Genomic DNA, 57,671 nt, shown 5'->3' with positions numbered 1-57,671 from the left:
CTGGAAATAAATCAAATGAGAAAGTTGTCCAATCCATTGTAGAACAATTAAAATCTGGAGATATGAAATTTGCAGTAGATAGTCCTAGTGATCCAGTTAATTTCCCAAAATTACTCTTTGTTTGGCGTGCAAATTTGATTGGGAGTTCGGCAAAAGGTCACGAATATTTCTTAAAGCATTTATTAGGAACACATGAAGGAACGTTAAGCGAACAAGAGGAAGAAAAAAACACAAATGAAATACAGTGGATTGAAGAAGTGCCTGAAGGGAAATTAGATTTATTAATAAATTATGACTTTCGTATGAGTGGTACGGGATTATATTCAGACATCGTATTACCGGCAGCTACATGGTATGAAAAATACGACTTATCAAGTACAGATATGCATCCTTTTGTACACCCTTTTAACCCTGCAATTGCAGCACCGTGGCAATCAAGATCAGACTGGGATGCATTTAAATCGTTGGCAAAAAAATTCTCAGAAATGGCTAAGACTTATTTTCCTGAACCAATAAAGGATGTTGTTGCATCACCACTATTACATGATTCAAAGGATGAAATTTCTCAAGCATATGGCAAAGTACCAGATTGGAAGTATGGGGAACATGAACCTGTTCCTGGAGTCAATTTTCCACGCCTTCAAATTATTGAGCGTGACTATCCACAAGTATATGAGAAGTTTATTACATTGGGCGAAAATGTTTGTGATCAAATTGGGGCAAAAGGCATTGGCTGGCATGCTAAGGAGGAATATGACAAGCTTAAAAAACTAGTAGGAACGAATAAAGATACGAAACACTATAAGGGGCTGCCAAGTATCGAAACAGATCGAAAAGTTGCTGAGACGATTCTAACACTTTCAAGTACAACCAACGGCTCATTAGCTTTAAAAGCATGGAAAGCTCTCGAAGATAAAACAGGGCAAGATTGCAGTGATTTGGTTTTCGAGCGAGCAGAAGAGCATATCTCATTCAATGATATTACAACACAACCAAGAAAGGTTTTGTCATCACCGGTATTTAGCGGTTCTGAAACTGGAAACAGAAGGTACAAAAACTTTACAACAAATATAGAACGCATGATACCATTTAGAACACTTACTGGCCGACAAAGCTTCTATCTTGATCATGATGTAATGCTTGAATTTGGAGAAGGATTACCGACATTTAAGCCACCGTTACAACAAATGACTTTTTATGCTAATGACAGAAAGCCTGAATCCGTTCAAAATGAGATAACGTTACGTTACTTAACACCGCATTTTAAATGGTCCTATCACTCAACTTATGGGGATACATTACCAATGTTGACACTATTTAGAGGTGGGCCACATGTATGGCTGAACAACGAGGATGCTGCATCGGTTCATATAAAGGACAACGACTGGATTGAAATGTATAACCGAAATGGCGTTGTAGTAGCACGAGCGGTTGTTAGTCACAGGATACCAAGTGGGATTGTTTATATGTATCACGTACAAGATCGTTTGATAAATGTTCCTGGATCTAAAATCACCAAAACCCGTGGTGGTACATTCAACAGTCCTACTCGAATTCATATAAAACCAACTCAAATGATTGGTGGGTATGCTCAACTGAGTTACGGTTTTAACTATTATGGTCCAACTGGTAATCAACGTGATGAACAAGTAATTATCCGAAAAATAGAAAGGGATGAGGTGGATTGGCTTGAAGATTAGAGCGCAATTTGGCATGGTAATGAATCTTGATAAATGTATTGGCTGTCATACGTGTAGTGTGACGTGCAGCAACACATGGACAAACCGACCTGGAACCGAGTATATGTATTGGAATAATGTAGAGACAAAACCTGGCGTTGGTTATCCACGGGAATGGGAGGATAACGAGGAGCGAAAGGGTGGTTGGCATGTAAAGAATGGAAAATTGGAATTAAGAGCTGGCGGTAAGGTGAGTAAGCTTCTAAATATTTTCTATAACAAAAACCTTGTGCAAATTGATGAATATTATGAACCCTGGACATATGACTATGAAAATTTAGTAAATAGTCCTGAGAAAGATCATCAACCTGTTGCAAGACCAAAATCGCAGCTAACTGGTGAATACATGGATATTACGTGGGGGCCAAACTGGGAGGATGATTTAGCGGGGGTTTATGATACAGGCAAAAATGATCCAAATATGAAAGGTTTGGACGAACAGATAAAATTTGAATTTGAAGAAACGTTTATGATGTATTTGCCACGAATATGTGAGCATTGCCAAAATCCTTCTTGTGTATCGTCATGTCCGTCTGGGGCAATGTATAAGCGGGAGGAAGATGGAATTGTACTGGTCGATCAGGATACTTGCCGTAGCTGGCGTTATTGCATGACTGGTTGCCCTTATAAAAAAGTTTACTTCAACTGGAAAACACATAAAGCAGAAAAATGCACATTTTGTTTTCCACGTATTGAAAATGGCCAGCCAACCATTTGTTCAGAAACGTGTGTTGGGCGTTTGCGGTATATAGGAATTGTTTTATACGATGCGGATAAAGTATTAGATGCGGCATCTGTTGAAGACGATAAAGATTTATATGAAGCGCAGCTTGGAACATTTTTAGATCCATCTGATCCAGTAATTCAAAAAGAAGCATTAAAGCAAGGTATCCCTGAAGATTGGATTGAAGCGGCACAACGATCACCGGTTTATAAGTTTGCTGTTGAACAAAAAATTGCGTTACCTTTACATCCTGAATATAGAACGATGCCTATGGTTTGGTATATTCCACCATTGAGTCCTTTTATGAATGCTCTAGGTGGCCAGGTAAATTCACTAAGTCCAGAAGTTATTTTTCCAACGATTAATCAATTCCGAATACCCATTGACTATCTGGCAAGTTTATTTACTGCTGGCGACACAGAAGTTATTAAGGGTGTTTTAAAAAAATTGGTGGCAATGCGCACCTATATGCGTTATAAGGAGTTAAACAAAGACTTTGATAAGTCCATATTAGAAGAAGCAGGAATGACAGAAGAAGTTGCCGAAGAGATGTACCAGCTTTCCGCTATAGCTAAATATGAGGATCGTTATGTAATTCCTAAGTCCCATCGTGAGGATGCAGGTGATATGTATGCCAGACAAGGTTCAGCAGGTTTTGAATTTATGGAAGCTTGTAAGAGCTGTATGGGTGGCAGCCAAGGAGAGGCAAATCCATTAGAATACTATGAAAGTGGATTTTGGAGGGAATTAGATGAAGACTCACCAAAAAGTGTATAAAATTACAGCAAATTTTTTACACTATCCGGATAAAGAATGGTTTTCTATCTTACCCGAGATAAAAGAAGAGGTTGATACGATTGAAAATCCAACAGTAAATACTTATTTAAAAGCATTTATTTCCTATTTGGAAACAACTCCATTTGATCAACTATGCGAGAAGTATGTAAAAACATTTGATTTTCATGGTATTGCAACACTTAACCTTACGTACAATGTCTTCAAGGATTCACGTGAACGAGGAGCGGCTTTAGTTAAATTAAGACAACTATTTGCTGATTCTGAATTGGTAGCGGAAACAGATGAATTACCCGATTATTTACCTATGATATTAGAATTTCTTGCTGTTGCCGATGAAAAATATATTCAACGTTTATTGAAGCTACATTTAAATTCAATTAAAAAATTAGAAAAAGATTTAGTAGAAAATGATAGTGATTATCATTTTCTACTTAAAGCAGCAATTGATATATCAGTTGAAACTCTAAAGGATACAAAAATATCTTAATTGAAAGGGTTATGCTTATGTCGAACCTTGATATTTTTCTTTGGGTTGTATTCCCTTATATAGCTATAACGATTTTTATATTAGGTCATATATATCGGTATAATACAGATCAATTTGGCTGGACGGCAAAATCTAGTCAGTTTTTAGAACAAAAACGGTTACGATTTGGTAGTACAGTGTTTCATTGGGGGATAATATTTGTATTTTTTGGTCACGTAGCAGGATTATTAATTCCTAAGCAGTGGTATACATTATTTGGCATATCTGATCACATGTATCATTTCGGAGCATTTTGGTTTGGTGGATTAGCTGGTCTTGCTGTTGTAATAGGTGGATTTTTCCTATTTCTAAGGCGTGTATCTATAAAACGAGTGGTCAAAAACAGCTCTAAAAGTGACTATGTTGCGCTAATCATGCTTGGGATTGTTGTTCTGGTTGGTTTTACAAACACTGCAGGGTATACAGCTTCCGGGGGAACATTTGACTACCGGGTAACAATTGGGCCTTGGTTAAGGCAAATCATTATTTTACAGCCTTCTCAGGCCATGATCGCAACAATGGCTGAAGCACCTATCGGCTTTAAATTACATGTATTATTAGCATTTTTACTATTCGCTATCTGGCCATTCACAAGACTCGTTCATGTATTTAGTTTACCAATTAAGTATTTAACGAGAAATTATGTCGTTTATCGAAATGTAAAGCCATATCAAAAAGTTAAAGTTGCCGAGAGAAAAGATATTTAATACAACGTCCCTGTATCAACTGCTGTCGGTGCTGGGACGTTTCCGTTTGTGATATAATACTATACGTGAGAATATTAGTTTAATTGGGGGATAAAAATATGGCTACAGGACCAGCATTACGAAAACTAGCTTCCCATCGTTCCATTCATGATGGGGCATTTGTGGAAGCTCGTGACTTAACTATAGTGACAGAAGAGTTATTACATGATGAACGAATGAATGATTGCTTGAAGGCTGCAAAGGCATTAGCTGAACATTGGGAAAAACGGGTAATTGCACATGCAGATGCAGAGGAAGATGGATTGTATAAAGAAATACTTGAAGAAAATCCCGAGTTAGAAAAAGAAATACATATGTTGACACGTGACCATGATTTACTGCGAATTATTTTGAATAAAATTAATGAAAAGTTAGCTGGTGGACAAGTTACCAGAGAAATGATTACTCAATTTCATTCATTATTAGTTGTTAATGAGATCCATAGTAGATCCGAAGAAAGTAAGTTATTAAAAGAATAAAACAAAAGGCGATTCTGAAGCAAATTTAGAATCGCCTTTTATTTTAATTTATGAGTATAATTAACAATGACACGGTAAAAAATAACAGTTAGTGAGTACTGCAACAATTAAAGGAGCGGATATAGATGTCAGAAAATAGTAGGATGCCACAATTTCCAGAGCCCTTTTGGAGGGATTACGTATCATTACCTTCATTTCCAAAACTGGAAGATTCAATAAGTGTAGATGTAGGTATCGTTGGTGGTGGAATTACCGGAATTACAGCTGCTTATTTATTAGCCAAGGAAAATGTTAAAGTCGCTGTGCTTGATGCGGGGGTTATTTTAAATGGTACGACTGGACATACGACAGCCAAAATAACTGCACAGCATGGTCTAATTTACGATGAATTAATGCAGCATTTTGGAATCGAAAAAACATCTTTGTATTATGATGCATGTAAGGAAGCGAAACAATTAATCGAGCACTTAGTAGAAAAGCATGATATTGATTGTGAATACAAAAAAGAAGATGCATATATTTTTACTGATGCTAAAGCCTACATATCCCAATTGGAAACGGAGAAAAAGGCTTATGAAAAACTAAAAATTGATAGTGAATTAGTTGATGACATTCCTTTAGATGTTTCAACAAAGTCGGCATTAATCATGAAAAATCAGGCACAGTTTCATCCATTAAAATATTTAAAAGTATTGGTTGAGCAGTGTGTGGAAAACGGTGTACAGTTTTATGAACAAACAACTGCGGTAGATGTCGAGTATAATAAACATCCAAGTATTATCACTAGAGATGGAAAACGTGTTACGTGTCGTTACGTAATTCAAGCATCACACTATCCGTTCTATGATGGTCAAGGATTTTACCCAACACGAATGTACCCTGAACGCTCCTATATAATAGCTGTTAAATCAGACAAAAAATTTCCTGGTGGTATGTACATAAATGCAGAAAAACCAACAAGGTCAGTTAGAGGAGCAAGGATTAAAGGAGAGGATCTGTGGCTAATTGTTGGTGAAAATCATAAAACTGGTCAAGGAAAATCAACAATGAAACATTATGAGGCACTTCAAAAATATGCTGATCAACATTTTGGGATTAACGAGTTTGCTTATCGATGGTCTGCTCAAGACTTAACTACATTGGACAAAGTTCCATATATAGGACCAGTTACGAAAGCACAGCAATCTGTTTTTGTTGCAACAGGCTTTCGCAAATGGGGGATGACAAACGGAACGATCGCCGCAAAGCATATTACTGATATGATTTTGGATAATGATACACCTTATCAAGATCTATATTCACCAGCAAGGTTTCAAGCTGATCCAGCAATTAAAAAATTCACTACTACAAACGCAGATGTAGCGAAACATTTAATTAAAGGAAAGCTTGAATATACAGAAAATAATATCGATAAGCTCACTCCAGATGATGCAACCGTAACCCGAATTAACGGAAAACGCACTGGAGTTTATAAAGATAAGGACAACAATCTGCATGCATTAGACACCACATGTCAGCATTTAGGCTGTGAAGTACACTGGAATTCTGGTGACAGAACATGGGATTGTCCTTGCCATGGATCACGATATTCGTATACTGGAGAAGTAATTGAAGGTCCAGCTAAAAGACCATTAAATAAAGTTGATATAGAATAACTCTTCACTGAGCGTTACTGAAGCAGCCAAATGGCTGCTTTTTTCTTAACTAAAATGGTAATTTGAAATGAACTTTACAAAATCGCTTTCTAGTTGGTGTTTATATTTATATAGAATGTACATACTCGCTGTTGGTAATGTTAGGAACGGCACAGGTACTTCTAACAAACTTCCTTCTAATATTTCTCGATTTATTATTGATTTTGGTAAAAAACTAACACCAATTCCTTCTAATACAAAACGTTTAGTGATATGAGATTGGTTAACTTTCATTAGTTTATAAGTTAATAGGGAAGTCTTTAGTTGTTCTTTTATCGTTCCCCAATAAGTTGGATGATTGTCTGTAAAAATAATATTCCTTTCCAAGAGATTATGTGCATCGATAATGGGGCCAGTTTCAGAATCATATCCGTCATGACTACAAACAAGACTTACTGGCTCTTCATGGAATTTTAACGATTTAACTGTTGAAAATCCAGATAAACTTGATAATCCAATATCTACTTCACCGTTTTCTACAGCATTAGAAATTTTATTTGATTCTAATACTTGAATAGATAATTCAACATTAGGAAACTTTTTTGTATACCGTGCTAAAATACTAGGTAGAATTGTTTCTGCCATTAAGGGAGAAATAGCAATCCGTATCGTCTTATGAAAACCTTGTTGGTATCGATTTAGTTGCGTTAAACTTTTTTCATACTGTGCCATAATTTCTTTTGCTTCCTTATGAAACAATCTTCCAAACTCGGTTAACCGTATATGTCTTCCATTTTTAACGAACAATTTATCTCCTAATTCTTTTTCCAGCTGCCTTATTTGAAATGTTACGGCCGGCTGCGTAATGTATAACTTTTCAGCAACCATTCGAAAATTTTCATATTCAGCAGCTAATACAAATGTTTGCAATATCCGCGTATCCATTATTTACACCTCATTAATAAGAGATATTTATTATTATAGTAAAAAATATTAAATTTTAATAATAATTCATATTTATTATACTTGAAATAAGATAGGAAAGGGGAGAGATCAGTGTACAAACCAGGTTTGAAAGGTGTAACAGCGGTTGAAACTTCATTGAGTCAAATCGATGGTGAGCATGGAATTTTACTTTATCGTGATACACCGATAAAAGAAATTATAAACGAACATACCTTTGAAGAAACGGCTTATTATTTACTACATGGTGCATTTCCAACTAAAGAGAACTTATTATTGTTTGAATCAGCATTAAAAGAAAATCGCGAATTACCTGAATATGTGAAACATATTGTAGACCAATTACCGCGTAATCAATCCATGATGGATGTATTACGAACAATAATTTCGTCAATAACACTAAAAAGTTATAACTATATTGATCATGCAATTCAGTTAATTGCAGTGATGCCAACAATAATTGCTTATCGATATCGAAAAATGAAAAATTTACCTATTATTAATCCAGACGATTCCATAAATCATGTATATAATTTTATGTATATGCTCACGGATAGCTTAAATCCAACACATGCGAAAATGCTTGAAACATACCTGATAATGACCATGGAACATGGATTAAATGCATCCACATTTTCTGCTCGCGTTACAATTTCAACTGAGAGCGATCTAGTATCAGCAATCACATCAGCAATAGGTACGATGAAAGGACCGTTACATGGTGGTGCACCAACAGGAGTAATTCAATTATTAGATGAAATTAGAACAGAAGATCGCATTAGTGAAATTATTCACAAGAAACTCGAAAATAAAGAACGTATAATGGGATTTGGCCACAGAGTATATAAAACTGTCGATCCACGTGCAGAAGCTTTGAAAAATAAGATTATTGAACTAGATGATTTACCAGAATGGATAAAATTAGCGTTAAGAACTGAAAAAGAAACGATCAAAATATTAAATAACTATAAACCGAACCAAAAACTTTATACAAATGTAGAATATTATGCAGCAGCAATCATGAAATCATTGAATATTGATCCAGAATTATTTACAGCAATATTTAGTTCTAGTCGAATTGTTGGCTGGTGTGCACATGCAATTGAACAATTAAACAATAATACGATTTTTAGACCAACTGCAAAATATATCTATAAATAACAAAAAAGCGCTATAAATAATTTGATCATTTATAGCGCTAAATTTTAATTTTATCTCACTATCATAAGTATTCTTAGATATTGAGATCGTAAATCACTTTATTTTTATAACTTCCGATAATACATATTATGTAACCTAGAAAATATACAGAAAGATAATCCATGAAATCATGGAATTACAATCATGACGAGTGACACAATAATACTGAAGATAATGACACAAAAATACTGAACCCGTCGCCTTTTCCTATATTCCTATCTTTTTTATAGTTATTTTATTAAAATTCTCCTTATAATGCTTAAAATTAATTTATTCATCCAATGTTTTTAATAATTTAGTGACACAAATATACTGAATTTCTTGTTTAACACATACATCTTTACATAAATTGGACTGGTTGTGACACAAAAATACTGAAACCAAAAAAACTGTGGGCATAAAATCTCCCACAGCCAGTGATTTTTGTATTTATTTATCTGCCTTATTTACTGCTTCATGCATTTCTTCATTTGTGAGATGAGTGTATATCATAGTCGTTTGTATAGAAGAATGTCCCAATTGTCTCCTTAACTTAGGCACATTATTGTTTTCAAGATGGTATCTGGTTGCGAATGAATGTCTTAACTTATGTACCGATAATGATGGTTTACCGAATGCTTTAGCATACTTTTCAACTATCTTTTCAATTGACCGTTCTGTTAATCTTCTAGTTGTTCCTTTTGGTCCCATGGTCGATGCAACAAATAATGCTTTGGTACTTTTATTAACCTCATATCTTTTTTTACGAATAGATAGATATTCCTTTAGATCAAATGTAGCTTGTTCACTAAAATAAACATATTGTTCCTTGTTCCCTTTTCTAATAACCTGAACAGTGCTCTTTTTCCAGTCAATATCATCTAAATTAAGACCAACTACTTCAGATAGTCTAAGGCCAGATCCTAGAATTAATGAAATAATAGCTGTATCTCTCTCGCAGTTTTTCTTATGGAAATTAACGAGCTTTTTGTTGTCTTTATGTACCAAACCGTATTCATGGGCTACAAATTGACGAAACTCTTCATATTCATCTCCTCGCAGCATTTTTCCTTCCATTCGATTGGCGATTGTTTCTTGGTCTTCCTTAACAACATTTAATTCTATCTTCGCCATCACATTTCTTAGAATATATGGCTTCAAGTCAGTTGTTTCTGCGATATTCTGTAGGTAATGAAATAAAGACTTTAGTGCAGATAATTTTCGATTAATGGTTGATGCAGAATTCTCTAATTTAAATTCTAAAAAGGATAAGAAATCTTCAATTTGTTGTACTGTTAGGCTTTCCAGTATTTCAAGTGATACATCTACCCGTTTCCCCTTAAAATACCCTTCTGCCAATATCCAATCGAAAAAAATCATATAATCATGGCAATAGTTTAGAAGTGATGCTGAAGATAGTTTTCTTCGTTTTTTATCTATGTATTCACCAACATACCAGGGAAGCTCTTTTACTTTTTCCTCTACCCTCTCATAATAACGTTGTTTCTTATCTATACTCATTTTGACCACCCCGCTAAAATTAGTTTAGCTTTTATTAATAACTTCGTCAAATTTATATTTTACGTAATAATTATTGCAGGTACACTATATATTATATATCAAAAAATCACTTCTACTTCATTCATTTATTCATACTGCTAAGGAAATCATAAGTTAATTATACCATCCCTTTTAACCCAACGGTCATTTTTAAAACGATGCTATAAGAATACGGCACGATATACTTTTGCCCCAAAAGAATCCCTATATTCATTGAATCCTGGCACTAGTTGAACGGTCCTTTGAAGGATTCGGTCCACAACAAGTCGTATATGCCACGGCGACTGTAAACTTGTAGGGGCAGCTAATGAATTTTTAGGTCCCTCTTAAATGATCTGAAGCTAGTAAAACGAGCTGTGCTCGCTAAAGGGAAACCGCACTATTGCGCATAAAGAAATGAAGAGTGCCAATCTCAAATCAGAGGATATGGTAAAAATTTCACCGAATTATATAATATCCCGAATTCATTTAAGAATTTCTAGCAATGCATATTATGTTTTGCTTTGTACAAAATAACATAAAAAAGCGGTTGAAAGGATGAACTTAGGATGGAACGATTAATGTTAAGGGGGTTACTTGTAGCATGTCTTGCATCGATACCTTTTTTGTTCAAGAAAAAGGGATTGATCATATGGTTACTTGTATTTTTCAGTAAGGGTGTATTAGCAACCATTGTTGATAATTTCGCAGTAGGAACAGGTCGGATTAAATATCCTGTTAGATTTTTTCCAAAAATATTTAAAACAAATATTTTATATAATTTACTATATTTTCCTCTTCTTAGCGTAGTATGGAGTCAAATTACTTATTATGCTCCACCAACTTCAATTTTACTTAAAAGCCTTTATTTCAGTGTACCAATGTCAATTTGCCAATGGTGGATGGAAAAAAAGACAAGGTTATTTGAATGGAAAAGGTGGTCTATATTTCATACATTTCTATGTGTGAATTTTAGCCTATTTACTATAAGAGGATTTGTTAGCATTATTAAAAAGATTCCGGTACAAGATATCAATTCAAAAAATAGCCTTCAATAACAATTTGCTGTAGATATCCCTTAACAACATACTGTTTGATAAAGATAGGACATTTTTAAAATACGGTTATCGCTGTGCTAAAAGAAATCATATTTTAAAAAGGATAATACAAGATGATAAAAACTATAATTATGAGTATTATCATGGCTGTATGCTTGATACTTCCTGAAATAGGGCATGATCAAGTATTTATGAGGTGAAACAGGGAGACAGCCTGTGTGGGAATTTTTTCAGAAATATGGAGTAAATAAAGAAAAAATTACCTCTTTAAATGGGCTTAGTGAGAACAGTCGTCTTGTTCTTGTCAAGGCACTGGTTATTCCAGGTTCTACTTATGTAGTTCAGACGGGAGAAAGTCTTTTGGAGGGTAGCGTCATGAAACTCCACTTACAACGTTAAGGAATTTTCCATTATTAATAGCCTAACTTCTCCGTAAATTAAAATAGAGCAATTGGGCCTTCATTATAACGCCCAATTGCTGAATATAAACAATATTATTAAATGCATCTGAAACGAACACTATAAGATGTCCGCCTTAGAATAATTATTTTTCAGTTGCTTTATTTCCCATTGCGATAGAAATTCTATTCCAACTGTTGATTTGATTGATAATTAGAACAAGATCAACATATTGTCTTTCGTCATATTGCTCACGTACTCGTTGATAAAGCTCATCTGGCACATGTTTTGTTGAGATTAAAGTCACGTACTCTGTCAACTCAAGAGCTACTTTTTCCGCATCTGAATAAAATGTACACTCTCTCCAAGCACTAATACAATATAAACGTTGTTCCGTTTCTCCCATTTTCCTAGCATCAGCTGTATGCATGTTAATACAGTATGCACAACCATTTATTTGAGAAGCCCGAATTTTTATAAGTTCACGAAGTTTCCGGTCTATACCTGTAGTTTTCGTATACTTGTCCATTTCCATAATGATTTTAAGTGCTTCTGGTGCTACATTGTAATAATCAATTCGTTGTTCCATTTTTAATTACCTCCTTAAAAATCTTAGTTAACTCTGGATTTTAATACCCCTCCCTTTAATTCAAAAGGTCGCTGATTTTTCTAGTTTAGAAAGATTGTGAGTTAATATAACCTATTAATTCTTTTTCAGCTGATTTTATTATTTCTTCTTTGTCGTTAGTATACATGTCTAAGCCTTGACAACGTATTAATTTCATTTTGTTAATTCCCATCATGTGCAGTACTCCGCGCATATATTTTGGTGCAATATCTAAATTTACATATCGGTAATTAGTATCATATTCACTTCCACTCGTAAGGATAAATGTGACCTTGGTAGTTTCGTCTGACATCAATCCAACTGAACCAGTTTCAGTGTATTTGAATGTTTCTCTTGCAGTTAGAATATTATCCAGATAGTCTTTAAACTTTGCAGGCACATTCCAATTATGCAAAGGCATGTAAATATAAATATAATCTGCTGACTTCCATTGTTTAATTAATTTATATTGTGCTTCATGATTTTTTAATCGTTCAGCAGACATTTCTTTAGGATTAGTAAAATTTAAAGTGTCAGCAGTAACTTGCGGGATAAAATTATTTGGATCGTAAACATTTAATACTTTGATTGTTCCTTGACCATTTAATTTTTCTTGTAAAGTTTTTAATCCAACATCTGCTAAACGGTTTGCTGTTCTTTTTTGATTGTTGTAATCAGGATGAGCTATTAACTGTAAAATATTCATTGTTCCACCACTATTAATTTGATTATTTTGTAGTTCCAGTCTTTGTTCCAATTTATTTCCTCCTAAATAGGTTCCAATTAGAGATTAAGTTGATCGACGATTGGCATCATCTATAATATATGCTATAATTATTTTTGTCAAGTGAAGATGGTTTACCAAAATCCTCTATTTGACTAAGACTCTAAATTCACCTAAGATACAATTTGAAAATCTTTAAAAAAGCAGGTGAGTTTTATGCAATACAGTGTCGGCGTTGAATATGCTTTACATTGTCTAGTTTATTTAATTGATGTTCCTTCCAAAGAAAGTGTAGGAATAAAGGATTTGGCAGAGTTCCAAGGACTTTCCGAGACATTTCTATCAAAAGTTTTCGGTAAATTATCTAAAGCTGGTATTGTTAGCTCTGTCCCCGGTGTGAAGGGTGGATATAAACTTGCTAAATCTCCAGAAGATGTTTCCTTTTGGGATGTAGTTGAAGCAGTTGAAGGTCATAAGCCTATTTTTCAATGTAAAAATATCAAAGATAATGGCTATTTGTATCGGGAAGGATGCTGTTCAGCTCCCTCTTTTTGTACCATCAATTTAGTTATGCTCTCTGCGGAAGAAAAAATGCGTGATGATTTACGTAGTAAAACTCTTTCATGGTTAAATGAAGAACTTAATCGTGTCTTGCCCAAACAAATACGTGAAGAAACCCGGAAATATTTTTCGTAGATTAACAACTAAAAAAACAAACCTCTCATGAAATTTCCTAATTAAAAGAAATTTAGAGAGGTTTTTTTTATTTCAAGGAAAACGCATGTTTCAATTGTTTATTGATAACTAGGGAATATAAACTATTTTGTGTAAATGGGAATTGCACACAATAAAATATAAAGGCTTTACGTGGAGAAGCGGGCGTGATACGCTCGCTTTTGCATTGGCGATAGCTTTGTTTTTTAAAGGTATCGCCAATCCATCACGCCCGCAGAGGCTCCATGTCAAGCCGGAACCAAACTAACAGTTATAATGCAATTTCGGTTTCTAGACGTTCTCCAAAATGAATGGCTAGCTGTGATATACATTCTTTCCATCCTTGTACTGGCATAGTCCATTTTTTAGTAATATCCATGGTTGCCAAATATATCATTTTCCTTAATGCATCATCAGATGGGAAAGCAGACTTTGTTTTTGTGACTTTTCTAAGTTGTCGATGATACCCCTCGATAATGTTCGTCGTGTATATGATTCTCCTGATTTCCTTAGGATAACTGAAATAGGCGGTCAATTCTAACCAGTTTTGTTCCCAGGATCGAATAATAATTAGGATGCTTTTTTCCCCACTTTTCTTTGAAAGCATTCAAGGCCAGTTCGGCTTCTTCTAGGGTTAATGCTTGATAGACTTTCTTTTAGTTCTTCATTACTTCTTTTTGTTCCTTGTAGGAAACATATTTCATTGAATTGCGTATTTGATGGATAACGCATAACTGTATCTCTGTTTTAGGAAACGCAGAGCTAATAGCCTTTGAAAAGCCGGAAAGCCCGTCCTTACAAGCGATTAGTATATCTTCTGCACCTCTATTTTTAAGATCTGTGCATACTCCCAGCCAAAAACTAGCACTTTCGTTTTCTCCTATCCAGATACCAAGTATTTCTTTTTGACCATCTATATTAATCCCTAAAACACTGTATGCAGCTTTGTTAACGATTCTATTTTCATCTCGAACTTTAAAGTGAATTGCATCTAAATAAACGATCGGATAAACCCGATTAAGAGGGCGTGATTGCCACTCTTTAACTAAAGGCATAATCTTATCGGTTACTTTACTAACCATGGTAGGAGAAACGTCAATTCCGTATAAATCCTGTATCTGGCTTTCAATATCCCTCGTTGACATACCTTTCGCATAAAGTCCCAGTATTTGATCTTCTATTCCGTTGACAGTCGTTTCTATTTCTTAATAATCCTTGGTTCATAGTCACCATTTCGGTCTCTTGGAATATCCAATTCGGTATCCCCATATTTAGATTTTACCGTTTTCTTACTGTATCCATTTCGGCTATTTCCGGTATTATTACCAGTGGTACTATGTTTCTGATAACCTAATTCATTCTCTAACTCAGCTTCAAATACCTGTTGAATGGTATCCTTAAATAAAAGCTTCATCATCTCTTGAACATCTTCTACAGTACGACATTCCTTTGCCAAATCTTTAACGGTTTTGTCATGAAAAAAGTCTTGCATAAATGATCATCTCCTTATTGGAAAGTATATCCATTTACACAAAACTTTTTACGCTCTCGATAACTACAACCAATACTCAACTTTACCAGTTTACAATCTTAGTAAGTTATTCAAGATATTGGCCTTTAATGGAATAAAGAGGGACCATTTGTAGTGATTTTTGGTTTGCTTTCTTACTCCATATGTAATCGATTAATTCAAATAGGTCTTGTGTACTTCGAGTTAAATGATACTTCCAATCTGGCACAATGTTACTGCTGATCAAGTAAAGAAGTACAACTTCTTTTTATCAGGGAGGTTGACATTAAATACAGCAATAAACACCATTGATGATATTGGTGAAAAAGTAAAGAAATTAGTTAGATAATGTTATTATTAATCAACTCCACCTTTTTTGAATGAGTAAGGAATAATCCCTTTTGCTTTAACTTTATTTAATGGGGAAATTGTCCAATCTGGAATATTAGAGACTAATAGATTTTCCATTATTTTGTTTGATTCTAAGCGAGTAATTTTATCTTCTAATTCTTTTATTTTATGTTCATAACTCATTGCTTATCACCTCTAATAAGTTATTAGCCCCTCTCAAATGAGAAGGGCTAGTCGTGTGGAGTCGTGATGTTTTATTTATTATACACTTTTTGCTTAATCTGCATTCGTATAAGGTCGACGACCATTGTGAATGACTTCATGCCATCCCGGGATAGATCTAGCTATCGGTAATTTTTCACTTTTCTTAGCTGTATCGAGTTTTTTAGATTTAGTACTTGATGGCTTGTAGCATATAAATGCAGCATTAAAAATTTTAGTAATTTGAATATATACCCTAAAGCTAATATGTCTTTAATCTTCTTTTCTAGGTTTTTGTCTCGATTTGCTAGTTACTTTCATTTCATTACCAGTAACAGAAGTGAAATCACGGTATGCATAGTTCGTATTTACACTTCCGTTGATTCTGTTTACTTCCACTATTTGTGTGCTGCTACATTTAATAAAAAGATTTGTCATAGCTGCATGTTTCTCCCCATTGAGTTACCCAATTATCAAATCGATTTAATTTACTTCTGTTAAGTTGATTATCTAGCTAACTTTTATTTGCGTAAAGACTGACATAATAGCCTACATCCCTTCACCACATCTAAGAAAGTGTAACAAATCTCTACTAATTCAGCATCAGAAGATATACCATGTCGCTTTTTATATCCGTTTGCATCCTTGATATCAAAAGAGATGGGATAAGATGGATTTTTTACTTTTAACAACCTTAAGGCGTTGTCCACCTCACTCGTAACTTTATAAATAGGCACCCCAATGGATGCCTACACGTTCACATTCTTAAACATTACTCTTAAATTTTTCATCGTATCGGTATCGCTATTAATTCCTATTCGCAGCATGGCAAACTGAATTCCATCGACTTTAACTTTATCCCAATCAATATCTTTTAGTTGTTCCGATACATCTATTCCTTTTCGTTTAGTCATTAGTGTTCCTCCTCTTTGGTTTGAGTCATGTTCTTAGTACCGCTATACAAACCAGTTGCTGAAAGTCCATACATCAGTCCGACGATGATATTTTGTTTCAAGCTTGCATCTAAATAAAAAATACCGAATGCAAGACCTAATACAACTGCTACAAATGGGCTATATTTCACTGGTAAACCCACTATTTTAACTAACTCCACCATTGCCAAAATCAATGGAATAATCGCCACATCATAAATTTCAAACATTTAAATTCCTCCTTTAATAATTACCACTAATAAAGTCATAACAATTGCACTTAAAACTAACCGCAATATCCATGTTGCATTGCCTTTTATTGATTTAATATCTTCTTTAACCATTCTTTCATCTAGCTTATGCAACTTTTAAGCATGTTTTTACATCATTTCTATTTCTAACTTAATAATTCTTTCATCCATATGAAACCGCCTTTCTCAATCGAGTAGAGGGAAAAGTTAAGAACTTTTCGCCCCTCTCACACCACCGTACGTACGGTTCCGTAACGGCGGTTCAATTTATATTTCAGTGTGTACTTTTAGATAGTGGTCTAAGGCAAAGGGGATTCCCCTTCGCCTTAGTCGCTTGTTGGATAAGGCTATCTGTACGACCTTCGATAGTCCAATAAATCGGTAACCTTTTCTACAGTAAGTTAAGCCTTTGGCTTCTTCTTTGGGTATATCAAGCTGAACGAGAGATTTTATTCTCTTTTTACTGTTCTTCCAATGCTTCCAAATGATTACCCGAATTCTGGAGCGGAGCTTTGCATCTATTGTCGCAAGAATTTTCTTCATGTTAGCTATCTTGAAGTAGTTGACCCAGCCGAAGATGACCTGTTTTAACTTGACGGTTCTATCGTCTAGTGAGATGCCCCAGTTTCGTTTCGTTAGCTGTCGCAGTTTCCTTTGAAATTTCCGAATCGACTTTCCATGTGGTCTTGGTTGAAACTTCTTTTTATTAGGATCATAATAGAAACCAAATCCTAGAAATTTTGTTTTATTAGGGCGTGAGATTCTGCTCTTTTCCACATTAACTTTTAATCCCAATTTCTTTTCGATAAATTTTGAAATAGAAGTAAGTATCCCACTTGCTGCTTTCTCACTTCTGACGAAGATAAGACTATCATCTGCGTATCTAACGAAACGCAGTCCTCTTGCTTCCAGTTCTTTGTCTAACTCATTCAACATAATGTTACTTAGAAGTGGACTAAGATTGCCTCCTTGCGGTGTTCCTATCGGTGTATCTTCGTATTTTCCGTTAACCATCACACCACTTACGAGGTATTTCCGTATAAGAGAAATCACATCTCCATCTTTTACCGTGTGGGAGATGATTCTCATCAGCTTATCATGATGGACTGTATCGAAGAATCGCTCTAGGTCGATATCCACTAACTATTCATACCCATCATTTATATATTCCAACGCTTGAATTATTGCCATCCCGCAACTTCTTCTTGGTCGGAACCCGTAGCTGTATTCGCTGAATTGTTTTTCAAATATGGGACTGAGTTTTTGGCTAATTGCTTGTTGTACCACTCTATCGACAACTGTTGGGATACCTAACTTACTCATTTTCCCATTCTCTTTCGGAATCTCTATTCGAAGTGCTGGTGCTGGTTGGTATTTCCTTTTTCGAATTTGGGTTCGCAGTTCATCCTTATGTTCCCTCAAGTAAGCCTTCAGTTCTTCCACAGATACTCCATCCACCCCGCTTGCACCTTTATTACGGTACACCCGTTTGTAGGCATCGTTCATGTTTTGATTGCTTAAAAACTTCAGAAGATTATCCTTCGTGCAGTCCTGGCGTAGAAACACTATAAACTGTTCAGCCCTTCATGATTTTCATCATTACTACGGCTTCGGCTGACTTCTCACGATTAACCTTTTTTGACTAGCTTTCTTTTTAGGGGACTCCTTAGCTATCCGTGAGACCTCCCAGGGTAAGACAACTATCTTTCCTCTTTTACTCGCCTGATTTACTCTGTAAGATTACGCACATCTTTAGGACTTTAACTTGTTTTGGAGTCTTATCCACATACAGAGCCTTGGTATCAGATTCCTGTTCGTCGAGCCAAGATTTTGATACACGCTTCCTTCAGCCCTTACCTCGCGATATGTCCTTGCGCTTCTCTAGTGGTTAGTTGATGTGTACCCCCACAGTGGACTCTCACCACCTAGATAGTCGCCATGCCTGGCGAACAAATAAAAAGAGGACTGAATATCAGCCCTCACTAAATTCTTTTGCTTCATTTATTAATTTCGGTATTGGTTCATAACTATGAGTTTTTAATGCTTTTCTAACATCAGTCATTTTATCGAAATACTTTTGCTTATCCGAGTAAAATTTTTCTACACCTTGTATAAATCCATCCAAATATTCTGCCCATGAAGTAGACATTTTCTCTTTTGAATTACCAAAAGAATTTTTAAATTTATCTTTTAATCATTAAAATCATTCTCTTAAAAGGAACTTAGTGCCCTTTCGAGTTCTTTAGCATCATTAGAAAGAAAAACTATTTCGCCAGATTGTTGATCTTCAATCATACGGCTCCCATCAATTGTGGCATTCCATATTTACCATGCGCAAACAACTTGTGTTCTTGCTGTGCAATAGCCCTTAACCAATGTTCTGCTTTTCTTCGATGTTTTCGCTTCTTGTATTTTCGGCGAACCCATTTTACAAAGTAACTATTGATGTATCGCAATACACTATACATTAATGATTTATAGAATTGTCCATAATAATTAATTCATACTTTGATTTTTTATTAAACATACTGGAAATATCCTTCAAAATTTTATCAGCTTTGATTTGTGCTTACTTACTTCTCACTTCTTTTCTGATAGCTTTCTTTGCCATGTCAGCAATAGATGGGAAGGAGCTTTGTAATGATTTTCAATATTTGTTCTTTGAGTGTGGTCGAATTGTGTATTCTGGAAAATCGAAAGAAATATTCGTATAGTTCCATTGTCTGTCTATCATTATTACAGTATGCCAATTTTCGTTTTACTCAAGTTCAACTCCAGTCCGTTGAAATCTTTCAACCACTCTTCATTGTAGGTATCTTGCTTGTTTCAATGTAGCACAATGTGCTATTCCTTCATACATCTTTTCCATTTATTGCTTCTTCTAGAGACTTTTCTGTAATAAAACAAGAGGGGACAAACATAATCAGAATATCCTTTAACTTTTACAGTCATCCTATTATCACCTCCTATCATATAATTTGACCACAACTGTTTCTCTATTGACAAAGTATTTACTTAAAGATTTCCCCTCTGGTCAATAGTCTCTAATACAAACCTGACAACATACAACACCAATTAACGTTTTGAATACAAACACACTAGGTTATGCTAATAAAAACTCCGATTAGTTCAGGCATTTCTGTATTACTTATCGTCCTAAAGTCGAGTAAAACTCTTTCGTCTTTAATACGAGCTATTACCGCCGGATTACCTTTCCTTAGTTTCTCCGCTAACAAATGGGCAGACAATTTTTTATGTGTAATGGCAACAACATAAGTTGGGAGCTCCACCCCTGGCATTGTACCGCCACCAATTTGTGAAATATCCTCCAGCAGATCTAATTCGTAAGCAGGGCGTTCTACTGCTTGAATGAATGAAGTTGCTTGGTTTCGTATATAATCACTCGATTTCACAATATCTCGAACGGTTGGCAACTCCCTTGCGCTTTTTTCAGATAAATAGGCACGTAATGTTTTTTCCAAGCCTGCGAATGTCATTTTATCTACACGAAGCACCCTAGCTAGTTGATGCCTTTTAAGCTGTTGAATGAGTTCCTTTTTTCCTGCAATAATCCCAGCCTGCGGACCACCTAATAATTTATCTCCACTAAAACTTACTAAGTCGACGCCGGATGCCAACACTTCTTTAACTAAAGGCTCCTCCCCGATGCCCAGTTGCCGAAAATCGTATAATGAACCACTTCCTAAATCTTCATAAAAGACAACATTTTTTTGCTTAGCTAATTCCACTAATTCTTTTGTGGAAACCGATTCTGTAAAACCAATCGTTTTAAAATTACTGGTGTGTACCTTCAGAATCATTCCTGTGTTGTCACCTATCGCATGTTCATAATCATATAAATGCGTTTTATTTGTTGTTCCTACTTCAACTATTAGCGCTCCACTTTCTTCCATGATAGATGAAACACGAAATGAACCACCTATTTCAACAAGTTGACCTCTTGACACAATCACTTCTTTTTCCTTAGCTAATGCACGTAACACAAGAAGGACCGCCGCTGCATTGTTATTGACAACCATAGCTGCTCCTGCTCCTGTAACCTTCGTTAACAAATCCTCAAGAATATCATGTCTAGAACCCCGTTTCCCATCGGTGAATTGATATTCTAGGTTAGAATAATTGCCAGCTATGCCGGCAACATGTCGAATAGCTTCTTCACTTAACCTAGACCGCCCTAAATTTGTATGTAAAACTGTACCTGTTCCATTAATAACTCGAAATAATCGATCTTTTTCAAATGTATGTAGTTTTTTCTCCACATTACTCCAAATGTATTCAATGATTGCCTGTTTGGTAGTAGCCTCTTTAGGTACATTCTCACTTAACAACTGACCACGTAATAGCTGTAATTCACTTTGTATTACCTCCGTTATTTGGGTTTCAGGTATATTGAAACGCTTAACATTGTTGATAAATCGATCGCTTTTTTGCAGTTCATGGACTGGTGGCAATTCGCGTAGTAAATGCTTCATAAGCACACTCCTCGTATATTATATTTAGGCTCTTTAATTCAGCCTATAAATTACTAGAAAAAACCCGTTTTCAGAATGTCAATAAATTGGATGCTCTGAGATATTCCCAGATAATGGTCTTAGGATCATTTGGGACAATTCTTACACTCCTTGTGGCTTACCACATTATAAAGACTGTTTCCCAGTGTACGTGTCGATCTTCCCGGGGCGGCTTTCGATACAAGGATAGTACTCATATGGAGGCTGCTGATCAGCGTCCACACTAGGGATATCTCAGAGCGTCCAAGAAACAACTTTCAGTGATTCTAAATCGAAGGGAGGAATACCCCATGAAATTATTTGTCGATTAAATGAGAGTTCGTTTGATATCAAGGTTGCTTTTTATATGGCAAAGGAGAGAAGCTTAAGTCCTTCACCATCGAGAATGATCTACCGGGTACAACACAGCTTAGAGATATCATTCTCGATACAACCAAGGGCCAGTCGGTTGATGTGCTACGAATCGGGCTTGAATCCACCAGTGTATACAGCTTTCATCCATCCATGTTTTTACACAACGATGAATTTATGCGTGGCCTTGGGACGAAAGTATTCGTGATGAATCCCAAGCAGATTACCAATTTCAAAAAGAGCTATAGCGACCTGGACAAGACCGATGAAATTGATGCTTTTGTCATTGCTGACTATCTCCTATTTGGCCGATTGCCCATGTCTGTTGTGAAAGAAGAGAAGTACCTTGCCCTGCAATAATTAACACGAGCGAGATATCAGCTGCTACGTCAGGTTACGCAGGAAAAACAACGATTTCTACAGTACCTTAGCTTTAAATGCAATACGTACGTAAACGGAAGAGTGGGATCGTCCGTTTTTGGTAAAGCCATGATGGATTTATTTCTGGAACAATACAGCCTGGAAGAACTGGTACGAATGGCCTTAGATGAATTAGCTGCCTATCTTCGCTCTAAGGGTAAAAATCGCTTTGATGACTCGGAACAGGTGGCCAAATCCATTCAAAAAGCCGTTCGTTCTTCATATCGTCTGGATAAGGTGGTGGAAGACACAATTGATACCATACTCGTTACGTCCATCACGGTCATTCAAACGTTTCAATGGCAGATCAAGGAAATAGATAAATCCATTACACGCATTAGGCCGGATTGCGGCAGACGCTTCAGACCGTTCCTGGCTTGGGTCCGGTGTTCACAGCTGGCATCATTGCTGAGATTGGCCAAATTGAGCGTTTTGAGGACGAAACCAAAGTTGCCAAATATGCCGGGTTGTACTGGCGTAAGAAACAGTCAGGATGATTTACAGCAGAGGACATTTCATGACGCGAAACGGGAATCAGTATTTGAGATATTATCTTGTTGAACCGCCAACTCGATAAGAAGGCGAGTTCCCGAATACGGCGCCTATTACACGAAAAGGTACAAGGAAGCGCCTAAACATCAACATAAGAGAACACTCCCCCTAACCGCAAGAATTAGTGCGTTTGGTTGATGCGCTACTACGCAAAAACCAAATCTACACGCCAAAAGGAGCGTTGCTATATGAAGCATAAATAGCTTCTACATCCTTTAATTATACTTCCAGTAATTGTAATTTATTTACTGGTCTAGTTTTCTAATGTCTTTTTTAAGCAATTTGCACCTTGAAAAATAAATATTTATTTATTTTCCACTTGACATCTTACTGCAGGTCTTTATCGGAAAATCCCTTTCATTATAAGCAGAAAAGGCTGTAAAACCAAATAATTCATTCTCGAACAGACAAAAAAACGACTTGGAGTAAGACCTAAATCATTTTTTCATGTAAGAGCTATGTTACCCTTTCAGTCTTGCTATTTCATCAATTATGTTGTTCACTTCTGGGTATTCACCTGTTTCAAGTTTAGAATATATTTTCTGTTCATTAACCATAATACCAAACGCTCCTCTAGAACCCGGAATCAAATCTAGAGAGCTAATTTCGTGCTGGTAATGACTAAATAACTGTTCCGCAAAACTTGCGGCTTTCGGCGCATAATTTCACTGCATACGAAATTCAATCGTTACCTTATATTTCATACCCTAGTTGTCCTTTTCCACTTTCCTTATTAAAAAACTAGTAAGGAAAAAGTGACGCTTTTTCCTATTAGCTAAACCCATTTACGCTCTGATTCTTTTCGTCTAGTAAGGTGTAGCTGATCAAGTAATTCTAAAATAGGAATTAGGTACTTCCTTGAAATACCCAATACTTCTTTTGCATCTTTTAACGTAAAGGTTGTTTCCGTATTCGATTTAAGTTGTTCTATTGCTTTATCAAGGGAGCGTTTATGAATAAGGAAGTCATCAGTTAACCGATAAGCTTGCCCAGTCTGAATCAGATAGTTTTTTAATTCATCTGCATCAGCCTTAGAGAATGGCTTGTCCTTTACATATTCCTCCCATTTGCCTACGGCAAGCTGGTCGTTTTCTATATTACGAATTACCTGTTTCATTCGCTTCTTCCAATTATCTGGAAGATGAGATCTGAACACTGTTAGAGAAATAAACTGACCCTCCTTTTTTATCATGTTCTTGTCTAACATCATATTAAGATGGAAGTCAATTAGTTCCTTTGGAAACTCATTGGTTAAAATTTGCACCAACTCTGCCTTATCTCTTCCAAGTCGCATCGGATTCGCGTCGTGATATTCCTTTAAATTTTCTACCAGCTGTTCCTCTACCTTTATCAGCAAGGATGAAAGTGTGTAACGCTTATTAGGGAGTATGACAATGGTTTCATCTTCGACCCTACTAGTTAAAATTCCTTCCACTTCCACCTGATCCAGCGATGTTTCTTGAATCAGCTGTTTAATATCAAGGGTCTTGAAGTTCTCTAAAGCATGTTTAATGAGATCTTCTGGAGTACCCTTTTTCTTTTTTTCCAACATCGAAATCGTTTGTTGACCAAATGGATACTTTTTACTATTTGGATCTATTATCCAGCCCCCTCCTATTGTCTCTGCTGGAGTGGGTCGCCTTAGTATGAATCGATCTCCACGTCGAACAACGATGCTATTATCCAAACGAATTTGACAAAGAATTTCATCTGTTGCCTCTTGGATTACATTACGATCAAAGAATATAATTTTTCCCGTGACTTCGGAAGTACCGACGTGTAACTTGACCGGAGATCTTTGCTTAATAGCTGCTTGCAAATCTCTAACGAATCGAACCAAGACATCGATGGTATCTGACACAAGAAAATGATCAGTTGCAACTAGCACATCTCCCCGTTTCAATTCACTGTGGTTAATCCCGCCAAGATTAATTGCTGTTCGCTGCCCAGCTGATGCCTCTTTAACATTATTATGATGAACTTGGATATTACGCGCTTTCACTTTTTGTCCGGAAGGGAGAACAATTAATTGACTACCAGTCGTTACTACCCCTTCATAAATTGTTCCACGTACAACTGTTCCTTGCCCCTGAACAGTAAATACTTGATCGATAGGCAACCGGAATGCCCCGTGACGATCACGAAATTCAACTGACTTAAGCTCCGTAAAAATCTTTTCTTTCAATTGTTCTACCCCGACACTAGTAACACTATCAACATAAACCATTGGTGCATCTTTAAATAATGTTTCCACTAGTGCTTCACTAATGTCCATACCAACAAGTTCTAAAAGCTCTTCATCGACACGATCTATTTTTGTAACAGCAACAATACACCGCTTTACACCAAGAAACTCCAATATCTCCAAATGTTCCTTCGTTTGTGGCATGACACCTTCATCAGCGGCAATAACAAGGACAACAAGATCAATTCCAGCAACTCCAGCAATCATTTGTCGAATAAACCTTTCATGCCCAGGTACATCGACAATTGATACATGTGTTCCATCCTTTGTTTGTAAAGGAGCATAGCCGAGTTCAATAGAAATATTTCTTTCCTTCTCTTCTTTCAAACGATCTGTATCTATATTTGTTAATGCCTTTGTTAACGTCGTTTTCCCATGGTCAATATGACCCGCCATTCCGATCGTATAATATCTCGATTCCATAATCTAACCTGCCTTTATCCCGCATTACCGGGGAATACCCCCATCCCTCACGACTTAGTGGAATTGAAGAAGTGCAGTGGAGGATAACTACCCGTAAACGCTCGATTAGTTCAACTAGTAATCAGCGGAAGATGGAATCCCTCACTGATTAACGTTTCACTTTATATTTATACTATCACTTTAATTCTCCCTCATCAGTCTTTCAAGCTGGATAATTGTTTTCCACTAAAAGGAAGCTGATTATTTTATCATCCATAAGACTTTTTCCTTGCGAATCAGAGTCTTTAGTTATAAGTTATATTTACAATAAAAATAGGTATAATAAATAGTAAAATGGGGTTGGATGGGTGACTGGTGTCCTCCTGGGTCTTCAAAACCCTGAGGGAGGCGCGTGCCGTCTCCGGTGGGTTCGATTCCCACACAGTCCCGCCAATATTTTATATTACTACGGTCTTTGGGAAACTCCCTTTGAGCGTATTTTTTCTATTTCGAAAATAGCTACATCACAAAAAGGTAGCATGTTATTAATAAGGTAGATCCTCATTGAATTTGTTTATTGGATAACCTAAAATGCACATGTACGTTGCTTATAAAAATGACCTTAAAGGATGGAACAAAAGTGAAAGTTCTATTAGTTACACCAAATTTTCACCAGCCTCGCGGAAATACCGTTACCGTACAGCGAATAGCTGATGGATTAAAGAAATCTGATGTTCAGACTGACATTATTTCAATAACAGAGGAAAATCTAGTGAAAACCTTGCCAAAGGCTGAAGTTGTTCATGGCTTTCATGCCTATCATTTTTATAAATTTTTAGAAAAGCTTGACACGAAGCCAGCTTCTTATATTATTACCCTTACTGGTACCGATTTAAATCATCATTTATTTGATGAAAAAACGCGCGAGGATGTAATCTTTTGTTTACGTAATGCCAAAGCTATTCACGTATTTAATCAAGAAGCTAAACATATTTTATTAAAAGAACTTCCTGAGGTGAAACATAAAACAGCAATCATTCCACAAGGAACAACCGAGATTCCGGATAAGAGCCTACAACAACCAAAAGAGGATGACACATTTTTGTTTGTTCTAGCAGCGGGAATTCGCAAAGTGAAAAACATTCCATTTGCAATAGAGTCTTTAAGAAGTCTATATGAAAAAAACTCGAAGGTTCGTCTATGGCTTGTGGGACCAATTCTTGAAGAGGCTGAAGGAGAAGTTGTAAAAGAACTTCTTCAAGCCAATAAAAAATGGGTTAGCTACCTAGGGAAAGTCCCACATAAAAAAATGGGCGTTATTTATACTCAAGCGGATTGTGTCTTAAATACATCACATTCCGAAGGCCAACCTGCTTCGATTTTAGAAGCAATGTCGTCCTGCCTCCCTGTTTTAGTTTCGAATAACCAGGGAAATCGAAGCATCGTCTCACACAGAGAAACTGGTTTTATCTATACAACCTCAAACCAATTTCTTGATTATGCTGAACAAATACTTAATAATATCGAATTAAGGCAAACAATAGGTGAAAATGCAAAACAGTATATTGCTGAAAATCATTCTAGTGAAAAAGAAGCTAAGCAATTGATACAGATTTATCAAAACACTAGGAAGTAATATACATTACCTATACTACGAAAACTGTGGAGGAGTGAGGATTTGTCAAGAGAAGAAATCGTTAAACTAACTTCTTTATCTACCAAAGGTGGCTGAGGATGCAAAATTGGTCCTGACGACCTGGCGCAGGTTCTGCGTCACATACCAAAATCTGTACCCGATCCAAATTTACTTGTAGGCCTAGACACGTATGATGATGCTGGTGTCTATAAAATCAATGACGATACAGCACTAGTTCAAACATTAGATTTCTTTACCCCAATTGTAGACGATCCTTATATGTTTGGACAAATCGCAGCAGCTAATGCATTAAGCGATGTTTATGCTATGGGAGGAAAACCAATCACTGTTATGAATATTGTTGGATTCCCTATTAGCAAACTTGATAAAAGCATTTTGGCAGACATTTTAGCGGGAGCTGCTGACAAAGTAAAAGAATCAGGAGCAACGCTCGTCGGCGGGCACTCAATTGATGATCAGGAACCAAAGTTTGGACTTTCTGTAACAGGAACTATCCACCCTGAGCGCATTCGTGCAAACGTCGGAGCGAAACCTGGTGATAAATTAATTTTAACAAAGCCCATTGGAGTTGGAATTTTAACTACCGCAATAAAAAAGGACTTGTTAGAAGAAAAAGAACTAAAAGAAGTAATGACAGTTATGGCGACATTAAATAAAAATGCAGCCGAAGCAATGGAAGGTTATGCAGTTAGCGCTTGTACAGATGTTACAGGATTTGGGTTACTAGGTCATGCACGTGAAATTGCGGATGGAAGCCAAACGGGTATAACCATTTACAGTAAAGATGTTCCTCTTTTATCGAAGACAAGAGACCTAGCCAATCAAAATGTCATCCCAGGTGGCACAAGGAAAAATCATAAATGGTTGGCTGACTGCATCGATTATAGTAACAATATCAGTGAAATAGAACAACTTATCCTTTGTGATGCTGTGACATCAGGTGGCCTGTTAATTTCTGTACCTGCATTAGAGTCTGTTTCTCTTCAACAGACATTACAAGACAAACAAGTACCTTCTGTGATTATCGGAGAAGTAACAAAAGAAAATCCTGGTCGAATTACTGTATTGTAAAAAGTTAGACGATGAACTATCTTACTAAAGATAGAGATTATTATCGATAAAAATATTTTTCGTACGCTAAATTATGTTCATGAGATATTCCTTATTAATAGAATCGCCTACTTTACGAAAGTATAAAGGGACTCCATATGAGTCCTTTTAAACTACTAAAAGTTAATAACACATGATGAGGTGAAGGCAATGAAAAAAGGCTTTATCTATGTTTTATTCCTTAGCGTTGTCCTATTACTTTCTGCTTGCGGAGGAAAAAATGGGGAACAAAGCGGAGAGGAGACGGAGCAAGAGCCATTTACTATTGGTGTAATACCTGTTCAAACAGAAGGTGCGATGGAAAATGCAATGAATAAACTACAGAAAACATTGTCAAAAGAATTAGATCGCGAAGTTAAGGTGGAAGTCTATCCTGATTACAACGGTGTTGTTGAAGCAATGAATTATGACAAAATTGATATGGCCTATTATGGTCCATTAACTTACGTTATTGCTCATAATAAAAGTGGTGCAAAGGCCATTATTACACAGCTAATTGATGGGCAACCTTTTTATTACTCTTATATCATCACACACAAAGATAATCCATGGAATTCTCTAGATGATTTATTGGAAAAATCAGAAGAAATAGACTTTGCTTTCGGTGATATTAATTCTACTTCTGGTTCCTTAATACCTAGAATTGAGCTACAGGACCGCGGTGTATATCAATCTGAAGAGGAAAACAAACTTAATTCTGTCCGCTTTACAGGCTCTCATGACGCTACTGCACTAGCCGTACAAAATAAACAGGTTGATGCTGGTGCCATTGATAGTGCCATATACAACCAACTGGTAGAATCCGGAAAAATAGATAGTGAACTAATCAAAACTATTTGGGAGTCAGATAAACTATTCCAATACCCGTGGGCTGTCCACAAAAATACGGATGATAAAATAATTAAAGCATTAGAAGAAGCCTTTTTAGCTATCGATGATCAGGAGATTCTTGACGCCTTTGGTGCAACTGGTTTTACCAAGGCTAGCAATAAAGACTATGAAAGCATAAAACAGGCAGCTGTTAAGCAAGGAATTATTGAAGAATAGAGCTGATTTACATGTGGTTCAAACGAAAGAATATCATTTCGATTAGCTTGTTAGTATTTTTCCTTTTTTTCAGTGCCAAGTTAACAGAGTTTGATTTATCCAAATTCAAAGATTTCCAAAACATGATTGATTTTTTATCTCAATGGTTTCCAATGGATTATTCCAAGTTACCACACATGTTACAAGACAGCCTAGAAACGCTCGCTATGGCGTTTCTAGGTAGTTTTCTTGGTTTACTGATTGCATTACCAATTAGTTTTATTGCAGCTCGAAATACCGCTCCGTCAAGCTACCTATATTACTTTTCACGGGTTGCACTTAGTTTCATTCGCTCAATTCCAGAAATTGTTTTCGGTTTAATTTTGCTCACTGCAATTGGCCTTGGACCATTTCCAGCGACCCTTGCCATCATGTTCCACAATGTTGGTGTACTAGGAAAACTAATATCTGAATTAATTGAGGCAACAGACCCTGGACCACAAGAGGCAATGAAGGCTGTAGGTGCCAAAAGTGGTTTTGCAAATTTGTTTGGAATTCTACCACAAATTTGGCCAAATGTACTTTCCCATTATTTCTACCGGTTTGAAGTTGCAATTAGAACGTCACTTATTTTAGGTTTCATCGGTGGTGGAGGAATTGGCCAGCGACTTTTTAATGACTTTAAAACGTTTCAGTATTCTTCTGTGGCACTTGATGTATTGATTGTTATGGTTATTGTCATCATTGTGGATATTGTAGGTAGTAAAGTGCGAAATAATGTTATCTAGGAGGCACACAACTATGTTAAAAGTGAATAATATATCTGTACGCTATCCAGGTGGCGAACGTGATGCATTATCAAACGTTAATGTTTCCTTAATCGAAGGCGATTTTGTTTGTATTCTCGGGAAAAGTGGATCTGGAAAATCTACATTTATTCGTTGTATTAATGGTCTACAAAAAACCACACGTGGAGAAGTACTTTGGAATAATACCTCCCTATCGACATTGGCTGATAAACAGTTAATGACTGTTCGACGTGAAATAGGCATGATCTTTCAACATTTCAATCTTATTCCCCGTTTAACGGTTTTTCAAAATGTGTTAACAGGAACGTTTGGGTACCGGTCAACGTTTAAAAATTTAGTTGGCTGGTTTTCTAGAGAAGAGATAAAACGTGCGAAACAAATCATTGCTGATGTGGAACTAACGGATCAAATCAACCGGCGTGTGGAGCAGCTAAGTGGTGGGCAAAAACAGCGAGTTGGCATTGCCCGTGCAATGTTACAAAACCCAAAAGTATTCTTAGGGGATGAGCCTGTTTCAAGCCTCGACCCGGGTACGTCTAATCGGATCTTCACCTTACTCCAAAAAATGCACAACCGTCATAACCTTTTAACGATTATAAATGTCCACAATGTTGAATTGGCGAAGCTTTTTGCTACAAGGATTATTGCTTTAAAGGATGGGGAGGTTATCTTTGATGGTCTACCTGAAGCATTTACTGAACAGGAATTTCATCAAACCTACCATTCAACTTCTGTTAAAACGAAAGTATTATAATACATTCGATAAGGGAAAGGAGCTTTCAAATGATCAAAAGTCCATGAGTTGTTGATCAATCAAGGGTCGTGTATGGCTCTAAAGATAAGGATATCCTATAAAGCTTCCTCATCATCAAAAATCCGTTATGTTAACATTTGATGATAGTTCTGCTGACTTAAGTGTATCTTTATTGTATTGACCATATGGAGGACGGAAATAGGATACTTTATTTCCAATAATGTCATCCATTTTTCTTAGAACTGTTTTTCAAGTCAAGGTATTGTTCTTCGTAGGGTGGCCTTTTGTAAGACTTTTATGTTTTGTTGTATGAGTTCCATTCTTATGCTACTGATCCATTACTCTTTTCCAAGGTCTGCCTGAATAATGCAAGCGATATTGCCAAAAAAACATTTCCTTATGTTTTCATCCTCTAAAATTAGAATTAAGAACGATACTATGGTTAGTCGCTTCTATCGATTGGAACTAGCAAATAACTTCGAGTAAATCGCATCAAATATAGTAAACAATTTAGAAAACGGGGCATTCATCCTGTTGCACGAATTAAAACAAACGGTTGCTGCATTACCTGAATTAATCCATACTATTAGAAAAAATGGATATTCGTTTAGCCTAATATAAATATTGTCCTTTCTATTGAGGAAACTATAAGAGAGCCATGAGTCAAGACTCATAGCTCTCTTTAAACAATAATCTATGACTGGGCAAATTCTTTCACCTGGTTTTCTGGAATAAACCCTACAGAACGATTAACTTCTTCGCCGTCTTTTATTAACACTAAAGATGGAATACTTTGAACTCCAAACTGCTCAGCTAGATCTTTTGAATCATTAACATCTACGTTATAGAAATCAACAGAATCTAACTGTTCAGAAACGCTAGAGACCACCGGCCTCAACATTCTGCATCCTTGTCACGAATCAGCTCCAAATTCAAGAACAATAGGTTTGTTCATCGAAGCAGCAAGCTCTTGGTACTCTTCCGTTGTTATCGTTTTTACCATGTTTTAAACCTCCTTCACTTCAGTTATGTTACTCTTTTAGTTTTGAACAACATCATTATTTTGATACACTTTAAAACAATAAAGTTCGTATCACTCGAATTTATTCATTTCCTGATCTTTTTACTATCTTAACTACTCATAATGGAATCCCACGATAGAATAGATATTCCCTATGCTAGAATGATTATTAAAAATATTTCCTTCACTATATGAGAGTTAATCCTTTACAGCTTGTGTTGTTCCAAGTATTACACAACCTTCAGATCCACAACCTACACCATCTTTTAACTTTCCTTCTTCTGCTTTTTCTTTTTATAGTTGCTTTTGTTGCCACCCGATATCAATCGTTGGATAAAGCTTTTGGGTAGTAAATATACCATCTTTCTTTTCTAATTAGAAAGTTATCTGTATCCAGAAGTAAAGCTTCATCCATCGGTGGTTAGGTTGTTTCATACAAGGAATAATACTCAAAATGAAGTAGAGCTTGTTTGTCTTGAAGACTTGGTACTCTAGAATCATTTACTTTGTAAAATTGATAAATACATTGATTTTTATTTTATTATAGATAAGGTAAAGCCGTATTAGTGTGAAGAGAATGGTCGCCCTTCCTTAGATCCTATTGTCTTATTTAAGAAGATGTTTATTGGCTATTTCTTTGGAATTTGCTCTGAACGTCAGCTGGAGAAGGGAATTCAAACGAACTTAGCGTATCGCTGGTTTCTTGGTTTAAAGCTTTCTGATCCAGTTTCTCATCACTCCACAATTAGCTAGAATCGTCGAAAACGATTTAAGATCACCCAAATATTTCAATCTTTGATGAACCTGTTCTCAAGGCTGTCAAGCACCGATTGCACGCATTTAAAACCAAATGCCAATAAACATAAATTCTAAAAAGAAGAAGTAGAGACCCGATACTACAGAGAAGAACTGAATTAAGCTAATGATGAGGATCGGATACAACATAGAAAAAATCCATTATAAGAAAGAAACGAAGTGAAACAAACAAAAACGATCCGCATGAGTAAAACAGATCCAGAAAGTGGTTATTTTATGTCCCGTGATCACAATCAAGAAATGTTCTGTTATCTAGATCACCGAACAATAGACATGAAATATAACATAATTACGGATGCCCATGTCACTCCGGGAAATGTTCATGATTCTGTACCGTATTTAAAAAGTATAGATAGGAAAATGAAAAGAATTGATTTCAAGGTAGAAGATATATAACGAAGATTAAGATCTTTATATATGGCCGAATGGCAAGGCATTAGCCCACTCCACGACTAGCCAAGATGGATATTGAGAATATAAATCCCATCCTAAGAAATGACGTGCAACTTGTCCGCTCTTAGATTAATGTATACGATCGAAAAATCACCAAAAAGTATTAACTCGACATGTGTGGGAAAAGCATAAAGATAAGGTTCGCGAGAATCGTTTATCTTCATCAAGTAAAATGCTTTTTTAAACTGATATATAAAAAATCTTGCAGAGAAAAATCCCCACTTTTTATACAATCTAAATAAACAACTATCAAAGTTATTTGATAATTGCTTATTCTTCCTTACTGCTTTGTGCATTTTGGTCATATCATTGTAATTGTATATTATCAAAATTTTTATATCCCTAAACATCATTGAATTTTATATATTAATATATTTCTGGAATTCCTTAACGTTAGGATTTCGGGATTTTTTGTTCAAAAACATTTTAGCTTAGGATGCTTTAATATGCTGCGATAGCCATTTTAAGAAAATTTCCTTGTTTATTAATTTCCTTTTTGATCGATTCCGCAACTGTTACTGTACGTTTAGCCCGATGTTTCACTGCTGCTTCATTATCCTCGACCATTTTACCCTCCTGGTCAACTGTTACACTTGTTCCGTATGGGTTTCCTCCTGCACCAAATAATACAGAATCTGTGTAACCAGGAGTTGCTATAATAGCACCCCAATGCATCATCGAAGTGTAAAGAGATAGTAATGTTGCTTCTTGACCACCATGAGGGTTTTGTGCTGAAGTCATCGCACTTACAACTTTATTTACAGTCTTACCACTTGCCCAGATCCCCCCTTGAATGTCTAAGAATTGTTTCATTTGTGATGCCATATTACCAAATCTTGTTGGAATACTAAATATTATTGCATCTTCCCATTCAATATCATCCGATGTTGCTATTGGAACGTCTTTTGTTGCTTCAATTGTCGATTTCCATACTTTATTTCCCTCAATGACTGATTGTGGGGCTAATTCTTGTACTTTTAATATTTTACCTCAGCATCTGCTTCTTTAGCTCCTTCTTTAGCCCATTTTGCTAATTGATAGTTTGTTCCTCCCATGCTATAAAAAACTACTACTAACTTTACGCTTGACATAATTTCCATCTCTTTTGATTTTTTAAATATTCTGTCTAAAAGTTCCATATATTACACCTTTTTTTAATTTAGTATTTAATACCTCTTATAAGGAACCACCTCCAAAGATATTCAATGTTTTACTAATATTTTTATCCCCAATATGCTTTAATTATAGGGTATTCGGATTTTAGTGTGGAAAACTCATTTTACCTAATAAATGTTCACATAGCATTAATTCGGATTATCGTGTAGAAGAACATAACAGCCCAAAGGATGATTCTATTAATAAATAATTTGGTAACAGTTTTGAGGGCCTATTTGATTAATCTTTTTTCAAGATTAGGCTCTAACTTAAACTGAAACTGGCTTGTTAAGGTTTATTTTAGTTAACTTTATTTTAAGATAAGGGTTATCAAGCATTAGAACAGTGAGCTGGTATACAACCTTTTATCAGTGCACCACCTTCTGAATGGTTATCTACGACAAGGTCACCCCCGTGTTGTCTAACGACCCTTCTTGCAATAGTCAACCCTAACCCGACCCCTCCGGTTGAACGATTTCGTGATGCTTCACCACGATATAGTGGATCAAAAACACGATGAATCTCTTCTGAAGAGAAACCTTTCCCTGTATCTTGAACAGTAAAGACCACTCTGTTACCGTCCTTATAGCATTGTATAAAAATTTTACCAGAGTGTGGTGTATGTCTGACAGCATTATCCAATAAGTTATTTATGGCACGCTCTAATAAATACGAATCGCCCATGATCATACAATCGTCCCCAAAATAGTTTGCGATAAAAGAGATGTTGTTTTGCTTAGCTAGTGGATTCAGGCTATCAATCGACTTCTTTAATAAAATCGGAAGATTAACCGTGTTTTTTTTGAGTTCCATCTCCAAATATTGCGTCTTTGTAAATGTAAAAAGATCCTCTATAAGACGGGCCAATTGTTCTGACTTTTCCTTACAAACCGCCAGATACTTTGCTTGTTTATCCGGTGAATCAGCAATTCCTTTTTCCAGACCATCCAAATAACCTCGTAAGGCGAATAATGGTGTCCGTAAATCGTGGGCGACTGCAGCAATGATAAATCGGCGTTCTCCCTCCAATTCCACTTGTTTTTGCATGGATTCTTGGAGACTATCTGTCATTATTTGAATTCCGCCATGAACTTCCGTAATTTCTTTGATCGGGGACTCAGGTAATTGGACGTCCAAATCCCCTTCTGCGACTTGTCGGACTGCCAGGCTCATTTTCTCAAGCGGTTTGAGAATAAACCTTCTCATGACATAACCGATGATAAAAAAAGCTAACAATAATCCTGCAAATGCCGCAATCATCTCAACCACTCTTGAATTCGGCTGGAAAATCATTACTCTTCCAAATAGAAGTCCATCTTGCATAATTGAAAACTGTTCTACTCGCGTAAATGAGCGAACTTCCTCAGGGAAAAATTCAAAAACCTCTTGATTTGAATCGGTTAAAATTTCTAAACCCATGTCCAATGCTTGTAACTTTCCTCTTAAATCATCTTGCCATTTGGGGTCAGACCAGTTTTCTGTATTTGTTTCAATGAAGTGGCTCATTTTTTTTAAATCTTCTTTCTGAGCTTCATTCGTGTCGAAACTGAGTGATTTTGTTGTTAGTAAGTGGGCCGTTACGTAAAATACCCATGGCAACATCAAGATTAAAAGCAAACTAAGTATAGAAAATGTACGAATGCGAATTGATCTCATTTTATTCTCCTTTAAAACGGTAGCCTATACCCCAGACATTGAATATATATTTTGGTTCGTTTGGATCGTACTCAATTTTCTCACGTAGGCGGCTAATATGGACGCGGACAGTATGTTTATCGCCAATTCCATCCCAAAATTTTTCAAGTAATTGATCATATGTAAAAACAATTTGCGGATGCTCGGCAAACAGTTGCAATAACTCATATTCTTTTGGTGTAAGTGAGATGTATCTTCCCTCTACAAATACTTCTCGTGTGGATAAATCCAAAGTGAGGCCACCGTAATCCAGGATCCTCCTGCTAAATCCCTTTTGGGAACCGGATCGTCGCAATACAGCCTTCACTCGGGCAATAATCTCACCCGGAGATGCGGTTTTAACTATATAATCATCCCCTCCAAGTGCCAGTCCGCGAATTTTATCTACATCATCACTGAGGGCGCTCAAGAAGAGGATAGGAATGTTACTTTCCTCGCGTACCTGCCGACAGAACTCGAACCCATTTTGTCTCGGCATCATGATGTCAAGAATGATGCAATCAATTGTGACCTGCTTAAGTGCGAACAGTGCTTGATCGGCGTCATAAGCAGTTTTTACATAGAAACCGTCATTCTCCAAGAAGTCTCTTAATAGTTCGACAATGCTTTTGTCATCATCCACAACCAGAATCGTCTGTTTTTCCTTCACAAAATCCTACCTACCCTTCACGCTAGTAAAAGAAACGAACCTTCCATCGAAATCTACTTTCAGTATATCACTGTTTCAACAATGATGACTTCACATCACTTTTTTGTGATGGATTGTGATTGTTTTGTGACCTTTTTGTACCATCATTTGAGACACTTAAAGGTTATTGTTTAATTGTGAAACGATCGGCGAATATTCACTATAAATAAAGTGTTTCGCCTTACTTTTATTACTCGAAGGGGGTTACACAAATGGGTTTCGAAACTCACAGTTTCTCATTCTTTCCATTCGGTGCTTTGTTTTGCCTTACACTTTTCTGCTTTATGGCGGTTCAAATCTTTGAAATTCGCTGTCGCTATAAAGATTCCAGTCAGAAAGACAGGGACATAACCATGATTCTTAAAAATCGGTTAGCCAAGGGAGAAATTAATGAAGCTGAGTATCAAAGGTTGAAAGGGCTTCTTACTAAATAAAAGAACGCTTCTTGTAGCACGGGGTCAAATTAATTGCTAGAAAACTTGATTAAAATTTTAAAAAATGGAGGCAATGTGTGTATGAATGTTCAAATTGTGTTGTTTGATGGATTTGATTTATTGGATGTAATTGCTCCTTATGAAGTGTTTAATGCAGCTGGAATGTACTCAAATGAGGACATAATAGTTAAACTAGTTTCCGCTGAAGGTGAACGAATGGTGATGAGTGGAGTAAATCAGTTACAGCTCCAAGCAAGCGGCAAAATTGATTTATCCTCTAAAGGAATCATTCTTGTTCCAGGGGCATCTGGTTCTGTTGATGATAATGGACCAGATTCAATACCAGTAAGAATAAAACAAGCAACGGAAACAGAATTAAGTAATGTATTAAAAGAAGCAATTCGGAAACCTGATATCTTGCTTTCCACAGTTTGTGGCGGTTCTCTCCTATTAGCCATGGATGGTCTGCTAGAAGGCCGTCATGCCGTTACACACCATTTGGGAATGGGGCTTTTGCAAGCTACGAATACGTTTCCGGTTCATGCCCGGGTTGTAGACGATGGAGATCTTATCACTGGTGGTGTCGTTACTTCGGGACTTGATGTTGCGCTTTATTTAGTTGAGCGAGAGTTAGGTCCTCGTATAGCACATGCTGTGGAAAAACTATTTGAGTACGAGCGCAGGGGCACAGTTTGGAAAGCTGAAGGAAATGCACCTAAAGAAAGCAAACATGAAAATCCAATGGAAGCAACAAGTTCCCGTTCCTCAAATCAAACTGATAAGAGCTTTAATTTCCAAGGAAAATGGGAGACTACAATTTCCACTCCTATTGGCGATCTTTCCGTTTTATTAAATTTATCTTCTGAAGATGGTCGTATAGCGGGAATTGCAAAGCAAGGAGAAGATATTGTCACTTTGAACAATATTGTACAGGAAGGGAATCAATTAAAGTGGTCTATGAAAGTGAAGAAGCCTATAAGACTTTCTTTAAAATTTATCGTTTCTGTAGATGGAAACAGTATGTATGGTGAAGCAAAGGCTGGTATGCTTCCCTCATCAAAATTAATTGGACATCGTATTTCTTAAGAATGGAGTTGTAGTTATGTATTCATTTATTGTATTTTTTCATGTAATAGGTGCTTTATTGCTCGGTAGTTTTCTAGCTTTTCCAGTTGCGTTTAAATCTCTTTTGTCACGTTCAGGTAATGAATTAAAAATATCTGTTAAAACATTGGTAGGCTTTACCCGCTTTGGCCATTATGCATTAATTTTGTTAATCATTACAGGAGGGTGGATGGTAATGGGATATGCCACTTATCCTTCTTTGTTATGGGTGGTGCTATCATTAATCCTGCTTATGCTTATTGGTGCTTTGATAGGTATGATACAAAATAACTTGAAACGAGTCATTCTTGCAGAGGATCCTGAAAATGCGTTACAACGAAATAAGGCCAAACTTAATACACTCGGTTGGTTTACATTTGTGCTTATTTTTACTGTTGTTTTTGTTATGACAAATCGTGGTTTATTTGCCTAAATATAAGAGGAAAGGATAACGATAAATGAAAAAGAACATTTGGATCATTTTTTTAATCGTGTCGTTCATGTGGGTCATGCATACATTTTCAAAAAACTTCATGGTTGATCCCACTTTTCAGGATTTTCTTGCTAAAAAAGATGAAGTTCTAACTAACGAATCGTTGTGGATACTTATGATCAGGTTACATATAATTTTTGCTATTATCTCCCTTATCACTGGACCCTTGGGTGTGATCAAGAAATTACGAATTAAATCTATCCAATTTCATCGTTGGAATGGTCGAGTCTATTCGCTGTCTATTTTGTTAAATTTTATCCCTGGTGTTTATGTTTCTTTTTTTGCAACAGGAGGATGGTTGAGCACCATTGGATTTCTCGTTTTAAATACACTATGGTTTGGTACAACAATTCTAGGCTATATCAATATTAGAAGAAAAAACGTGATAAAGCATAGTTCATGGATGTCAAGAAGCTTCTTTCTTGCCTTTGCCAATATGATCATCTACATCATTGTGGCCATTTCACACAATGCCTTGCAATTTTCATATGGTACTTCCTACACAATTGCTGTATGGTTATGCTGGGTGATCAGTTTATGCATTGCAGAAACCATGATAAGAAAAAAAGTATTTATATAATTGGATATTAATATTAATGTGGTGTTTGAAGAAATTTGTGATACTAACTTTTCCACACGATAATCCCAATGCCCAACTTGAGAAAAGGATAGAATAAATGTTACCCAATATGATTAACCTGTCAAACTTTGAGATTCTTGATATGAAAGAGAGTGAATATGATTACAGATTCTTAATAAAGTCAAATACTCCACCACCTTCACATTGTCCTAAATGCGGCACATTTCCTAATCTTTACAAGCATGGTAAGAAAGATCAACTATTCTTTGATCTGCCTATGCACGGAAAACGTGTAGGCTTAATTACTAAACGACAACGGTACAGATGTCTGGAATGCAAAGAAACCTTCTTTGAAGATCTTCCTGATATGGATGTCAGTCGTTCTGTTACTAACAGGCTTATAGATTGGATTCAACAAGCAAGTCTTGAAAAGACCTTTACCAGTACAAAACCTTGCTCCACAATCAAAACATACGTCCCCCCTGTTAGTTAGGAATTTTAGCAGCGTCGACCCCTATTTTTATTTTCTTCATATTTATTGCATCTCCAAAAGCCCCTTACTATATGTGACGAAACAATTCAGTTAAATGTTTAAAATTATTTGTCAGACATTTTTCTTATTATATACAATTTAAACATATATAGGGAAAAAACAAAGAGTATATTTATATAAACAAAATACAATTATAACTAATGAAAGATAGGTTAAAAAAGGAGGAAAATTCATGACGGTTGCTTCACAAGTTAAACAAACTATTGCTGGACTAAAAAGCGCTCAAGCAAGCTTCGAACAATTTGCCCTTCAAACACAAAATAAACAAGCAAAACAACTATACCAAGATGCTGCAACGCAAACACAAGCAATATTACAAAATGTAGAACCGAGAGTTACGCAAATAGAACAAGAAGAACCACAATACAAACAACAATAAAGGATTTTGCGAGGTTGGATGAGTTACAACCTCGCTCCTACATATCCATACAGAAGGTGATCAACATTTACGTTAAACGACTTATTATATATTTTGGACTGATGTTTTTTTATTTGGTTGTAGTCCTGAAAGTGAATCTAACGTAGCCAAAAATGACGTTCAAGACGTTGAATACACCAAAATTGCTAATAATAAATTTGTCGACCAACAAAAGGTAAATAAGGCAAAAAACTCTTAGTAAACATGATGAAATAACGTCTATCAACGCGTCATTTCGGATAAAGATTTAGTTGTAGCTATTAAAGTTCATCATAATAAACGATTTCAACTAACGGATATACGTAAAAAATATGCAAAAGAACTAAAGAAAAAATACCCAAACATAAAAATAGAACTTTCAACTGACAAGAAATTATACTTGTACTCGAGTCTCTTGAAAAAGAAATTAAAGATAAGGATATTTCAAACAAACAGATAAAAAAGAAATCGAAACACATTATTAACTTAATGAAGGAACAAACATAACGAAAAGAGTGGATTTGAAAATGACAGATAAGAAAAAGAAGAATTTACCACCATCATCTCAAGAGTATCAAGCTTTCCAGCAACAAAGAGAAGTCAAACGGCCAATACTAAAAAATTGTATAAAACATTTCTTGTAGGTGGATTTATTTGATTTCTCGGTCAACTAATATCAACTACTTACATTTATTTTTTTGATTTTACGGAACAAACTGCAGGAAATCCTACTTCAGCTACACTTATTTTTATTACAATGCTTTTAACTGGATTCGGAATTTATAATCGAATTCGACAATTTGCTGGCGGTGGTTCCGCGGTATCAGTTACAGGATTTCGTAATGCTGTAATCTCCGCTGCAATTGAACATCGAACAGAAGGATTTGTCCTTGGAGTTGGAGGAAACATTTTCAAATTAGCTGGATCTGTAATCGAATTTGGTGTCTTCTCTGCATTTATCGTTGCCTTAATAAAAACAATTTTAATTCAATGGGGTGGATTGTAATGCTAACTGGACATTGAACCTGGATTTTTAAAAATAAACCAACTATCCTTTCAACTGCCACTGTAGGTGGTCCTTTTGAAGCTAATGGGAATATTCCTAATGACTTTGATCTACTTTCATGACGATATCTGGTTAAAGCAAGCATCGTTTGAAAAAGCACAACCACAACAAAAAATGATGGAGGAAGCTTGTCAGTTCGCAGTTAAAAATAGTCCAATTTTTTTATGCCAAAACAATGGGTCTTGCCTAATTTGGATTTTTTAGTGCTTGTGCGACATCGATGGAGAGTTTAGCATTATCAGCATTTCTTATTAATGGCAAAGGTGCTAATTATATACTAAGCGGAAGTGCTAGCCATAATATGCAGTCGAAAAGCAATTTCGTCAACCCACAGAATACGGTGGTCAAAAGCCACCAACAGCCCAATGGACCGTAACTGGTGCTGGCCTAGCTCTAATCACAAGAGAAGACAATGGTCCTAATATAATTTCAGCAACAATAGGTAAGGTTGTAGATATGGGAATGTCAGATCCATTTATCATCGGTGGGGTAATGGCTCCAGCTGTTTGCTGATACAATTGCGGCCCATTTAAAAGAGAGAGACGTAGATGCCTAATTTATTATAATTAGAAGGCTAGACAAGGAGCCTCTGTGAGCATAGATTTCTATGCAAGGAAGCCAGCTCTCCATCGTTTTATGATGCCACCTGCGCGCATTTGTTCAAGCTCTTGTGGAAAGATGCCTATTTAAATATATGCTTATATTTAGAATCCTTCAATGGTAAAGCAAACTGGATCATACCAGTACCGTCTACGTTTATGATTGAAGAAACAGGTGAAATTCGCTTTAGGTATGTCAGTCCTAACTTCATGTCTCGTTTGGAGCCTTATGACGTTTTAAGTGCTTTAAGAAACCTATAAGTTAAAGCAGCCCTAATAACAGGGCTGCTTTTCATTCTTTTCTATTAATCTAACCCACACATATCCTCTGAGTGCTCTTTCAAATTCTCACTCACTTCCCGGATAACCGAATAAAGTGAATCGTAGGCTGAATCCGGATACTCTTGCATCAGTTCTTCTAGTGAACCACAACCCTTTGAAAGACCATTTAGCCTAGCAGCTAAGGTTGATTCAACTAGTGACTCTTTTTCAACATGTAGATCCTGCCACTTCTCATAGACCGGTTTCCACCTCTGAAGGTAATACTTTTGATGATGAAGGCCTGCTTCGTAAAATGAATGTAGGGGCTCCACAGAGGTATAGCTGTTCCCATGGATATGTTTAATCTCTTCTAATTTTTGAAGCATTTCACTCTTCTGCTCTTCGTTTTCAAACAACAATAAAGATCGATACTTCATGGAACGAGGTGCTCTTGTTGTATTATGTTGCTTAAAAAATTGATTTACGATTTGCTCTAAGCTTAAAAACTCTGTGTTAAACTGGACTTGTAAAACCTCCGTGTAGTCCAGCGTGTTTTTCGAGGTCAGTTGACCTTCTTTTCCACCTCCTTACCCGACTTTCGTTCTAAGAATCCCTGAATGGTATCCAAAACGCGCCTCTGGCCACCAAAAGCAACCCATTCCAAATGTTACGGTTTCCAATCTCATCACCTAAAAAAAATATAAATCGTGGCACATCGATTACAAGATGCCTGATTTATATTATCCTTAATTTATATATTATAGCTTCATATTCGTCATATAAATTGATTTTTTTTTTAGAATACACGATGTACCTTTAATAAATTGAAACAAATCATAAACATTCGGAACCATCAAATGATCTGTTTATTTTCCTACATCCGGATAGCGCATCTCACGTGTTTCATGAAACGTTCAACGTCTAGCCGCCTTCAGTGACTCGCCCAAGGCAAACACTGAAGCGCCCAGAAAGACTAGATCCTTCAACAGAAATTGACCCGGCGCCACAGAAAGGGCGGGGAAACCGAGGCTCGGCTCAAAAACACCCGGTGTTGAGACCATGAAACTCAGTGTCGTCAGAAATAGAATGCAGGAAAGAAACGCTCCAACAGCTGACAGCTTTGCAGACACAAAGCGGCTGAGAATGAGTAGACCGACTAATAATTCTAATATGCCCAATAGAGAAGAAAACGTATGAATTGAAAAATAGTTATAAAGCCATCCAAGTACTGGGCTGTTGCTTACAAGTGGGGAAATCCCATTTGCTTCGTAGACCGTGAATTTCATCGCGCCAATCCAAATATAAACGATGGCCAGTGCAATAAACAAAAACTTTGTTCCGATGGTCTCAATTTTTTGACCGAAAGCTTCGAATAACTTAAACATGATTGTTTCCTCCTCCGCCAATAGCGATAGTTAAGTTTGGTATTTATCGAACGGCTAAAAAGTCTTTCTCCATTTTTCCCTTCGGACCAATGGATTTCCCGTTACTTCCATTAAAGCGACCGATTGCTGAAAGTAAAAATAATATTAAATGCATCCGAAACAAATACTAAAAGAGGTTCGCTGATAGTAATTATTTTTCAGTTGGTGTATGCCCCATTGCAATAGCAATCCTATTCCAAGTGTTAATTTGAGTAATTATTAGAACAAGGTCAACATACTGTTTTTCGTCATAGTGTTTACGTACTCGTTGGTAAAGCTGATCTGGAACACGTTTTGTAGGGATTAACGTTACGTGCTCGGTCAACTCTAAAGCTACTTTTTCTGCCTCTGTATAGAATTCACACTCTTCCCAAGCACTAATACAATATACTCTTTGTTCTGTTTCACCCATTTTCAGGGCAGCTGTATTGTGCATATACAAACAAAGTGCACAGCCATTAATTTGAGAAGCACGAAGTCTAATGAGTTCACGAAGTTTACGGTCTATATCTGTAGTTTGCGTATGCTTATCCATTTTTCCAATGATGTCAAGTGCGTCTGGGGCTACATTGTAATAATCAATTCGTTGTGCCAATTTTATTTCCTCCTTAAAAAGTTTATTCAAATCAGTTCAATAAATTATTGATTTGAATAGTTACTTGTACGATACCTAGATTCGAAATACTTATTCCCGTTTTGTATTAATTTAAGAATGAAAAATTACTACAGATTCATTGCAACAATAAATTAATACCTCTCCATGTCGACCATCGTCCAAGAATGATTTGATTCCATCGAGTATTTTTGACGGTTTTTCTGCGCTTACTCGGAGATTCTCAAACTCTCCATACAGGAAACACATTTACCAAGTGGATTCGACAATGTAAAATTCGGAGCTTATTGCCCTTCTTAAAACCAAATTCTATATCGATCTGCTATTGTTCCTTAAGATGTCCAAAAGTACATTGGTACATCCAAGGTACGTTGGTGAGAAACATTTCCTTCTCCTAAATGAATTCCCCTTTTATTAACTTCGTTTCACCTCATGATGTTTGTATTGTTCATTCCATTTTCATAAATCAATCTTAACAATATTTTTTTGGAGAATATCAATGTTTTTGGTAACTATTTATTTTCATTTTTAATAGTTGTACCTGGAAGTACACAACCTTCGGGACCACAAGCTAATCCATCTTTTAAAAGGGCTTCTTGTGCCTTTTCTTTTTTTAATTGTTCCTGTTGCCATTCAATATCAATAATGGGTGAAAATTTTTCTGGATGTCGTATATACCATCGTTGTTTTCGAATAAGAAAATTATCTGTATCAAGAAAGAGAGCCTCGTCTAGTTCTTTTAATGCTTCTTCTTTTTTTCCGTTATTCGCATATTCCATCCCTAACTTAAACTTCGTTTCAGAAAGTTGCTTTTCTATGTTATTAACATTATTGGAGGGATTATAGTATTCATCATCTAAAATAACTTTTTCTATTGTTCCGTGTATTAGTTTTTCAACTGCGTCCAAATGCATTGGATTTGAAACATGGAATCCTTGTTTAATTAAACGAATTGTACCGTTTTTATCGACGAAAATTCCATTCGGTACTATTTTAAATCCAAAATAATTCGCTAATGAATTGTCCGCATCAATTACTGAGGTGAATGCCTTATCTGCTGCATATGGTTTTACAACTTCTACACCTTGAATATCAACGGAAACAGATAGAATTTCAAAGTTTTGATGCTTATATCTATTATAAAAATCCTGCCAACCTGGCAGTTGATCCCTGCACCGTCACCAGGAAGCCCACATAAAAATTAATATGTTTTTTCCTTTAAAATCGTTGATTGACACAGTCTTCCCTTGTAAATCCTTAAATGAAAAATTCTTCATTTTAGTTAATATCATTATTTCCCTCCTAAAATTAGTCTTACTTACTCAAAAACGTTTACATTTTATAACAGTTTATTAATGAATTGAAATAAAGGGAGTAGCATCAAAATTTGAAGGATGGAATAATAAACCATTCACAACCGCTTTAACTCGTAAAGTTTGAAATTCCATGCGTACGCCCATTTTATGCTACATATTGTCGTAAAAACTTAAACCTAATCCGATTGAATTATATTGCTCTTTACCTAAAAAAATGTGTATCCACTAAGAAATATAATAAGCGATTGCTAGTTTAAATCATCGTTAGTTTTTAAACGCAAGCATTCTTTTAAATTTTGATAATCATTAATCTCATTCGCCGAGGCAGGACGGACTGTCGGAGATTGGGTGGCCAGTTGGTCACGTGCCTCGCCCACTGGATCCGTTGCTTTACTAGGTGTGCCCTAGGCTGATGGAATTAAATCGACACCACTTAGGTACATATTCGGATAACCTCGCTTTCGTATGCAGGTTGATGGCAACTTTACTCGAACCGTATGGCTCATGGTTTACACTCCGTAATCGATAGCCATCGCTGATAAATTAACAATTGTCCTTTTCTTTATTTGTTTTTGGAGTAGTTACTCCATTTTATAAAACAAATATTAACGGATATTTTTTGGATTGTCAATTATAAAACAGGATTTTTCCTAAGAAATGTTAAATCACTTGTATTTCATTAGCCACCATCAATATCTGCCTGTTTAATATTTTCTATAATAAATTTCCCCAGGGGAAAAGGTTTATATAACAGGACCCTTTTTAAGTACATTATATAGGGTTACAGGTTTACCTGCCGCACTTGATAGTGTGATAATTGGATCTGTTTGCCCTGAAGATAATCAGTAGGAGTAAGTTTCTCTAAATCCCCTGCAGCCTCCTAAATACGTCTTGTATTTCCTTAGGGCGATTCTTTACAAATTGACTTATTTTCGATTCTATTTGTTCACGTAATGTCATAAAGCTTGCCTCCATAAATTCACTTACTTTTCATCTACCGACGTGCTTCTTACTTCTATCCGTCTCATTCCATGGGACATATCTAGTTTTTCAAGTACCTCTTGATGCTTGATTGGCTTCGTGAAGCTCGGCCATCCACAGCCAGAATCAAATTTATCAAGAGAGCTAAATAATGGTTTGCCAAAGACAATCTCAACATAAATCCCTTCATCTTTATGACCCCAGAATTCATTTTGAAAGGATGGTTCCGCTTTCTCGCGTGACACGTTACTGAATAGGAATAAGCTTCTCGGTTTCTATGTCAAACAGTAAGATTATTTTCTTCTTCAAGTAGATTGAACCTTAATAAAATTTGTTTCCTTTAAAATGTTGAATACTGGGCATCTTGAATCCTTTCGTCAGACTTGTCAGTATCAACAAGTGCTTCAATAGTATGGGTTTGGAAGTATTGCTTTACGGTTGCATCTCCCATTAAGCCTTTTGGATCTAAAACCCCATCAATTTAAATAGTTGACTTGTTATCCAAAATAAACTCAATGTTTATATCTTTTCCTCTTAAATAAAATATTATAAATATTAAGCCATATAAATAAGACTGGAATATAACAAAATAAAAATATGGAGCCGGCTAGAGATACAACTCTATTCAACGTTTCAACTTCTATTTGACTTTTAAAATTAATAACTACTAAATAAATAATACTACTGGAAATCCATAATGAATATTTTGCTTTAAGATTTATTGTTTTTCTTAAAATCCGTGTTCCACTCCACAGGGCGACACAGCAGGGAGGCAAAATCACGAATAGCCATGTAAAAATATAGACGAATTCAAATCTTTCAATAAAGGGAAGATAGATGATTTTTGAAAAATTAAGAGTCGGCCATGTGATATGTTCTAACTGTCCCAGACTAAAAAAAACAAGTGAAGTGACAGTAAGGATAAAATATATAAATGTAGTATAGAATTGAGAAATATGCGCCCATTTTTTAGAATTTACGTTATCTTTAATGAAAGGGAAATAAATCAATAAAAAACCCACGCCCAGATACATATAGATTATATTTTTGCTTGAATTGAAATAGTCGTTCCAACTGTGGTTCAAATATGGTTTTAAATTATCCCATTGAGCATATGGAAACAGGTAATAAAGGGTAAATAATAAAAGACTGGGTATAACTACACCCCAAAAGCATATCCCTGTGACAACTCGGAATCCCCCGAAGACTATATATGTCGTTGCTAATAAAACAATTAATGATAGCTCCCAAATCTCAATATAAGGGAAAGCCCAAACGTGTAAAGTTTCTACGTAAGAACGAATGACAGATGAGGTAATTAAAATCATATAAACATAAAGAAAGATATTTAAGATACTTCCGAACCAATTCCCAAATAATTGTTGATGTAAGGAAAAAATATCTCCTTTGGTTGAACGTTTTAATAGAAAGTAGATCATCCATATAATTAGATGAAAACTGAATCCAACCAACAAAACTGAAACCCATGCATCTTGTTCTGCATTTTTTATTATTTCATTTTGAAAGCTCAACATTCCCACACCGGTTTGGGTTCCATGGATCAGAAAAAAAATAAAAAAAGGGGAAACCGTTAAACTTTCTTTTACCTGTTTATCCATTGCAAATCTCCTATATTTTTACTGTTTAATTCCTGATTTAGACAGTACGACATTAATATCGACATTGAATGTAATAGTTGGGTAGATTGTTTCGTAAAATTGTTCTTCATTCCATTCTTCACTATGAGCTCTTATGAAATCTCCAATCCCCAAAGGATCAACATTGTGTTCCTGGAACTTTAACAAAAGGTGTTTCAAATCTTCCTTGAACTTTTTTTCTAATTGCCTATCTAATAATAAATTATTTTCCTTCTTCCTCATATCCAACCATTTTGGATAATCTCTAACTATTCCATTTAAGGTTATGTTGTACGATATCCTTGGCAACGTATTAGGGTTTGATACGGATTCAATAATTTTCCCAGAAAGAATGGTAAGTACAGCTACATCTTCAAATTGATCTTTATGTACGTTAACTGCCACTTGACCACCTATGGATTTATCTTGTAAAATTTTATAAAGAACCATCTCTTTTTCATTTAAAATTAGACCCAACTTTTCTCTTTTAAACACCGCATATTCATTTACCTCAACCTTCCCTTTTTGATTTAGCTTCAGATATGGAACAGCGACGTCTCTTCCTTTTCCATAATAATTAAATAAGAAAATATGAAGGTTCGAAATAGGTATGTTTTTCGAAATGAAATTTTGTTCAATTAGTTCCGGAAGATAGCCCCCTCCTTCTTCTTTTATTTTGTTAAGTATTTCTTTTGGTGGAATTTCTGAAACAGCTACAATTAGATTAGTTCCGACCAAAGGGTCTCTACAAATCGTTTTTAAAATGTCGGACATATCCTCTTTGGCTATATCTTCACTAACGATGAGTAGCATTAATTTCCCGATATTTATAGGTTTTTCCGATTGGCTGTTTATATCGTCGAGAACTAACTCTACGGTTGATGCCTCCCCTTGCAATGTGTGAACTTTCCCTTGCTTTTGTTCCGTATAGTCAGTATATAGAGCTGTTCCAATATACTTGTCATCCTCTTTGCTAAACCCAAGAATCGTCACAATTTGTAATTGATCGATGATATTTATGCGCTTACAACCGGACAATATAAGAAATGTAATAGTAAACATGAAACCAATCTTGATAATATTTCGTTGATTATTCATTATTAATATCCTCCCTGTCTCTCTTTGGTGTATACCTTCTCATCTTGAGTGGTCTTAAAAATTTACTTCGAGCCGTTGTATAATCGAATGATGACCGAATAAAACTGTCTCGAAAGTTCTTTCTTCTAAATGGAAATAGCGGCACTAAATACGGTGTACCAAAAGATTTTAACCTTAACAGATGTCCAAAAAGAAAAACCATTCCTATTGCAATCCCTAATCCTCCCCAAAGTGCTGCAGTTACTATAAAGGGAAAGCGTAGTACTCGAATGGCATTGGACATTGTATAGTTAGGCGTTGTAAAGGACGCCAACGCCGATAAAGCAACAATGATAAGCAATATATTACTGGTAAGAGCAGCCTCTACGGTTGCCTGTCCGATAACTATCCCACCTACAATACCTAAAGTTTGTCCAACTTTTGTTGGTAAACGTGCACCGGCTTCTCGTAATAATTCAATCGTCAGTTCCATAAAAATAACTTCCAATACTGGTGGAAACGGGACATTGGCTCGAGAGTTAATAAGTGGCCCAAGTAAAACTTCTGGTATAACTTCATAATGAAACGTTAGTATGGCTACATACAATGGAGTGGCGAAAATCGAAAAAATAACACTAAAGTAACGAATAACCCGAAAGAAAGACCCAACTATCCAGGGAAAATAATAATCTTCAGGAGTAATGAAAAAATTCATCAATGTGGCTGGTCCAGTAATTACGTAAGGTGATCCATTAGATAAGACGGCAATCTGTCCTTGCACTAGAGAAAATACCGCTTTATCAATTCGTTCAGTCGATATGAAAGTCGGAAAGATCGTATTTGAATTATCGGAAAGGATTTGGTCAATATGTGAGTTATCAAACACAACATCAAGATCTATATCCTTTAATCTTTGTCGAACGGTTTGAATGTTTTGAGGGTTAGTTATTCCGTCCAAATATGCGATGGCCACCTTTGTTTTTGACATAGATCCAATAATAACCTCTTCAATAACTAAATCAGAAATGGAAATTTTGTTTCTTAATAAATGAATGTTGACATCCATGTTTTCAATAAAGCCGACCTTTGGACCGACAACAGTAAATTCATTTTCCGTGTCATTGTTTTTTCGGATACCAAGACCATTGTTTTCAATGTTTACTGCAAGAAATTGTGTATATAATTCGTTTAGTTGAATCATTGCATAGCCCTGCATAAGCTTATTTTGTACATCAGAGCCATCTTTTACGATATGTAAGTCATCAAAAGGTATATAATTTTTTATATCATCAAGATTGGTGGTTTTCCCTATGTGCTTTTGAATTGACGGCAGAAGAAGCCGATTTACCTTTTCAACATCGACCATAGACTTATAATAACTAATTAATAGACGGTCAGAATCATCAAAAGGAGAATATTGGTGAAAATCACTGGATTTTTTAGCTTGCTCAAAAACTATCTTAATTGGCTTAGATTTATTTGTTAATTTCTTTTTATTATGTTTATTAAAAAAGAGAACCATATTTTTCACCTTAAGTTTCATCGTTATTTGCTCTGAGTTATTCTGTACTATACTGGTATATTTTATTCTTTTAATAATGATTAATTCTCGCCACAAAAGCAATTGACGATAGAAAATCAGATTGTACAGTTAATAACAATACGACCAGATCGAAAATACTCTGGAGATCCTATTCAAAGGATACCCTGATAAGAAACGGGTTGTGACAGTATAGAAGTATCTTCTATTGTGACTAGATCACGTATTAAAAGTTTCGCAATTAAACTACTGTCATTTGTATTGTTAAAGTGTAGTTGATACAATGTAGTGGTCTGGTGATTAAGAAAAGATGTATCAACTTGTGGGGCAACTTACTACTTAGGAGAATTTCGACACCAGATGAAATTGCAAAGGCTGTTCTTTTTCAATTGACTCAAAAATCTTTCACAGGCCAAGTTTTTACAATTGATAATGGCCAACACTTTGAAGTTTAAATTTCCTCATAATATTAAACACCCTCCTAAGGGTATACCAAATAAGAGGGTGCTTAGAATGTTTTACAATCAACTATATTTTCACAAGTGATGTTAGCTTGACCAAGATATCCTTCTAGAATTTTCAAGTGAATAGATGTGTGTATTCCCCATAGCCCTCTTCCTCTAATTTATCTTTTGGAATAAACTTTAAAGCAGCGGAATTTATACAATACCTTAATCCACCATGTTCTTTGGGACCATCTTCGAAAACATGTCCTAAATGAGAGTCTGATTTAGTACTTCTAACCTCTGTACGTCTCATTCCGTAAGATGTGTCAACTTTTTCTTTGATTTCACTTACCTTAATAGGTCTGGTAAAGCTTGGCCAACCACAACCTGAATCATACTTATCTAAAGAACTATACAATGGTTCACCAGAAATTAGATCTACATAAATTCCATCTTCTTTATTATCCCAAAATTCATTATTAAAAGCAGGCTCTGTGGCGTTTTTTTGAGTAACGTTATATTGAAGAGGGGTTAATTTATTGATCACTTCCCCATATCCGTCCCTCCAATTTTCTCTAATAAATGAATTTCTGCCAGACCCCTCTTTGTAAAGGTTGTAATGAAAAGGGTTTTTCTTGTGATATTTTTGGTGTTTCTCTTCAGCTGGATAAAATACTGTAGCAGGTTTTATTTCAGTAACGATTGGTTTCTTAAACTTATTACTGTTTTCTAATTCCTTTTTGGACATTTCTGCCAGTGCTTTTTGACTTTCAGTGTGATAGAATATGGCTGTTTTATAAGAGCTTCCTCTGTCGTTAAACTGTCCATCCGGATCAGTTGGATCTATTTGTTGCCAGTACAATTGCAATAATTTTTGATATGGAAATTTTTCTGGATCGTATGTTATCTGTACTGCCTCATAATGTCCGGTTTGATTTGAACATACTTCTTCGTATGTTGGGTTCTCTTTATGACCTCCCGTATATCCCGATATAACATCTATTATGCCCGGTAACTCTTCGAAAGGTGAAACCATGCACCAAAAACATCCACCAGCAAATGTAGCCTTTTCAGTATTATTCATTATTAATTACCCCCTACAAGTTGTATATTTTCAACATAATTAAATTTGTATGATATTTTTTTGTAATATGTTATTTAAGTTTTCCACCATTATGTTTATCTGACATCCTAAAACTGGAGGAAAGCTCTGATGAAGGTTATTAATTTCTTTCGATATTAATTTTTCCCTCTCCATATAACTATTATTCCATACAATTTTTAACTGTTATTTAGTCCACAAAACCATTTCCTATTTATATAAATAGCAACTCACCTACAAATAACGGGCTCTTTTTTAATTTGATGGTATTTTCAAGTAACATTAGTTTTGATCCGGATAATCACAATACTCAATAATCGTACCATCCGTGTCAGCTGGATTTAAGTATATTAATCTTCTCCCGTGATTGTTTATCCTTAAAGTATCCTCCAATGTTCGAACACCTTTATTTTCTAGTTCTTTTAACGCTTCATCGAGATCATTGACATTGTATGCAATATGATGGACACCTTTTCCTTTCTGATTAATAAATCGTGCAATCGGGGAGGTGGTATTGTTTGTTGGAGCAAGCAATTCAATTCGATTTCCGCCTACTTCCATAATTGCGATTTCACTTTCTACCCCTTTTGCCTCGCTTCTGTATCGATCTAAAAGTGTACCTTTCAATACGTTTTCATAAAATAATATACTTACATCTAAACGACGTACTGCAATTCCAATATGATCAAGTTTATAATCCATGCGAACCTCCTTAAGCTCAGTATAAAACATTTTAAATGGGGACAAACCCCCAATTGAAGGGCCTAATTATATTTTTTCTGTGATGCTCTTCTTCCTTTAACTAAAATAATCTTTCTAGGTTGGAACTTATTCTTATTCCTTTAAAGATTCTTTAAATAAAGTAATTATCGCATCAAAGTTTGGACAAAAGTAAGTGTCGGATAGTAGAAATATTATCGGGATGTAGTTGATAAGGTATTTCCATACAGATGTTGCGTTTGTTTAACTTATGTTTAAAAATATTCGAAATTAATCATCGAAAGCTTTCTAATAAATGAATGTATTAAATTCTTGATTAAGTCCCTTCAGCTATACAGAATTTGAATAAATCAATTATGGAAATGCATAAAGTAATTAATAAAGTAAATTTAATAGTGACCTACCCCTTATAAACTTGATGCGAATACTTTTATATTTTTTTGAATGAGTTTATGTGTTCAATCATCGTATCTAATGCAATGATAATTGGTTTTGGATCTCGCCGTACTTGAGTTAGCAAAAGGCCTCCTTGAAGTGCCGCAAGTAGTGCAAGTGCTAGTTTATCAGGATCAGCATTTGAATTTAATTCACCTCGATTAAGCATGTAACGTAAACCTTTACGTATACTGTCTTCCCACTCAAAAAAACTAGACATAATTTCCTGATGTGCTTCTGTATTTGTTTCAACTAATTCACTTGCAAGTGATCCTAAAGGACATCCTCCTTCGCAATTTCGTTTTATTTGAATATCTACAATAAAATCCCTCCACGCATATAGAGCTTCGAATGAGTCAAGATCACTAAGGTACCGTCTATGGTTTTCAATTACTTTTGAAGTTTGGTATGAAATAACCTCCAGTATCAATTCTTTTTTTTCTTTAAAATAATGATACATCTGTGATGAACTTATTTTTGCTTTATGTTGAACGTCTTCAATTGTAGTTCTAGCTACGCCCTGTTCATACATCAATTCTGCGGCAGCTACAATAATTCGAGAGCGGGTTTCTTGCCCCTTTTTTGTAAGTTTTGGTTTTTTAGTTATATTTAATGGATTATTCATATCCATATTATAACTTAAAAACTTTTGACATTGGTACTATATAAATGGGTTTGTTGAAATGGAAATTTTATTTAATGACCTTGTAAATGTATGACTGTTACATGTAATTAAATTCAAAAAAATTGAGATTGCCTAGAATATAAACTATTATTACGTTCGAATTTCGGAGTATACATTCCAAAAAAAACGATATTTTTTTACACGTCATTAGAGAAGATAAATCTGGTTTAGAGATAACCATTAAAGTTATTATTGAGATTGGACTCATAATGAAAGCACACGAAGTACCTCCTCCTAATAACACTGGAAGAGACTGGCCATTACACGGTTATGAAACAATTTTTTGAGAACAAAGAACGGATGCTTAACCACTTATTTGAATTGGATGGAGAAAAGGATGGATTAGATAAATGAAGGCTTGGAAATGTCTCCAAGCCTTTTGTGCAGTTACTTCGCTTTCAATTTCCGAAGTAAAAATAAGAAATACGGTGCGCCAAGAACAGCTGTAAATATCCCAGCTGATATTTCTGCAGGTGGTGCTAGTCCCATCCGCAAGCAATAGCAATAGCATTCCCATTACAGCAGCGGTCGGTAATAACAATTGATGTCTATTTCCAACGAGCTGTCTTGCAATATGTGGAGCGATCAAACCAAGGAATCCTAAAGAACCGACAACTGCTACAGATGCTCCAGCAAGTGCGACCGCCACTGCTAGCAAAATACCGCGAGTACGCTCCGCTGGCTCACCAAGCCCTTCAGCAACATCATCACCTAAATTTAGAATATCCAATCTGTTTGCTAACAAAATGCTCACTGGAACTAATAGGAGAATCCATGGGGCCAGTAATAAAACATCATTCCAGCTCTTGCCCCAAATGCTACCAGTAAGCCAAACAAGTGCAGCGTTGATCTCTATTGGAAATTTAACCATTAAAAATTGGATTCCAGCGTGACAGATTGCCCCTAAGGCAATGCCGACTAATGCTAATGTCGATGGATTAACACCTTTTTTATATGCAAAAAGATACAAAATAACCGTTATGATCGCTGCCCCTGCTAATGCAGCAATTGGCAACATGACAACGGGAGCTTGTGGGAAAAGCAAGACAACTATCGCTGCCGCAAGCCCTGCCCCTTTCGTAATTCCAATTACGTCAGGTGAAGCTAATGGATTACGAATAATCCCTTGTAAAATAGCACCAGAAACACCTAAGCCAGCACCAACGAGGAGTGCCATAACAAATCGCGGCAAACGATAAGTCATAATAATAAACCCAATCCCACCATCATCTTTTCCGAGCATTGATTGCATCACATCAATAGGGCTAATAAACACCGCTCCAACACCAACTGCTACTATTGCGATAACTAGAGTGAGTAACATAAGCAGTACCAATTTAATTTTCGGAGATAGCCGTCTCATGACTTTTTACCCCCTTTTCGTGCTAAATATAAGAAATAGGGTGCGCCAATTAATGCGGTCACAATCCCGACTGGCGATTCAGACGGAAATGCTATAAATCTTGATAACACATCAGCACTAACTAAAAGTAAAGCCCCAAGTAAGCCAGAAAACGGGATGATAACGCGATAGTCGATCCCAACTAATTTTCGGGCGATGTGTGGAATGATTAATCCAACAAATCCAATCGGACCAGCAACTGCTACCGATGCACCAGCAAGTACCACGACAAGCAAGCTGAATAACAAGCGGATGACGACAACGTTTTGCCCAAGCCCTTTTGCCATGTCATCTCCAAGTCCAAGAATCGTCAGCTGTCGTGCAAACAATATTGCAATTACAATCCCAGTGATTGCCCATGGCCATATAACCTGTACATCACCCCAACTTGCACCGTCAACCGCGCCGGCGAGCCAGTATAATACACTTTCTGTTGAGTCCTCATGAAACAGTATTAGACCTTCGATAATGGCAGACAAAAATAAATGGACTGTAATCCCAGCGAGTGCTAGTTTTACCGGCGATGTTCCCCCACCAGTAGAAGCCATATAATATACGATCGATCCACCTAAAACAGCACCTAAAAAAGCAAAGTATACGAAAGCGCTCGATGAAATGCTTGGTAGAAGGATGGTCCCCACTACAACCACTAATGAAGCCCCAGCGTTAACACCAAAGCTATCAAAACGACCGGCCTTCTGCTGGGAGATAATGAGTATCGTTGAACAATTGCCAGTCTAAGTGTCTGCCCTTAAAGAGACATTTGGTGATAAAAAAAATTACCCCAAACGTTACTAAACTGAGTTAGATCAAATGAAACACAAGTAGGAATACAACAAATAATCCATTCTATCAGGGAGAAAGAAGAGTCGATTAGATCAGAGATGGATGAGATTTATAGATATGATTAAGATCTGCAATTCCACTACCAATTATGATTTGTTTAGGAGTATAGTGAACGCTCTCGCATTAAATAAGTAATTTGCTAGTGTTGCGCGAAGTTTGGATTCTTTCTGAAGATCACCAAATTTTCCAATATCCATTGAAAAATTTTCGAGGCTTCTTTCAACATCTTGTTTCAGGTCGAATATGGAAACAATGTGGTCAACAGTAGAAGGATCAAAATCACTTTCATTCTATTTTAAATACCTTAAAACAATCTTTAACTTTTCTTCAGCTTTAATTTGTCCATAAAAAATACCCCGTAGATGTTGTTTAGTGTCAACATTTACGGGGCAGAACAGTTGCGAATTAGAGTGCTTTTTCCATGATATTTTCTGCTTTGCCCTTATAATAAATTAGAATGCTATCTTGCGCAAATGGAAAAAGTGTTATCATTCTGCAAATATCAAATGATGAATGAGCTGATATGTGTTAGCATACTGTCCAATCCTACTTCAAGGGGTAGTGTTTCTTTTCGAACCTGCGTAAGAAGAAGTCCTCCTTGAAGTGTGGTCAGCAACGCAAGAGCGAGTTCGTCCGGATTAGCATTGGTGCTCAGTTCGCCACGCTCCTGCATCGTGCGTAGCCCTTTTCGAATAAAGTTCTCCCACTGCATAAATCCGACTTCGAGCTCGGAACGCGCATCTGTATCTATGTCTGACAACTCACTGGCAAGCGAGCCGATTGGACACCCACCCCGACATTGCCTCTCATTTTGAAGTTGAACAATTGCATCACGCCAAGTTTTTAGGGCTTCTATACTGTCAAGTTGGATTACCAAAGACTCTTGGGTGCTTAGCACTTTCTCAGTCTGATAAATAATTACGGCTTTAACCAGCTCTCGCTTCTCCTTGAAATAATGGTATAGCTGGGACGAGCTGACTTGAGCCTTTTTTTGCACATCCCCTACGCTTGTACCTGAAACGCCTTTCTCAAACATCAATTCGGCAGCAGCAGATACGATTTGAGAGCGAGTCTCTTCACCCTTTTTCGTCAGTCGATGTTTTGATTTTCTAAGTTCATTTAATTTTTCCATATAATAAGTATAACAAAAAAATAGGTTTTACATCCAAAAATAATTTTATTGAATGGTATTGGAAAAAA

Annotated in this window: 51 protein-coding genes, 1 tRNA gene and 13 pseudogenes (1 of these 65 cut by a window edge); 27 read left to right on the top strand and 38 right to left on the bottom strand. The window is 36.0% G+C overall.

From position 1 onward, the window contains the following. The 6 genes from CS937_RS09895 to CS937_RS09870 all read left to right on the top strand — a co-directional run. Positions 1-1,700 carry the 3' end of a nitrate reductase subunit alpha gene (locus tag CS937_RS09895; protein WP_099158292.1) on the top strand. It extends 1,978 nt beyond the left edge of the window, so 1,700 of the gene's 3,678 nt are visible here — the last part of the coding sequence; its start codon lies beyond the left edge, outside the window; the stop codon is at positions 1,698-1,700. Continuing rightward, entirely contained in the window at positions 1,690-3,240 is a 1,551-nt protein-coding gene (narH, locus tag CS937_RS09890) for a nitrate reductase subunit beta (RefSeq protein WP_099158291.1), read from the top strand. Before CS937_RS09895 ends, narH begins: the two co-directional genes overlap by 11 nt. Then, entirely contained in the window at positions 3,215-3,748 is a 534-nt protein-coding gene (gene narJ / locus CS937_RS09885) for a nitrate reductase molybdenum cofactor assembly chaperone (RefSeq protein ID WP_099158290.1), read from the top strand. The genes narH and narJ overlap by 26 nt, the downstream gene beginning before the upstream one ends. Before the next feature lie 17 nt (positions 3,749-3,765). Continuing rightward, complete coding sequence (gene narI, locus CS937_RS09880; protein ID WP_099158289.1) at positions 3,766-4,494, top strand: respiratory nitrate reductase subunit gamma; 729 nt, start codon at positions 3,766-3,768, stop codon at positions 4,492-4,494. A gap of 98 nt (positions 4,495-4,592) precedes the next feature. Next, positions 4,593-5,012 carry a hypothetical protein gene (locus CS937_RS09875; RefSeq protein ID WP_099158288.1) on the top strand — a complete coding sequence of 140 codons (420 nt, stop codon included), beginning with the start codon at positions 4,593-4,595 and terminating at the stop codon, positions 5,010-5,012. 125 nt (positions 5,013-5,137) lie between these two features. Then, a complete protein-coding gene (locus tag CS937_RS09870) occupies positions 5,138-6,667 on the top strand; it encodes an FAD-dependent oxidoreductase (RefSeq protein WP_099158287.1) in 1,530 nt (509 codons plus the stop codon). A 45-nt stretch (positions 6,668-6,712) separates the two neighbouring features. Here the strand turns inward: CS937_RS09870 and CS937_RS09865 are convergent, their stop codons facing one another. Next, positions 6,713-7,591 carry a LysR family transcriptional regulator gene (locus tag CS937_RS09865; RefSeq protein WP_099158286.1) on the bottom strand — a complete coding sequence of 293 codons (879 nt, stop codon included), beginning with the start codon at positions 7,589-7,591 and terminating at the stop codon, positions 6,713-6,715. A gap of 111 nt (positions 7,592-7,702) precedes the next feature. On the opposite strand from CS937_RS09865, the gene CS937_RS09860 reads away from it, so the two are divergent. Continuing rightward, on the top strand, positions 7,703-8,770 hold the full coding sequence (locus tag CS937_RS09860; protein WP_099158285.1) for a citrate/2-methylcitrate synthase: 1,068 nt from the start codon (positions 7,703-7,705) through the stop codon (positions 8,768-8,770). Positions 8,771-9,238: 468 nt separating this feature from the next. On the opposite strand, the gene xerS is transcribed toward CS937_RS09860, so the two are convergent. Next, complete coding sequence (gene xerS / locus CS937_RS09855; protein WP_099158284.1) at positions 9,239-10,309, bottom strand: tyrosine recombinase XerS; 1,071 nt, start codon at positions 10,307-10,309, stop codon at positions 9,239-9,241. Between the two features lie 587 nt (positions 10,310-10,896). Here xerS and CS937_RS09850 point away from each other — a divergent pair. Further along, on the top strand, positions 10,897-11,385 hold the full coding sequence (locus CS937_RS09850; RefSeq protein WP_099158283.1) for a CBO0543 family protein: 489 nt from the start codon (positions 10,897-10,899) through the stop codon (positions 11,383-11,385). Between the two features lie 544 nt (positions 11,386-11,929). Here the strand turns inward: CS937_RS09850 and CS937_RS09840 are convergent. Both CS937_RS09840 and CS937_RS09835 read right to left on the bottom strand, forming a co-directional pair. Beyond that, the gene (locus CS937_RS09840) at positions 11,930-12,373 is read right to left on the bottom strand and encodes a carboxymuconolactone decarboxylase family protein (RefSeq protein WP_099158281.1); all 444 of its coding nucleotides are present in this window, start codon (positions 12,371-12,373) and stop codon (positions 11,930-11,932) included. A gap of 85 nt (positions 12,374-12,458) precedes the next feature. Continuing rightward, on the bottom strand, positions 12,459-13,148 hold the full coding sequence (locus CS937_RS09835; RefSeq protein ID WP_099158280.1) for an FMN-dependent NADH-azoreductase: 690 nt from the start codon (positions 13,146-13,148) through the stop codon (positions 12,459-12,461). A gap of 183 nt (positions 13,149-13,331) precedes the next feature. Between CS937_RS09835 and CS937_RS09830 the strand changes: the two genes are divergently transcribed. Beyond that, positions 13,332-13,811, top strand: a complete 480-nt coding sequence (locus CS937_RS09830; protein ID WP_099158279.1) for an RrF2 family transcriptional regulator — start codon at positions 13,332-13,334, stop codon at positions 13,809-13,811. A gap of 289 nt (positions 13,812-14,100) precedes the next feature. Here CS937_RS09830 and CS937_RS09825 read toward each other — a convergent pair. From CS937_RS09825 to selA, 11 genes and pseudogenes are all read right to left on the bottom strand, one after another. After that, positions 14,101-15,321, bottom strand: a pseudogene (locus tag CS937_RS09825) (IS256 family transposase). 148 nt (positions 15,322-15,469) lie between these two features. After that, positions 15,470-15,547: pseudogene (locus tag CS937_RS19905) on the bottom strand (recombinase family protein); the annotation flags it as partial. A 149-nt stretch (positions 15,548-15,696) separates the two neighbouring features. Further along, complete coding sequence (locus CS937_RS19475; RefSeq protein ID WP_176555812.1) at positions 15,697-15,873, bottom strand: hypothetical protein; 177 nt, start codon at positions 15,871-15,873, stop codon at positions 15,697-15,699. 291 nt (positions 15,874-16,164) lie between these two features. Next, on the bottom strand, positions 16,165-16,329 hold the full coding sequence (locus CS937_RS19470; protein ID WP_176555811.1) for a hypothetical protein: 165 nt from the start codon (positions 16,327-16,329) through the stop codon (positions 16,165-16,167). 311 nt (positions 16,330-16,640) lie between these two features. Continuing rightward, positions 16,641-16,805, bottom strand: a complete 165-nt coding sequence (locus CS937_RS19465; RefSeq protein ID WP_176555810.1) for a glycoside hydrolase family 25 domain-containing protein — start codon at positions 16,803-16,805, stop codon at positions 16,641-16,643. Beyond that, complete coding sequence (locus CS937_RS09815) at positions 16,805-17,053, bottom strand: hypothetical protein (protein WP_099158278.1); 249 nt, start codon at positions 17,051-17,053, stop codon at positions 16,805-16,807. Before CS937_RS09815 ends, CS937_RS19465 begins: the two co-directional genes overlap by 1 nt. Next, entirely contained in the window at positions 17,054-17,188 is a 135-nt protein-coding gene (locus tag CS937_RS19815; protein ID WP_268233829.1) for a hypothetical protein, read from the bottom strand. 153 nt (positions 17,189-17,341) lie between these two features. Beyond that, on the bottom strand, positions 17,342-18,214 hold the full coding sequence (locus CS937_RS19810) for a reverse transcriptase domain-containing protein (protein WP_425445465.1): 873 nt from the start codon (positions 18,212-18,214) through the stop codon (positions 17,342-17,344). Between the two features lie 3 nt (positions 18,215-18,217). After that, positions 18,218-18,580 (bottom strand): RNA-dependent RNA polymerase family protein, encoded by a 363-nt coding sequence (locus tag CS937_RS20000; RefSeq protein ID WP_425445464.1) that lies wholly within the window; start codon positions 18,578-18,580, stop codon positions 18,218-18,220. Between the two features lie 466 nt (positions 18,581-19,046). Continuing rightward, entirely contained in the window at positions 19,047-19,223 is a 177-nt protein-coding gene (locus tag CS937_RS19460) for a hypothetical protein (protein WP_176555809.1), read from the bottom strand. Positions 19,224-20,172: 949 nt separating this feature from the next. Further along, positions 20,173-21,567 (bottom strand): L-seryl-tRNA(Sec) selenium transferase, encoded by a 1,395-nt coding sequence (gene selA / locus CS937_RS09805; RefSeq protein ID WP_099158277.1) that lies wholly within the window; start codon positions 21,565-21,567, stop codon positions 20,173-20,175. A gap of 329 nt (positions 21,568-21,896) precedes the next feature. On the opposite strand from selA, the pseudogene CS937_RS09800 reads away from it, so the two are divergent. Continuing rightward, positions 21,897-23,128 (top strand): annotated as a pseudogene (locus CS937_RS09800) (IS110 family RNA-guided transposase). A 262-nt stretch (positions 23,129-23,390) separates the two neighbouring features. Here the strand turns inward: CS937_RS09800 and CS937_RS19455 are convergent. Further along, positions 23,391-23,582: pseudogene (locus CS937_RS19455) on the bottom strand (Rdx family protein); the annotation flags it as partial. A 122-nt stretch (positions 23,583-23,704) separates the two neighbouring features. Beyond that, complete coding sequence (gene selB, locus CS937_RS09790; RefSeq protein ID WP_099158275.1) at positions 23,705-25,597, bottom strand: selenocysteine-specific translation elongation factor; 1,893 nt, start codon at positions 25,595-25,597, stop codon at positions 23,705-23,707. A 335-nt stretch (positions 25,598-25,932) separates the two neighbouring features. Between selB and CS937_RS19450 the strand changes: the two genes are divergently transcribed. The 6 genes from CS937_RS19450 (at position 25,933) to phnC (ending at position 30,932) form a co-directional block, all read left to right on the top strand. Beyond that, a tRNA-Sec gene (locus tag CS937_RS19450) sits at positions 25,933-26,029 on the top strand. A gap of 187 nt (positions 26,030-26,216) precedes the next feature. After that, the gene (locus CS937_RS09785; RefSeq protein WP_176555808.1) at positions 26,217-27,212 is read left to right on the top strand and encodes a glycosyltransferase; all 996 of its coding nucleotides are present in this window, start codon (positions 26,217-26,219) and stop codon (positions 27,210-27,212) included. Positions 27,213-27,254: 42 nt separating this feature from the next. After that, positions 27,255-28,304, top strand: a complete 1,050-nt coding sequence (selD, locus tag CS937_RS09780; protein ID WP_176555807.1) for a selenide, water dikinase SelD — start codon at positions 27,255-27,257, stop codon at positions 28,302-28,304. A 189-nt stretch (positions 28,305-28,493) separates the two neighbouring features. Continuing rightward, complete coding sequence (gene phnD, locus CS937_RS09775; RefSeq protein ID WP_099158273.1) at positions 28,494-29,390, top strand: phosphate/phosphite/phosphonate ABC transporter substrate-binding protein; 897 nt, start codon at positions 28,494-28,496, stop codon at positions 29,388-29,390. Positions 29,391-29,401: 11 nt separating this feature from the next. After that, complete coding sequence (gene phnE, locus CS937_RS09770; protein ID WP_099158272.1) at positions 29,402-30,157, top strand: phosphonate ABC transporter, permease protein PhnE; 756 nt, start codon at positions 29,402-29,404, stop codon at positions 30,155-30,157. A gap of 13 nt (positions 30,158-30,170) precedes the next feature. Further along, entirely contained in the window at positions 30,171-30,932 is a 762-nt protein-coding gene (phnC, locus tag CS937_RS09765; RefSeq protein WP_099158271.1) for a phosphonate ABC transporter ATP-binding protein, read from the top strand. Positions 30,933-31,046: 114 nt separating this feature from the next. On the opposite strand, the gene CS937_RS19995 is transcribed toward phnC, so the two are convergent. Both CS937_RS19995 and CS937_RS09760 read right to left on the bottom strand, forming a co-directional pair. After that, positions 31,047-31,163 carry a polysaccharide deacetylase family protein gene (locus tag CS937_RS19995; RefSeq protein WP_373284332.1) on the bottom strand — a complete coding sequence of 39 codons (117 nt, stop codon included), beginning with the start codon at positions 31,161-31,163 and terminating at the stop codon, positions 31,047-31,049. Between the two features lie 463 nt (positions 31,164-31,626). Continuing rightward, positions 31,627-31,830, bottom strand: a complete 204-nt coding sequence (locus tag CS937_RS09760) for a thioredoxin family protein (RefSeq protein ID WP_176555806.1) — start codon at positions 31,828-31,830, stop codon at positions 31,627-31,629. Between the two features lie 540 nt (positions 31,831-32,370). Between CS937_RS09760 and CS937_RS09750 the strand changes: the two are divergent. Continuing rightward, positions 32,371-33,403, top strand: a pseudogene (locus CS937_RS09750) (transposase); the annotation flags it as partial. Positions 33,404-33,663: 260 nt separating this feature from the next. Here the strand turns inward: CS937_RS09750 and wrbA are convergent. From wrbA to CS937_RS09735, 3 genes and pseudogenes are all read right to left on the bottom strand, one after another. Beyond that, positions 33,664-34,313, bottom strand: a pseudogene (gene wrbA / locus CS937_RS09745) (NAD(P)H:quinone oxidoreductase). Between the two features lie 394 nt (positions 34,314-34,707). Next, entirely contained in the window at positions 34,708-36,033 is a 1,326-nt protein-coding gene (locus CS937_RS09740) for a sensor histidine kinase (RefSeq protein WP_099158269.1), read from the bottom strand. Position 36,034: 1 nt separating this feature from the next. Then, on the bottom strand, positions 36,035-36,721 hold the full coding sequence (locus CS937_RS09735) for a response regulator transcription factor (protein ID WP_099158268.1): 687 nt from the start codon (positions 36,719-36,721) through the stop codon (positions 36,035-36,037). 251 nt (positions 36,722-36,972) lie between these two features. Here CS937_RS09735 and CS937_RS09730 point away from each other — a divergent pair, with 251 nt between their 5' ends. The 9 genes and pseudogenes from CS937_RS09730 to CS937_RS19985 all read left to right on the top strand — a co-directional run bounded on the left by CS937_RS09730 (position 36,973) and on the right by CS937_RS19985 (position 41,900). Continuing rightward, positions 36,973-37,194, top strand: coding sequence for an SHOCT domain-containing protein (locus CS937_RS09730; protein ID WP_099158267.1), 222 nt, complete (start codon positions 36,973-36,975; stop codon positions 37,192-37,194). 81 nt (positions 37,195-37,275) lie between these two features. Further along, positions 37,276-38,280, top strand: a complete 1,005-nt coding sequence (locus tag CS937_RS09725) for a DJ-1/PfpI family protein (RefSeq protein ID WP_099158266.1) — start codon at positions 37,276-37,278, stop codon at positions 38,278-38,280. A 16-nt stretch (positions 38,281-38,296) separates the two neighbouring features. Beyond that, positions 38,297-38,731: a DUF2269 family protein gene (locus tag CS937_RS09720; RefSeq protein ID WP_099158265.1), complete on the top strand. Its 435-nt coding sequence runs from the start codon at positions 38,297-38,299 to the stop codon at positions 38,729-38,731. A gap of 25 nt (positions 38,732-38,756) precedes the next feature. After that, positions 38,757-39,371 (top strand): DUF2306 domain-containing protein, encoded by a 615-nt coding sequence (locus tag CS937_RS09715; protein WP_099158264.1) that lies wholly within the window; start codon positions 38,757-38,759, stop codon positions 39,369-39,371. A gap of 97 nt (positions 39,372-39,468) precedes the next feature. Continuing rightward, positions 39,469-39,864, top strand: coding sequence for a transposase family protein (locus CS937_RS09710; protein WP_342748198.1), 396 nt, complete (start codon positions 39,469-39,471; stop codon positions 39,862-39,864). A 232-nt stretch (positions 39,865-40,096) separates the two neighbouring features. After that, complete coding sequence (locus tag CS937_RS09705; protein ID WP_099158263.1) at positions 40,097-40,303, top strand: DUF1657 domain-containing protein; 207 nt, start codon at positions 40,097-40,099, stop codon at positions 40,301-40,303. A gap of 545 nt (positions 40,304-40,848) precedes the next feature. Further along, positions 40,849-41,327, top strand: a pseudogene (gene spoVAC, locus CS937_RS09700) (stage V sporulation protein AC). 23 nt (positions 41,328-41,350) lie between these two features. After that, positions 41,351-41,449 carry a hypothetical protein gene (locus CS937_RS19990; RefSeq protein ID WP_425445470.1) on the top strand — a complete coding sequence of 33 codons (99 nt, stop codon included), beginning with the start codon at positions 41,351-41,353 and terminating at the stop codon, positions 41,447-41,449. A gap of 158 nt (positions 41,450-41,607) precedes the next feature. Beyond that, a pseudogene (locus CS937_RS19985) lies at positions 41,608-41,900 on the top strand (hypothetical protein). A gap of 391 nt (positions 41,901-42,291) precedes the next feature. On the opposite strand, the gene CS937_RS09685 reads toward CS937_RS19985, so the two are convergent. The 10 genes and pseudogenes from CS937_RS09685 to CS937_RS09645 form a co-directional block, all read right to left on the bottom strand. Further along, positions 42,292-42,795, bottom strand: coding sequence for a peptide-methionine (S)-S-oxide reductase (locus CS937_RS09685; protein WP_342748213.1), 504 nt, complete (start codon positions 42,793-42,795; stop codon positions 42,292-42,294). A 366-nt stretch (positions 42,796-43,161) separates the two neighbouring features. Further along, positions 43,162-43,632 carry a YkgB family protein gene (locus CS937_RS09680; protein WP_099158261.1) on the bottom strand — a complete coding sequence of 157 codons (471 nt, stop codon included), beginning with the start codon at positions 43,630-43,632 and terminating at the stop codon, positions 43,162-43,164. Between the two features lie 190 nt (positions 43,633-43,822). Continuing rightward, the gene (locus CS937_RS09675; protein WP_099158260.1) at positions 43,823-44,266 is read right to left on the bottom strand and encodes a carboxymuconolactone decarboxylase family protein; all 444 of its coding nucleotides are present in this window, start codon (positions 44,264-44,266) and stop codon (positions 43,823-43,825) included. A 530-nt stretch (positions 44,267-44,796) separates the two neighbouring features. After that, on the bottom strand, positions 44,797-45,198 hold the full coding sequence (locus CS937_RS19700; protein WP_245835751.1) for a hypothetical protein: 402 nt from the start codon (positions 45,196-45,198) through the stop codon (positions 44,797-44,799). Between the two features lie 42 nt (positions 45,199-45,240). Continuing rightward, positions 45,241-45,447, bottom strand: a pseudogene (locus tag CS937_RS19900) (thioredoxin domain-containing protein); the annotation flags it as partial. Between the two features lie 15 nt (positions 45,448-45,462). Further along, positions 45,463-45,576, bottom strand: a complete 114-nt coding sequence (locus tag CS937_RS19895) for a TlpA family protein disulfide reductase (RefSeq protein WP_099158258.1) — start codon at positions 45,574-45,576, stop codon at positions 45,463-45,465. Between the two features lie 1,016 nt (positions 45,577-46,592). After that, positions 46,593-46,826: pseudogene (locus tag CS937_RS09660) on the bottom strand (peptide-methionine (R)-S-oxide reductase); the annotation flags it as partial. A 267-nt stretch (positions 46,827-47,093) separates the two neighbouring features. After that, a complete protein-coding gene (locus tag CS937_RS09655) occupies positions 47,094-48,200 on the bottom strand; it encodes a GerAB/ArcD/ProY family transporter (protein WP_099158256.1) in 1,107 nt (368 codons plus the stop codon). Positions 48,201-48,218: 18 nt separating this feature from the next. Further along, positions 48,219-49,316, bottom strand: a complete 1,098-nt coding sequence (locus CS937_RS09650) for a Ger(x)C family spore germination protein (protein WP_099158255.1) — start codon at positions 49,314-49,316, stop codon at positions 48,219-48,221. Then, a complete protein-coding gene (locus CS937_RS09645) occupies positions 49,309-50,838 on the bottom strand; it encodes a spore germination protein (RefSeq protein WP_245835728.1) in 1,530 nt (509 codons plus the stop codon). The genes CS937_RS09650 and CS937_RS09645 overlap by 8 nt, the downstream gene beginning before the upstream one ends. A 301-nt stretch (positions 50,839-51,139) precedes the next feature. Between CS937_RS09645 and CS937_RS19690 the strand changes: the two are divergent. After that, positions 51,140-51,290 (top strand): annotated as a pseudogene (locus CS937_RS19690) (3-ketoacyl-ACP reductase); the annotation flags it as partial. 124 nt (positions 51,291-51,414) lie between these two features. Here the strand turns inward: CS937_RS19690 and msrA are convergent. The 6 genes and pseudogenes from msrA to CS937_RS09610 form a co-directional block, all read right to left on the bottom strand. After that, the gene (gene msrA / locus CS937_RS09635) at positions 51,415-52,365 is read right to left on the bottom strand and encodes a peptide-methionine (S)-S-oxide reductase MsrA (protein WP_099158253.1); all 951 of its coding nucleotides are present in this window, start codon (positions 52,363-52,365) and stop codon (positions 51,415-51,417) included. A 300-nt stretch (positions 52,366-52,665) separates the two neighbouring features. Further along, on the bottom strand, positions 52,666-53,085 hold the full coding sequence (locus CS937_RS09630) for a VOC family protein (protein WP_099158252.1): 420 nt from the start codon (positions 53,083-53,085) through the stop codon (positions 52,666-52,668). A 448-nt stretch (positions 53,086-53,533) separates the two neighbouring features. Then, complete coding sequence (locus tag CS937_RS09625) at positions 53,534-54,169, bottom strand: TetR/AcrR family transcriptional regulator (protein ID WP_218012843.1); 636 nt, start codon at positions 54,167-54,169, stop codon at positions 53,534-53,536. A gap of 441 nt (positions 54,170-54,610) precedes the next feature. Beyond that, positions 54,611-55,586, bottom strand: a pseudogene (locus CS937_RS09620) (FecCD family ABC transporter permease). Further along, positions 55,583-56,302: pseudogene (locus CS937_RS09615) on the bottom strand (FecCD family ABC transporter permease); the annotation flags it as partial. The pseudogenes CS937_RS09620 and CS937_RS09615, both read right to left, overlap by 4 nt. A 671-nt stretch (positions 56,303-56,973) precedes the next feature. Continuing rightward, entirely contained in the window at positions 56,974-57,603 is a 630-nt protein-coding gene (locus CS937_RS09610) for a TetR/AcrR family transcriptional regulator (protein ID WP_099158250.1), read from the bottom strand. Between the last annotated feature and the right edge of the window lie 68 nt (positions 57,604-57,671).

Origin of the sequence: Virgibacillus ndiopensis, from assembly GCF_900187325.1 — a bacterium.
Classification (GTDB): Bacteria; Bacillota; Bacilli; order Bacillales; family Amphibacillaceae; genus Virgibacillus_E; species Virgibacillus_E ndiopensis.
This window is presented reverse-complemented; position numbering and strand designations above follow the sequence as displayed.

Bases quoted from the DNA above. Each gene is read 5' to 3' on its own strand.
- narJ (WP_099158290.1), top strand. From the start codon at position 3,215: ATGAAGACTCACCAAAAAGTGTATAAAATTACAGCAAATTTTTTACAC.
- narI (WP_099158289.1), top strand. From the start codon at position 3,766: ATGTCGAACCTTGATATTTTTCTTTGGGTTGTATTCCCTTATATAGCT.
- CS937_RS09875 (WP_099158288.1), top strand. From the start codon at position 4,593: ATGGCTACAGGACCAGCATTACGAAAACTAGCTTCCCATCGTTCCATT.
- CS937_RS09870 (WP_099158287.1), top strand. From the start codon at position 5,138: ATGTCAGAAAATAGTAGGATGCCACAATTTCCAGAGCCCTTTTGGAGG.
- CS937_RS09865 (WP_099158286.1), bottom strand. From the start codon at position 7,591: ATGGATACGCGGATATTGCAAACATTTGTATTAGCTGCTGAATATGAA.
- xerS (WP_099158284.1), bottom strand. From the start codon at position 10,309: ATGAGTATAGATAAGAAACAACGTTATTATGAGAGGGTAGAGGAAAAA.
- CS937_RS09850 (WP_099158283.1), top strand. From the start codon at position 10,897: ATGGAACGATTAATGTTAAGGGGGTTACTTGTAGCATGTCTTGCATCG.
- CS937_RS09840 (WP_099158281.1), bottom strand. From the start codon at position 12,373: ATGGAACAACGAATTGATTATTACAATGTAGCACCAGAAGCACTTAAA.
- CS937_RS09830 (WP_099158279.1), top strand. From the start codon at position 13,332: ATGCAATACAGTGTCGGCGTTGAATATGCTTTACATTGTCTAGTTTAT.
- CS937_RS19475 (WP_176555812.1), bottom strand. From the start codon at position 15,873: ATGAGTTATGAACATAAAATAAAAGAATTAGAAGATAAAATTACTCGC.
- CS937_RS19470 (WP_176555811.1), bottom strand. From the start codon at position 16,329: ATGACAAATCTTTTTATTAAATGTAGCAGCACACAAATAGTGGAAGTA.
- CS937_RS19465 (WP_176555810.1), bottom strand. From the start codon at position 16,805: ATGACTAAACGAAAAGGAATAGATGTATCGGAACAACTAAAAGATATT.
- CS937_RS09815 (WP_099158278.1), bottom strand. From the start codon at position 17,053: ATGTTTGAAATTTATGATGTGGCGATTATTCCATTGATTTTGGCAATG.
- CS937_RS20000 (WP_425445464.1), bottom strand. From the start codon at position 18,580: ATGAACGATGCCTACAAACGGGTGTACCGTAATAAAGGTGCAAGCGGG.
- CS937_RS19460 (WP_176555809.1), bottom strand. From the start codon at position 19,223: ATGTCTACTTCATGGGCAGAATATTTGGATGGATTTATACAAGGTGTA.
- selA (WP_099158277.1), bottom strand. From the start codon at position 21,567: ATGAAGCATTTACTACGCGAATTGCCACCAGTCCATGAACTGCAAAAA.
- selB (WP_099158275.1), bottom strand. From the start codon at position 25,597: ATGGAATCGAGATATTATACGATCGGAATGGCGGGTCATATTGACCAT.
- phnD (WP_099158273.1), top strand. From the start codon at position 28,494: ATGAAAAAAGGCTTTATCTATGTTTTATTCCTTAGCGTTGTCCTATTA.
- phnE (WP_099158272.1), top strand. From the start codon at position 29,402: ATGTGGTTCAAACGAAAGAATATCATTTCGATTAGCTTGTTAGTATTT.
- phnC (WP_099158271.1), top strand. From the start codon at position 30,171: ATGTTAAAAGTGAATAATATATCTGTACGCTATCCAGGTGGCGAACGT.
- CS937_RS19995 (WP_373284332.1), bottom strand. From the start codon at position 31,163: ATGGATGACATTATTGGAAATAAAGTATCCTATTTCCGTCCTCCATAT.
- CS937_RS09740 (WP_099158269.1), bottom strand. From the start codon at position 36,033: ATGAGATCAATTCGCATTCGTACATTTTCTATACTTAGTTTGCTTTTA.
- CS937_RS09730 (WP_099158267.1), top strand. From the start codon at position 36,973: ATGGGTTTCGAAACTCACAGTTTCTCATTCTTTCCATTCGGTGCTTTG.
- CS937_RS09725 (WP_099158266.1), top strand. From the start codon at position 37,276: ATGAATGTTCAAATTGTGTTGTTTGATGGATTTGATTTATTGGATGTA.
- CS937_RS09720 (WP_099158265.1), top strand. From the start codon at position 38,297: ATGTATTCATTTATTGTATTTTTTCATGTAATAGGTGCTTTATTGCTC.
- CS937_RS09715 (WP_099158264.1), top strand. From the start codon at position 38,757: ATGAAAAAGAACATTTGGATCATTTTTTTAATCGTGTCGTTCATGTGG.
- CS937_RS09710 (WP_342748198.1), top strand. From the start codon at position 39,469: ATGTTACCCAATATGATTAACCTGTCAAACTTTGAGATTCTTGATATG.
- CS937_RS09705 (WP_099158263.1), top strand. From the start codon at position 40,097: ATGACGGTTGCTTCACAAGTTAAACAAACTATTGCTGGACTAAAAAGC.
- CS937_RS09680 (WP_099158261.1), bottom strand. From the start codon at position 43,632: ATGTTTAAGTTATTCGAAGCTTTCGGTCAAAAAATTGAGACCATCGGA.
- CS937_RS19700 (WP_245835751.1), bottom strand. From the start codon at position 45,198: ATGCATTTGGACGCAGTTGAAAAACTAATACACGGAACAATAGAAAAA.
- CS937_RS19895 (WP_099158258.1), bottom strand. From the start codon at position 45,576: ATGATATTAACTAAAATGAAGAATTTTTCATTTAAGGATTTACAAGGG.
- CS937_RS09655 (WP_099158256.1), bottom strand. From the start codon at position 48,200: ATGGATAAACAGGTAAAAGAAAGTTTAACGGTTTCCCCTTTTTTTATT.
- CS937_RS09650 (WP_099158255.1), bottom strand. From the start codon at position 49,316: ATGAATAATCAACGAAATATTATCAAGATTGGTTTCATGTTTACTATT.
- CS937_RS09645 (WP_245835728.1), bottom strand. From the start codon at position 50,838: ATGAAACTTAAGGTGAAAAATATGGTTCTCTTTTTTAATAAACATAAT.
- msrA (WP_099158253.1), bottom strand. From the start codon at position 52,365: ATGAATAATACTGAAAAGGCTACATTTGCTGGTGGATGTTTTTGGTGC.
- CS937_RS09630 (WP_099158252.1), bottom strand. From the start codon at position 53,085: ATGGATTATAAACTTGATCATATTGGAATTGCAGTACGTCGTTTAGAT.
- CS937_RS09625 (WP_218012843.1), bottom strand. From the start codon at position 54,169: ATGGATATGAATAATCCATTAAATATAACTAAAAAACCAAAACTTACA.
- CS937_RS09610 (WP_099158250.1), bottom strand. From the start codon at position 57,603: ATGGAAAAATTAAATGAACTTAGAAAATCAAAACATCGACTGACGAAA.